Consider the following 57,671-nt stretch of genomic DNA (forward strand, 5'->3'; position numbering starts at 1 on the left):
CGCGGCGAACGGCAGGGCTGCTGCCGGGAGTGCAGCCGATTTTTTACATTATACGCTATTTTTTAGAAAATATAGTTTCCGGTGCGCTTGCCCTGTGAATAAGCGCGGCACGTTGCATAAACGGCGCTTCTTGCGCTATGCTTAGCGAATGACGGAAACAAAATCGCATTCACTCGTACGCTCCGGCATCCGCCTTTCGGTCGTCACGCTTTTATCGCGCATACTCGGTCTCGTGCGCGAAATGACAAAGGCGGCTTTTCTCGGAACCGGAGCGATAGCGGACGCATTCGGTATCGCATTTCAACTGCCGAATCTCTTTCGAAGGCTCTTCGCGGAAAACAGCGTTTCCGTCGCCTTCATTCCGACCTTCCGCACATACGTCGAAGACATTTCGTCGGATGCCGACAAAATAAAGACACAGGATTTCATCTCATCGACGCTTACCCTCGTCACTTTTTTGACGGGAACCGTCACCGCTTTGGGCATCGTCTTTACGCCCGCGATCATTAAAGTATTTTACGGCAGCACGGATGCGGCGACAATGCCGGAAGCGGTGCTTCTCACGCGTATCATGTTTCCCTATCTCGCCGTCGTTTCCGTCGCCGCCCTCTTTCAGGGAATCTTAAACGGCGTCGGCGTTTTCACTCCGTCGGGCTTCGCTCCCGTTTTGTTCAACGCGGTCGTCATCGCGCTCACGTACATACTCGCCCCATATACGGCGAACCCCGCGCGCGCTATGGCGGCAGGCGTCATCGCAGGCGGCTTTTCGCAAATGCTCTTTCAGCTGCCCTTCGTACTGCGCACAAAGTGGCGCGTTTCGTTCGCGTCGCTTAAAAGCGCGTTTACGAATCCCGGCACGAGACGCGTCATGCTCCTCGTACTTCCGACCGTCGTCGGTATGGCCGCATACCAGATAAACGACGTCGTATCGAGTACGCTCGCAAAGCGCGCGGGCATCGGCATATACGCGAGCCTGCAATATTCGCTTCGGCTGCAGGAATTGATTTTAGGCATATTCGCCGTGTCGATCGGTTCGGTTATTTTGCCGGATATGTCGGCGCTTGCGCAAAAAAAACGGTGGGACGATTTTACGGCGCTGCTCATCCGCGCCCTAAAAATCATCACGCTGATAGCGCTTCCGGTTACGTTTTATTCGCTTATCTGCGGAAAGGAAATCATTTCGCTCGTCTATAAAACGAAAAACTTTACCGACGAATCGGTAGCGATGACGCTTTCTGTGTTCCGCTTTCACATGATAGGTCTCGTCTTTATCGCACAAAACCGCGTTTTGTCTCCGTCGTTTTACGCGCAAAAAAATACCGTGCTTCCGACGTTCGCAGGCATTTTCAACTTCGCCGTCAATATCGCACTCGCTTCTCTTTTCGTCGCTCGCATGAAGGGAGCGGGCATCGCACTCGCCCTTTCGATCGCAAGCTTTGCGAACACCGTTTTTTTATGCGCCGCGCTTCCGTACCTGCGCTCCGTCGATACCAAAAAGATTATTAAATCGTCGGTACTGTATGAATTGAAAATAATAATTTTTTCACTCGCCGCCTCTCTTCCCGTCTATATCGTGCGACCGCGCCTCATATCTTTTTTTGCAGGGCACGGCCGCGTCGTTTCGGACGGAAGCGTCGTCGCCGTTTCCGCGCTCCTCTTCGCCGCCGTCGGCATCGCTCTCCTTTTTTTCACGCGGGATGAAATCGCAAAAGCCGCCTGCGGAAAACTGCTCAAGCGACGCGCCGCACGGTAATGTCGCTTTCCGAACCGCAAAAAAATTGCTATATTGTAAGCGAGGATATATATGAAAATGCCGACAGCGGATGAATGTAAAAAAATGTATGCGGAACGCCGTGCACGCGTTGCCCGCTTTATGAAACAAAACGGTATCGGAGCGGCCGTATTTATCGACAGCGAAGAAAAACGAGAAAGCGCCGTGCGCTATCTTTCAGGCCACATAAGCGATGCGGTTTTGATCGTATTCGACGATGCATATTCGGTACTCGTTCCGTGGGACGAAATCATGGCAAAGCGCTATGCGTTTGCGGATAACGTCATACCCTACACAAAATATAAAAACACGGCGATCGATGCGGTAAAAGCGGTGCTCGGCGAAAGCGATCATTTTAAAAACAAAAAAGTCGAACTGCCGCCCGCGACGACGTATCCCGAATTTTTAAAATACGTCGATGCGCTCGAAGGCTGCGACGTCCACTGCCGGGAAAACAGCGTGCATCACTTTGTCACTGAACTTCGCATGATAAAAGACGCGTACGAAATCGCATGTACGAAAGAAGCTGCGCGCATAGGCGATTTGATAATCGATACGGTGGAAGACGGTATCAAATCGAAAAAGCTCGTAACGGAAACGGACGTCGCATTGCTTATCGAAAGGGAATGCCGCGCTCACGGCTGCGAGCGCACGGGGTTCGACACGCTCGCCGCAGGACCGGAACGCAGCTGGGGCATCCACTGTTTTCCGAATTACACTGCGGGAAAATGGGCGGACACGGGACTTTCCATTCTCGATTTCGGCGTCGTCGTAAACGGCTATACGAGCGATACGACGGTCACGGTTGCACGCGGTAAGCTTTCCGCTGCACAGGAAAAACTCGTCGCTCTCGTACAAAAAGCGTACGACGAATGCCTCAAGCTCTATAAGCCCGGCCTTTCAATCCGCGATGCGGCGCTCAAAGCCGACGAAGTGTTTGCAACCGGGAAACGGAAAATGCCGCACGGACTCGGACACGCGATCGGTCTTGAAATACACGAACCCCCGCGCGTCAATATCAAAGCGTCCGAAACGCTCGTTTTTAAGCCGGGCATGATCGTAACGCTCGAACCGGGACTCTATGACGAAGCGCTCGGCGGCTGCCGTCTTGAAAACGACGTGCTCATCACCGAAACGGGAAACGAAGTTATAACGCATTCGAGAATTATTAAATTATAACTGTTTTGCGGATTCGCATCGCACCCGGGCGAACTCAGCGTCCGCGTGCATTTTCGAGAGCTTCCGATGCGGCAGCGTCGAGAGCTGCGGCAAGGGATGCATCGGGTAAGTCGGCAAGTTTTGTGCGCATATCGTGAATGACAAGCGGCACAAGCTGCTCATCGGTGAGCGAAGTGAACGGCGATGTACCGTTTGTTTCAAGAAGACCTAGCGGCAGTTTTATCTTTCTGAGCACTTCGGCTGTCGCAAGCAATCCCGGCCGACCGGAAAGACGCGCGATCACATAGTCGAGCAAAAGCCGCGTTTTGCTTGACATAAATTTTTCCTTTTGCCGTACAGGTAAAAAGCCGCACATCGTACGGAGTTTTTTAAACAATTCGAGTTCGATCGCAAATTGATCAGCGCTTTTTTTATTTTGCAGAGCTGCAGCGATGTCGGGAAGCGCATGCATGGCTTTTTCAAGCACAGCGGTAAGCTCGGCGGACACCTGATCGCTGCGACGAGCGCCGTCGAAAAGTTGCGGAACTCGTTCCTTTCCGAAAGTCTCATTGCGCGGCATCGCTTTTGTTTGCTCGGATGCGTTTTCCTGCGGCGAAACTTTTTTTTGCACTTTACGCTCGATAATCTCGCCGCGTTTCCCGTCCATTTCGGAAAGAGTTTTTTCCGCAGCTTCCCGTATTTTTTTCATCGCATCTTCTGTCGCATCTTTGACATTCGACTCGGCAAGGGCGGCATCCGTACGTATCCGTTCGGCACTTTTTTTTGCCGTATCGATAAGGCGTATCGCGTCCTCGGCAGCATCGCGCGCGGCTCGGCTCGTCCGATGCGCTTCATCGTAGGAACGACGCAATGCGGCAAGTTCGCTCGCTCGTTCGACATTCGAAGTATCAAGGGCTGCCGCAAGTCTGCGTGGAGCTGCGATACCCGCTTCGGCAGCACCCGGTAAAGGTATCGACGCTTTAGGCGGCGATTCCGGCAAAGGACGCCGAGCCGGTACATCTTCGGCTACCGAAATCGGTTCGTCTTCATAATTCACATATTTTGCTTTGCTTCGAGGCAAAACGACAGGCATTTCAAATTCCGCATCGATAGTTTCCGTACCGAATCCGTCGTCGATATTTCCGGGGACGGTTTCATCGAGTCCAGCCGCCGGCCCCGTTCGCCCGTCGAAAACGTCGTCGTTCCCAGCAGTCCGGGAAGACGCGTCTCGATCGATCGGGCGGTCGGGCGAAATAAGCAGATCCAAACCGTCCGCTTCGGAATCCTGCATTTCCTCATCACTTTCCCGATCGGTCATCGTAAACGGATCGATTTCGTCGTCGGCTTTTAAAAGGCTTTCGCCCATCAAATCGAAATCGAAGGGCGTCTCTTGCGTAGGAGCCGGCTCATATACGGCAGCTTCGAGCGCTTTCGTTTCCGGAGAATCCATAACGATTTCCGCACCGCTTTTTTCATCGCTTTCATCGGCAAGATAATCGTTTTTTGCAGCTTCCGCTTCGGCCTGCAATTCAGCGATGCGTGTTACTTCGCTGTTTGCCAAAACATTGCCGTCGTCTACGGCGAGAACGGCGCGGTAAGTATCGAGCGCGGACGAAAGTTTCCCTTCCGCCGTATCGATTTTTGCCGACAATACGAGGGCTTCTTCGTCGTGCGGATATTTTGCAAGATAGCGCGTAATGTAATTCCGCGCCGTATCGAATCGCCCCGTTTGCAAGGAGCGGAACGCCGCCGATTTTTCATACGCAAAGTATTGCGCGTCGATCGAATTTATTTTTTTGTAACAGACGTCCGCTTTTTCGTTCTCGCCTTTGCAGAGGCAATACTGTCCGTAGAGATCGAGGGTTTGTACATCGTTTTGATTTTTCGCGTAGAGCGCTTTGAGCTTTGCAAAGGCAGACGCGTCATCGCCTGCGGAAAGAAGGGTGCGCACGTACTGAAACGCGACCGCTTCATCCAACGGAGATTTTTTTTCCGCCTGACGCATGAGAGCTGCGGCGTTTTCAAGCGCACCGTTTTTTTCATACGCGTCGGCAAGGCACGAGATAAAGCTCGAGTTTTCCGGATCGAAGGCCGAAGCTTTTTTGAACGCCCGAACGGCAGCTTCATAATCGAAGCGCCTTCGTTCTACGCGGCCGAGGAGCGAAAAAAGATGCGCATCCGACGGATGGAGCGCAATCGCTTTTTCGACGACGGATGCGGCGGCAGCCGTTTTATGGAGGCGGAGCAAAAGAGCCGTATATCTTTGCACGGCTTCCGTCCAGCCGGGCTTTGCGCGGAGGGCGGCTTCGTATGCGTTAGCCGCTTCCCCGTACGCGTGCAACGCTTCATAGGTTTCGGCAAGGTTCAGCTGCAGTACCGGATGATTCGGATCGACTTGCAGACCCCGCTTATATGCCGTCGCGGCTTTTTGATATTCCTTTCGGCGCGCATAGATCGCACCCAGATGATTGTACGCAAGCGTATCGGCGGGATCGGAGGCGATAACCGATTCGAAGCACTCGACTGCCCGGTCGTAATCTCCCATCGAACGATACGTAAATCCCAAATTATAATTTACTTCGGCATTGCTGCCGCCGATCGAGAGAGCCGTACGGAGTACATGGAGAGAATCGTCGAAGCGGCCGAGCCTCCGGTAAATGGCGTCGAGTGCATTGAGAGAAGCCGTATCGTTCGGATTATTTTTATTAATTTTTTCGTAATAAGGAAGAGCGCGCGCATCGTCGCCCGATTTGACGTATACGTCACCGAGCGCAAAAAGCACGTCGCGGTTTTCGGGGTCGTCTTTTAACAATCCCTTATATAAGCGCGCGGCGAGTTCAAAATCACGGGAAGCGAGAGCCGCCGACGCACGGCGCAAAACGAGTTTATTTTCCTCTGCCCTTTCACTTGCCATAAGTGCTTTCCGCCTCGGGCCGCGCATAGGTTTCGCGCGAAAGGGAGCCCCTTATCCGATTGTCGAGTTTCGAATACGATGCGACGGCAAAATAATAAATCGTCCCGTTTCGAAGCCCCGTGAGCGTAATCGACTGCACAAAGCCCGCATCGACAGGCGATGAGCCTTCGCGCGCGACGCGTCCGAGGTATTCGCCGGGTCTCGTGCCGTAATAGACGTAATAACCGCCTGCGCTTTCATCGACCGAATGCGACCACGAAAGCGTTACGTTTCCGTCACCGGAAGCCGCTTTTACGGTAAAAGGCGGAAGCGGCAAAGGAGGCACCGTATAATCGATATCGATTTGCGTAATCGACGGCGTATGCGATCCGTTTCCGTCCGGATAAAGATCGGCAGCTATTTGAAAATACAAACCGTTTACGCCTGAAATCGCTTCTCCGTTTCGCACCGGACGCCATGCGGGGTACGAATCCGTCCAGCCGAAAATATTGTCGCCGCTTCGCACATAGAGGCGTACTGCAGTCTCGGCGGGTTCGTTCACCACCGCCGTCACCGAATCGAGGGAAGATGCGACCGACGTCAAAAACGGCTGCGTTTCGATCCGCCCGCCGGACACACGATACTTCGCATATCCGAGAGTCGACGCGTCTTCCGATTTTTGCCGCATCGCATTGTCGTAGGTTCCCTTTTGTATGCGGAAATCGTCGATGCTTCCCGTATACTTTCCGCACAGTTCTATATCCGCAGGTACACCGAAATACGCAGGATACACCGAACCCGACGCACGGCCGGTCGACGTAACGTAGGCGATCGCTTCGAGCATACCGTTTACGCGGTATTCAATGCATCCGCTCTCTTCGTCGAAAGCAATCGAGTGATGCGCCCATGTTCCGGGAATCAGAGTCGTAATGCCCGAAAGCGTCACGTCTCCTTTTTCGTACCCGTCGAAGAGATTCGAAAACGTCCATGAAAGATGATTTTGATAAAAAGAAGCCGTAATCATCTGATATACGACGTTCCGCCCGATGCTGCGCGACGAGCGCCAATTAAAGACGACTTCGCCGTTTTCAGCGACTGCAGGCAAAAGCCAAAACTCGATATAAAACGACGGAGCGTGTCCTTCGCTGCCGAAAAGAGAACCCCGCTTTCCGTGAATCGATATGCCGCCTTTTCCGCGGGAAAGCGCCGCGCCTTTTCCCATAGCCGATTTCCCCGAAAGCAAAAGTTCGTTTTTGACTACCGTATAATTACCCGCCGTATCCGTAAACGGCTTTTTTTCGAAATCGAACAGCGCATCGGTAAAAGCATCGGCGCTCCGCGAATCGGTTGCAAGTTCGATGCACGGATACCCGAAGCGCCCCGTACCTTCGGCGACTCCCCGCTTTACTGAGAGCTTCGACCAGCCCTCCTTTCCGCCGATCGTCATCGAATCGGCAAAAGCGGGACGGATACACAAAGCGGTCGAAAGAACGCACAATAAAGCGTACACACGCAAACGGAGCGCCCGCGAAACGGCAAGTGCGCGCACCGGACGAAGAGCGCATAAAGCGGCAAACGCACCTACTGGACGAAGTGTGGATAAAATCGTTATTTTTTTATTATACGGAATACACATAGGCACTATGGCAAAAGCGGTACGGGAAATATTACACGAAACGGCATTACAAGCCCCCTCTTCAAGCGGCGTCTACCTGTGGCGGAACCGGCAGGGAGATGTCATCTATGTCGGCAAAGCGAAAAACCTGAAAAACCGCCTCACCTCGTATTTTTCCGGCAGCAAAGACATCAAAACGAAACTGCTCGTCGCGCACGCCGATTCGATCGAGTATATCACAACGGCAAACGAATACGAAGCCTTTTTGCTCGAAAACAATCTTATTAAAAAACACAATCCGCGCTACAACATCGATTTGAAAGACGGCAAATCCTATCCCGTTCTGCGGATCACGAACGAAGAATTTCCGCGCGTCATCAAAACGCGGCGCGTCCTCGAAGACGGTTCGACCTATTTCGGACCTTACCCCGACGCGGGCGCACTCGACACCTTTATCGATACGCTCTACCGCATCTATCCCGTGCGGCGGTGCAAAACGCTCAAAAAACGCGATGCCCCCTGCCTCTACTACCACATCGGCAGATGCGACGCCCCCTGCTGCAAAAAAATTTCACACGACGCCTATACCGAATACATCGGCGAAATCGCAAGCCTTCTTGAGGGAAAAGGAGACGACACCGTAAAAAAAATAACGGCCGAAATGCGGCGCGCATCGGAAAATCTCGACTTCGAAAAAGCCGCGCGACTGAGAGACGGACTTTCAGCGCTTTCGATCATGCAAAAACAGAATATCGTCCAAACTTTCGACGGCGACGACCGCGACTATATCGCCTATTGGAGGGAAGGAGAACTCGTAAGCTTTACCGTCTTAAAACTCCGCGGCGGCAAACTCGAAGGACGCGGCAACTACCGTACCGTAAGCTTAAACGAAGATACCGAACTCATCGGAGAGTTTTTCAACGCATACTACACCGACAAAGCCGAAGTACCCCCGCACATTTATATACCGAATTTATTAATTAATGATTTATCCGACATTGAAATTTCTCATACCGATACGGGGAAGAGCCCTCCCCCGCGCTCGCACACGGTTGCTCGCTCCCCCTCCAGCGGGGACACCCCGCAACTCCCCGATCGAAGCGTCGCTTTTCTCTCGCCCGCCGAACTTGCAAGATGGTTTTCCGAAACGCTCGGGGCCGAAACCGAAGTCGTCCCCCTTTCCGACGCAAGCGAAAACGCAAAATACCACACGGCAGCCATCAATATGGCAAAGCAAAATGCGCATGAAGATATCGTGCGGCGCCTGCGTGAACGAGGCGACATACCCGCGCTCGAAGAACTCAAAACGCTCCTTTCCCTCGACACGCTTCCCGTTCGCATCGAAGGATTCGACATCGCGCATATCGGCGGAAAATTCCCCGTCGCAAGTTTAATCAGCTTTTACAACGGCAACCCCGACAAAAAAAACTACCGTTATTTCCGTCTCAAAACGACCGACGGCATCATCGACGACTTCGCATCCATGCGGGAAGCGACGAGCAGACGCTATACGAGACTTTTAAACGAAGGACGGGAGCTGCCCGACCTCCTGCTCATAGACGGCGGCATCGGACAGGTAAACGCAGTGCAGAGCGTACTCACATCGCTCGGCATCGAGATCCCGATCGCGGGACTTGCCGAAAAAAACGAAGAAATCTACCGGCCCGGCAACAGTACGCCCATCGTGCTCCCGCGCAGAAGCGACGCGCTCCGCCTGCTCCAGCGCGTAAGAGATGAAACGCACCGTTTTGCGACAAGCAAAAACCAGCGCCTCCGCACCAAAGAAAATACCGTAAGCATTTTTCTCGAACTTCCGGGCATCGGCGAAAAGCGCGCGCGTACATTGATAAAAAAATTTACGACGCTCGAAAACCTCGCAAGTGCCGATAAAGAGTGCATCGCGGACGCGCTCGGCATGAGTACGGACGAAGCGGAAAACATTGCGCGGGAAGCAAAAAAACTCAACGATGCACGGAAAGAAAAAAAAGCGAAACAAATCGAATCGCTCGAAAGCTCCGGTACGACCGCGCAAAAAGCCGCAGCAGCGCACTACATCGACAGCCTTGCCCGCGCCGCCCTCGACGGAAGCGGCATCGAATAAGGGCAGGCTATTGCCGAAAGTCCGGCCGATTTTTTACAGTACGCATTGTTTTCCGCCAATATAATTTCAGCTGCCCTTGCCCCGTACCGCCCGATTGTAGAAAATGCAATTTCCTCTATAATGTATACGATCGATATATGACCGCATAAAAATTATTAAGGAAATTGCAAATGGAATACATTTTCGATAAAGAGGGAAACCCGCTCGGCGTCGTACAAGGCGCATACATCCACGACATGGAAGGAAATCCCGTCGGACAGCTCAAGGGCGAACACGTCCACAAACTTACCGGAACTTATGTCGGCGAACTTAAAGACGGCATGATTTTGGATATGCACAAAGGTAACTTCGGTAACGCAGGCTACGCCGAAAATCCGGGCAAGTGCATGCACCCCACGGCACATTCTCCGCGCCCTCCGGTGCGCACCGTATTCGAAGACGCGTGGGAAAGATTATTCGACGACGGGCTGTAAAGCGGCATCAAAAAAACGGAACATGTCTATTGCACGGTTGGAAACCGACAATGAATCTATCTTCAATGCGGAGAAATTTATTGATGAGTAAAAATGCCTGTTGTACAAAATCAGTTACAGACTCGTTTCTAGGATTTTTCAGAACTCGCCTATTTTCAAATTACCTTCTTTATCGAAATCAAGATCTTGAAATTCAGAAAGAAAACCCATATCGGTATGTGCTTCAACCTCAGCTTTAAGTGCTTCAGACACCATAATTTTTTCAATATGGGCAGAATTAGCAATACGAACAATTCTGGGAGATTTTTTATCAATTCCTACACAAGTAAAAATAGCGGCCTGAATGGCAGTCTTATCGTTTTTGAGAATGACAGGAACTTTCGCTCCCTTCAAAACTGTACACGTAAGAGCATTGGGATAAGCCGCATCAAAATCCATTTTATCAAACATTCTTTTTGTACTGAAATCTGCCATACCAGCACCAATTGCATTACCATGTGTTTCATCACTCAAATCAAGAACAATGTATCGCTGAACATCCGGTCCGCCATGCGCATAGGGGGTACAATAAGAAGCCGTTATATTCGGGTCCATACCATCCCCGCTAAAATTTTTGCCTATCTGATCAACAATAAGAATATCTATTTTATTAATATATATCTTAGGCATCAATGCCTTAGCTTTTAATAATAATTCCGGTTCTCTTGTAGGAATTTGATTTACCGGGATTGCCTCAATAATTGCAGTATTATCAAAAGAATCTTCTACGAGTGCTAAACCAAATAAAATCGGCGCCCTATCGAGAATAATTTTTCCAAATGTTTTCACATTGTGAGCCATATTTTTGAAGCCTTCCGAATGGCAAAATTCCGCTCCCTTTTGTTTACCAAGCCCGATAGTCATCATTTTATATAAGCCGCTTTCAAATTCCCCTCTAAAAGCAGTATGTGGTTTTATTCGCCCCGCTACAATTATACCATCTGCGTGAGCAGCATTAACATCAATTCGAACTTCTTTACCATCATCAGTTTCTGCAATTTTAACCGTGTCCATAGAGGATATAATAGGCGCCTCTATATATTCCTCTGTAACTCCAAGTCCTTCCAGATACTCTTTTTGTCCCTGTGCTGTAGCACCGCCATGAGAACCCATAGCAGGAATAATAAAAGGCTTACATCCTAATTTCTTGACATTTCTGACAATTTCTCGTGTTATCAGAGGAATATTTGCAATACCCCGGCTCCCTACTGTAATAGCAATAGAATCACCGGGCCTTATTGTTTTTGCAATTTCCGGTCTACAGAATTCCTTTTTGATTGCACCAGGAATATCCGAAATCGAGTTATCTTTAAAATATTGTTTTACAATACCCATTCTAGGAATTGGTACATCCTTCAACATTTCATGAATAACTCCATCTCTATCCCATTGACTGTCCCGTCGTCTATTAGTCATAATATCATCTCCATAAACTACAGGTATAAGTAATTATCCTGCTATTAACCAAAAATTAATTTTGGTAAAAAAAGAACAATACTTGGGAAAAATGTTGCCAATATCAATACAACAAGAAGAGAGCCATAGAGAGGAAAAGATGCTTTAAGCAAATCTTCCATACTAATCTTACCAACATTACAAACACTAAATAAACAAACTCCAAAAGGAGGTGTTACCAATCCAATAGCTAAGTTCAAAACAACAAGAACTCCAAAATGAATTGGATCTATCCCTATCTGTAAAATAACAGGAAAAAGGATAGGAGCTAAAATAATAATAGCCACACCGGCATCTATTAACATTCCAACAAATAGAAGCAAAACATTAATAAGCATAAGAATAATAATGGGTTTTGTTGATATTGAAAGCAAAATTCTTGCTGCAATTTGGGGCAATCCTTCAAATGTAAGAATAAATGTAAAAATCGAAGAAACAGCAATGATAGAAACTACTGAAGCCGTAATTTGAGCTCCATTTATAAAAGAACGGTATAAAACTTTCCAGTTCATTGTTTTATAATAAAAAATAGAAATTATCAAAGTATAGAAAAAAACAATAGCCCCAGATTCTGTCGGAGTAACGATACCGGTCATAATACCCGAAAGAATAATAACCGGTGCTCCTAGTGCCAAAAAGCCCCTTTTAAACGTTTTCCACAAATAAGAAAAAGAAAATTTTTTCACATGTCCAAAAGAATGTCGCCTGGAGATAATATTGTTTTGAACCATCATGCTCACAGTCATAAGAATTCCGGGAACAATACCGCCTACCAGCAACCAAGAAACTGAAAGTTCTGCGACACCTCCTAAAATAATCATTAAAATACTAGGAGGAACAACGACGGAAAGAGTTGAAGAAATAACAGTAATAGCGGCAGAGTATTCTTTACTATATCCGTCTTCCACCATTTCAGGAATCATAATCGAGCCTATAGAAACGGTATCAGCAACTGAAGAGCCGGAAATTCCTCCGAATATAAAACTAGCAAGAATGTTTACTGCTCCTAACCCACCTCGAGCCCAACTGACTTGAGCTTTACAGAAATTTATGAGATGCTTTGCGACGCCACATGTTTCCATCATCACCCCTGCAAGAATAAAAAAAGGGATTGCAACCAGAACATAGGATTCCATACCGGAAAACATCAATTGAGGAATAGATATCAAAGGAACAGGATGATAAAAAAATATTGCCAAGATACTAGAAAGACCAATTGACACAAGAATTGGACAACCAATAATCATTAATAATACTGCCAAAACAAAAACAGTTATGCTCATTATAGGGACCATCAAAATTCCTCCTGTTCTGCATTTTTAGGTAGCCGAGTATATGAGTTTAATCTAATCTATTAATTCAGGATCTTTTCCTGTTAGAATCCCATGAATTTTTTCAATAATTCTATACACAGAAAGAATACTTCCGAAAACACAAGGAGATCTTAAGAACCAATATGGAAGATGGGTTGCAGGAGCAAGCGTTTGACTACGAAAATAACCGATTAGAGCATGAGTTCCTAGATAACCTAAAAAAATCATCATAATCATAAAGAAAAGGTTATTAAAAATTTTTAATATTTTACGTATTTTCACAGGGAAAAGTTTGTACACAACCTCAATCCCCACATGAATATTCTCTTTTATTGCAATACTAATCCCAAACCATACGGAAGCACTGAAAAGGAAAGTAATTAATTCAAGTGTCCATGGAGTCTTTATAAAATGCACGAAGCGATACAACACCTGTATTAAAGCCGTAATAAGCAAAGCAGACATCAAAATAGGTTGTATATGGTAATCAATGTTTCGTAAAAACTTAATTATTTTTTTCTTCATTGTTAATCCTTTTCTAGAATTAACGGATACTGAACATTTTTACTGCCGGTATCCGTTAATTCAAATCAGTCATTAAAAAAATATAGTTATTGTCGTGTTGCTTCAGCTCCGGCTTTCAATTTTTTGAAAGTCTCTTCACCAATAGTTTTAGCAACACTTGCATATACAGGTCCCATCCGGTCAATCCAGGGTTTTTTCATCGCAGTAGTAAAATCCGTAAACTTTATTCCTCTTGCAGCCATTTCTTCACGTGCTTTTAACTCACCTTTGTTTATTAATTCGAGCATTACTTTTGTCGATTCTTTTGCAATATCATCAAGATCAGCCCGAAAGTCTGCAGGAAGGTTGTCATACCATGTTTTATTTACAACAACAAGAACACCATCTGCCATATAATTCCATACATTAAAATATTTGCCTTGCTCAAAAGTTTTTGTAGTAAAAATTGTTTGTAAGGAGTTATCTTCCCCTGCAACAGTCCCAAGTTGCATCGCCGTATAAATTTCGCCTGAAGGCAGCGGAACAGGTTTTGCACCCATAGCCTCAAAAGTTGTGATAAAAAGATCCATACCAGGAACTCTAAATTTCAATCCGGCAATATCTGCAGGAGAAATAATTGGTCTCTTAGAATTTAAAAGTTGACGAGGACCTCTGGGCCAATAAACCAATACTTTCAAATTATTATCTTCCAATTTTGCAAACCATTTCTTAACATATTCCGGTTCCGTTTCCATAAAACGAATCAGGTGATTCATATCATCAAAAAGAAAAGGAGTACTCAGAGCAAATAATTCAGGAACTAAGGTCGCAAGAGTTACCTGAGATTCACAAGTCATCTGTACGACATTACTCTGTGTCTGTTCAAAAATAATTTTCCAATCTCCCTTTGCCAGTTGTCCATTTGGATAAATAGTACACTTTGTGTTGGGATGTTTTTTAAGTATTTGCTCTTTGATATATTCAAAGCCACCTTGCCAAGCATTTGAGATAGGTAGATTGTGTTGAATATTCAATGTAATTCCTTTATCAGCAGAATCTTTTTGCCCTTCGGAACTTGCAGAAAATACTACTAGAAACCCAACCAACAATGCCATAACAAATTTCTTCATTTCAATGCTCCTTATAAAAATAATTATATAGTAGGATACCCTACCTACAATTCTTTAATGATGGACATATCACCTGAAACGGCGGCGCGAAGAACAGGCCCCATATATTCATCCACTAAAGACGCGTTCATGGGTACGGGCATGTTTCGCAGTTTCATGTCCAATTGCGGATCTTTTGCTGCGGATAAAGCTCGTTTGATGTGTTCTTCGGTAAATCCTTCGATTTCTCCGAGCGTTGTCGGAGCGTTGATGCTCTTGCCGTATGCGATCATTGCTTTTGCAACGGATAAGGCTAAATCTCTACCCGACAAATTATCCACATCGTCGTTTGTGTAGCCGAATTTTTTGAATATTTTTCCTACAACTTTTAATTGAGGCTGAATTGCTTTGGAGTATAAAATCGCGTAGTAGGGATTCATTATACCGCACGCGGTTCCGTGTCCGACTATGTCTACAAGCGAAAAACTCGTTAAATGGGCTCCGGATGTTCCTCCGATCATAATAGCATATCCGCCTAAGTCGGTAGCCAAGCCGATTGCTTCACGCGCTTGCATGTCCGAAGGATTCGCTATTAATTTGTGGGCATATTCGGCACACAAGCTTATTGCACATTCGGCCAATTCTTTGGTTTTATCATATGAAGCTTCTTTTGCGCCGCAAAATACTTCAAAAGTGTGGGCAATAGCATCCAATGCGCCGTCTATAGTGACCTTTAAAGGCATTGATTTCGTTACCGAATAGTCGAAAACCGATACATCAGGTACGATGGATTCGTCTACTATCAATTTTTTTTGGCCGATTACCGGATCCGTAATATTGGCGTATTTTGTAAGGTGTGCTCCGGAAGATGCTGATGTTTCAATTGCGATTAAAGGAAGCATCTTAGAGTGGGTTGCCTGCAATTCTTTTGTTACGACTCCTGTGCCGAAATAATGGTCTATTTCGGGTGTCACTTTTCCACCGAGAGTTGCAAGCGCACATGCCGCTTTACAAGCGTCAATCGTCGAGCCGCCGCCCAAGGCTATAATACAATCGGGTTTTGTATGTAAAATATACGATTCGATTCTGTAAACATCTTCGCGCGGTGCATTCGGTTTTGCGTCGGGACATATACAGCCGCCGGCTAATTCCACACCGCTTTCGTTCAGATACTTTACAACCGTATCGGCAAAGGGCTTCATATATGTCGTGTTACTTACCAAAAGAGCTTTTTTACCGAAACGTAAAGTTATTTTTCCGATTTGGTCTATAACGGACAATCCGAAAATATAGGAATCGCCCTTCCATTCTTTTAAAAGCCGATAAGCTTCTTTTAATTGATCCATAGCGCATTCTCCTAAAAATTAATGGTTTTTACAGAGCTTTTTAACTCTTTTTACAACATTGCCTGCGCTTAGTCCGTAGGCTGCAAGCAATTTAAAATAGTCTCCCGTTTCGGTAAAGGTATCTTCAATACCGATAGCGTCAAACTCACATGTAATTTTCTTTTTCATCAGCTCTTCACAAACCGCGCCGGTAAAGCCGCCCTTTAATACGTGTTCTTCAATACACAAAAGCTTGCCGGTTTTCTTTATACTTGCGGCAATGGGCTTGATGTCAAGGGGTTTTACAAAGGGAACCGAAAAAACTTCCGCATGTATACCCTGTTTTTTAAGGGTTTCAAAAGCTTCCATAGCAAATGAGGCCGTAATACCGTTCGCCGCAATAGTAATATCCGTTCCGGTTGTACATTTTATTACTTTTTTTTCGGTAAAATCTTTTTTGCCGGGTAATTCGGGCAGTGCGTTTCTGTTTATCCGTATAAAAACAGGACCTTTTTGCTGTAATGCATATTCCAAAGCGAGTTCGGCTTGATTTGAATCGGCGGGAACGATAACCTGCATATTGGGCAAGGCTCGCATAATAGCAATATCCGTAATGGATTGATGGCTTGCACCGTCATAGGAGTCCGAAAGACCGCCGTAACTTCCCGCAATGATTACAGGAAGATTGTTGTAGCAAATGTCGTTTCGAATTTGGTCGGTTGCCTTTAAAGAAAGGAAAATGGAAAAAGCATTGATAACCGGACGTAATCCACAAGTTGCCAGTCCGGCTGCAACACCGGCCATATTCGCTTCTGCTACACCGCAGTTAAAAAATCGATCGGGGTATTTTTCCGCAAATATATTACTTTTTGTTGAAGAAGATACGTCTGCATCCAAAACTACAAGTTCCGGATAGACGGCACCCAATTCCGCAAGTTTTTTTCCAAAAGCGTCTCTCATCGCAAGACTCATAGTAAAGCCTCCTTTTTCGCCAAGTCTTTTTCCAACTCAACGATGCCTTTTTCATATGCATCGTCGGTAATGACGGCTCCGTGCCAGGTATTTTTTCCTTCTGTAAAAGAAACTCCCTTTCCTTTGACGGTATCGTATATAACGGCTTTCGGCCACACATTGTCGGAATCAAGCCATTTAAAGGAATCAAGAACATCCTGTACTTTGTTCCCGTTATAAGCGTTTGAATTAACATGCCACCCAAAAGAAGTGAGCTTATTTTTAAGAGGACACAAGGGCATAATTTCCTGTTCCGTACCGTCAAGCTGAACTTTATTATAATCTACCAATAATACCAAACGTTCAACCTTATATTTTGCAGCCATCATCAAAGCTTCCCATGACTGGCCTTCATTAAGACAGCCTTCGCCAGTAAGAACATATGTCCAGAATTTTTTACCTTGTAATTTTGAAGCAAGTGCCATGCCGAGTCCTACGGAAATACCATGTCCGAGAGCTCCGGTTGACATATCTATACCCTTGAGTTTTGTCATTGAGGGATGCCCTTGAAGAGGAGAACCCAAGATTCTGAACGACATTAAATCGGCTACGGGGAAAAAACCTCTATGAGCTAAAATCGTATAAATGTTTACCGATGCATGTCCCTTGCTTAAGACAAATCTGTCCCGGTCTTTCCAATCCGGTTTTTCGGGGTTGATATGTAAGCGATTAAAATAAAGGGCAGTAACTATTTCCGCTGCAGATGCGGCTCCTCCCCAATGTCCCGTTCCCCGACTGTGCAATATTTCAAACATGTATTTTCGGAAATATGCCGCAAGAGCGGATAATTCCGTTTCCGAAAATTTCCGATTAGGATTTGAAAGCAGATCTTTTATTTTCGTTGCCATACTTTATATACATCCTTAAGATCCTGTTTAAAAAAAAATTCCATACCGTATATTACTTGAATTAACCAAAACTGTTAAACAATTAATTTTGTATTAATATTTTAAGCCCTTCTTTATTTTCAAATTTTTTAAAGGCTTCTTCCCATTTTTCCAATGGAAAAATATCGGAAACGAGGTCTTTTAATTTGACTTGTTTATTTTCCACCATACGAATGGCATAATCCCAAGAACTCCAAATAGATCCCAAAGAACCCGTAACTTTTATTTCTTTATAACAAATACGGGCAAAATCAAATTCAAAGGGAGCGCCGGCAAGGCCTACTTGAACAAATTGTCCGTACTTTTTTACCGCTTCAATACCCGTTCGAGTTGCTGCAGGAGCACCGGAACATTCGAACACAATATCGACCCCTTTTTCTCCAGTTATCTTTTGTATTTCTTCAAGTAAATTGTTTTGTTGAACGTTTATAATAAAATCCGCTCCGTATTCTTCGGCCTTTTTAAAACGCGCAACATCAGCATTGGTACCGGAAACAATAACTTTTGCACCGAGTGCTTTTACTACTTGCAGAGTCATAAGTCCTATCGGACCGGGACCCGTTACGAGAACGACGTCCGTAGGCTTTATTCGCACAAGATCTATTGCAGCATGACATACACAGGCAAGAGGTTCCAGCAAGGCGGCTTCTTCGAATGAAATGGAATCCGCAAGCAAATGAATTCTGTCCTGCGGCACAAGGGTATATTTTGTAAAAGCTCCGTTATACCAATATCCGAGTGTTTTTCGATGATTACATAAATTATATCTGCCGTTTTTACAATTTTCGCACCGATTGCAATATTCATAGGCGGTTTCCGATGTTACCCTGTCGCCAACCTTACAAGAGCTTACACCTTCTCCCGTTTCGACGACAATTCCACTGAATTCATGACCTGTAATAACCGGCGGGCGTACCGGAATTGCTATATCGCTATGCAATATGTGTATGTCGGAACCGCAGATGCCCGTTGCTTTAATTTCAATTTTAACATAGCCGGGCTTTACCTTCGGTTCTTCAACATCCCGAATCTCCATATTCCCTGGCTCCGCGGCAAATTTTACAAGAGCTTTCATACTATTTCTCACCCCCCTTTACTATGCGGTACTCTCCCGAACGAGTACTTATCCATTTTTTTATATAAACATAACTAGTATAAATGAGGTTTTATCTTTTTTATATAGTACAAAAACCAATAATTATAATATTTTTATATCTCGTAGAACAAATAACTGTACTATATCGATTTTAGGGTATATAATATATCAGCAATTTTCAATATCGCGATAAAAGTGAATAGCGTTGTAAAAAAGCGAAGAAAACCTGATAGAACGCGGATCATAACCGGTTTTTTGTTTTAATTTATTTAATTGGTATTGAAGGGTATTTTTATGCATAAAAAGCCGTACAGCCGTTTTGGCTATAGAACCTTCTTCTTGGTATAGGGTATCCAACAAATTAATCCAATACCGGATGTCTGCTTCACTGCAGGATTTAAAAATACGGATAATGTATTCCCGTTTTACGGGATCCGGTATTTCACCGGAAAAGATTTCCATATTTATTGTATCATACAAGCGTGGTTCTTTTGAAGGGGAACGCAAGCATGTTTTTAAAGCTTTTTCCGCTTTTAATCGTGCACTGTTTATTAAACGGTAATCATCGGTTTTACTGTCCAAGCCTGCCGCCAATATTACCGGATATTTCGATTGTATGAAATCGCACACGGTACACACAAAATCAAGCAGCTGTTTGTCGCTGCGGCTGCTTAGCGCACAAATAAACACGGTACCCGAAACAAGCATAACCGCATTTTTTTCATGACTGATTATTGTTCCCAGCGTTTTCCACGTGTTGTCTATATGGTACTGTATTTCCGACGGTTTAAGCACATCATCTACTTTCAGAAAAAGCGGCGTTTTCTTCTCCGATACCGTTGCTTCGGGAATTTGTACAACCGGTTCAAAAACAACAACACGACGCGGAATAGTGATATCAATATCCAAAGACTTTCCCCGATTTTCCAAGCGGCGGTCTATTGTTTCCGGAGAACCGTACAGCCATTCATTTAAAAACCGATTTTTTATGCGCTTGTCCATATCGCTTTGCTGTTTATAATATTCGTCCCGCATAAGAATCTCAGTCATTTTTTTGAGTATTTGGCCGTACTTTCCCACTTCTTGATAATGTCCGGTAACGCCGATTACTGCAACCGGCATCCCATTGAATCGTACGGCGATATTCGTTCCGGGTAAAGCACCCGCATACTCGGTATCGCTGTATACGGTTATTCCGCTTAAATCTTCATCGATAATTTTTTTCGCTGCAGCATGAAAGGTTCCGACCCGTGCGTCATCGGTACTTGCAATAATAATTCCTTCGGCATTCATCATATTTATCTGTCGGCCGATGATTCCGCTTATTTCTTCAACGATAATTTTTGCGGTTTTTGTCGATAAAGTCACGTGCATATTATATATGCATAATCGCTTTTATAAAAGACCTCGCATTGCATCACATAAAATCTAAATGTATGTACCATGTAATGACTTAATTTTAAACGTCGTATAGAAGGTTTTGAAAGCAGTAATATAATAGAACAATGGGTACGTAAAAGCGATCAGCTATGGGCGGTTTTTGCTGCAGCAGAGTTTGCAAAGTCTTTTAAATTCATATCTCTTGTGGTATACTGAAACATCAGTGAGACAGACATGGCAAACTCAAAAGATACGATAAAATTCATTTTGAATGATCTTACAAGCGTCCGTGAAAATCTTCTCGCGCTGTCGGAAGATATTTGGAACAGCATAGACCATAACGACAATCAAAAACTCGAAGAAGGCTGTTTGTTTAAAAAACACTTCAACGCGCTTCTCGACATTTTTGAACACAATGCCGAGGAAATAAGCGCACTCATTTCTCAGTTTACAGGAATAAGAGAAGAATTGCCGTCCGGTATTAAAGCCCCCTCTGAAAACAAACGGATCATTGCCGAACTCGACAAGTCCGAGCCGCATTCGCTCAACGAAAATTTTACTTACAAACGGCCGTATGCATTTGTGTTGGAAGAACATGCATATACGGAGCTTATGACATGGAAGGATTTATATATACAAGCATGCCGACATCTTATTGCAAAAGATAAAAACAGATTCGACAGTCTTGCAGATAATGCTGATTTTATCAGCACGCAAAACAGAAAGTATTATTCCGCAGATAAATCCGCTTGCCGTACACCCTACAAGATTACGGACAAAACATTTATCGAAGTAAATTTATCCGCCAATCATTTTGTGAAATTGATAAAAGAATTATTCGAATATTTTAAAATCGACGCCGAGTCTATGAAACTATATTTGCGGCAAGACCGAAATGCCTAAGGGAAATTATGCAAAGTACACTGATTGACAATTCCGAACGCTTGAAACTGGCGGATACGTTGAAAGAACTCATCAATCTCCCCGATATTGTATATATCGACATTGCAACCGGTTATTGGGATATTCCGGGCACACAGCTTATAGCACAAGAACTTCGGGTATTTTTGGAACGATCGGCGGATACCCATATACGCATTCTTATCGGGAAGGATCCTTATCTTTTTGCACAGTATAACGCCAATCCAAAGTATAAAGGTACCAAGTATCCTCAAGATTTTATCAGAACCGATCTTGCTGATTTAAAAGTAAAACCAGAATATATTCCGGCTGTACAATTACTCTTGGACTTTTGCAAAGAACAGCATGAAGGACAACATGATCCAAAAATAGGAATACGTATTCTCCGCGACGCAAGCGAGGATGACGATCGGCAATTTTTTCATTCAAAATGTTATATTTTATATGGAACCGGTGTCGCGTATGGGATTATCGGCAGCAGCAATTTTACGGGAAAAGGATTGCAAGGAAATTCCGAGCTGAATTATTTGGAAACCGTGCCTCAGATTATTACTGCAAAGCCGGATAGCATAAATCGTTCGAAAGGGCATATCTCATGGTTCAATGAAAAATGGGAGCTCGCTTCCGATTGGACGCAAGAGTTCTTGGAAGAAGTTTTAAAATCCTCTGCAATAGGGAAACAAGCGATTGCACAAGCAAAACCAAAAAGTGAAAACTTTATTATTCTCTCTCCATATGAAATATATATAAAATTCATTATTGATCAATTCTCCGAGGTTATTGATTTTGACGGAAAAATTACACCTGACGACTATATACCGCGTGACCCTGATTTTAAAAAATTGATTTACCAGCAAGAAGCTGTCAATCAAGGTTTTGCAATTATGAAGCGGCACCGCGGCTTTATCCTTGCCGATGTGGTCGGACTAGGAAAAACTTTCACCGCACTGATGATTGTAAAACGACATCTATTGGAAACAGGATTTAAACGGCCTGTTTTGATTATCTGTCCGCCGGCGATTAAACAAAGTTGGCTTGATTCAATTGAATACTTTGATAAAAACGAGGCCTCCGATAAAAAAATAAAACCACTTATCGTTCTTACGACAATCGGCTGTCTTGAAGATGTGAACGAAAATAATGACTACGTTGCAGAAGACGATTTTAATGAAACCTTTAAAAAGGCCGATTACAGTATGATAGTTGTAGATGAAAGTCATCGATTCAGAAATAACAAAACAATTATGTATCAAAAACTCGATGATTTAATCGGTTCCATAACTCCCCAGCCTTATGTAATGCTTCTCTCCGCAACTCCGCAAAACAATAAACCTTATGATTTAAGAAATCAGATTTATTTATTTCAAAGAGAACATAATAACTCAACATTACAAAACCTTGGGAAACATGAAAACAAACTTGAAAATTACTTTGCCGAAAAACAAAGAAGTTATGAAGCGTACATAAAAAAAGATAAGCAGATAAACGGTAAAAAAATCTCGAAAACAAAAGAAGAACTGGAAAAAGACAAAGAAAACCTTATTGCGGATAATGAAGATATACGAAAGCGCGTTGTCGAGCCATTAATAATAAGGCGGACGAGGACAGATATTGAAAAATATTATAAAGACGATATGGAAGCACAGGCTTTGAGTTTCCCTAAAATAAAACAACCGGTTGCAATCCCTTACGAAATGAAAGGTGATCTTGCGGAACTTTTTAACAGCACGATAAATATTGTTGCGCCGCAAGTGAGCAAAATAGAATTTGACGAAGAAGGAAATCCTATTTTAAATTTCGGTACCCTTGAAGGCGAAGACGGGCTCGGCTATTACCGATATAGAGCTATCGAATTCCTTACAAGTGAAGAAAATCGGAAACAGCATGAAGTAAACAACTTAACCGTAGAAGATACTTCTCAACGTCTTGCACAATTAATGGAAATTCACCTTGTTAAGCGGCTCGAAAGCAGTCAAGCTGCTTTTAAAGAATCACTGCATAATCTGCGCCGTTATACCGAAAACATGATTAACATGTGGCGAGAAAATCGTATTTTTATCTGCCCCGATTTGGATGTTAATAAAGAGTTGAATGATTTATCCATTGAAAAAAATAAAAGTTTTGCCGCTTGCCTTGAAATAATCGCAAACAAGGCAAAAAAAGCAAACAAAAAAAGATTTGATTCCGAAAATATGGGTCCTAATCGAGAATATCAAATAACGGATTTTGATAAAGCCTATATTAACCTACTGCAGAACGATTTACGCTTAATCAATAATTTATGTGATCAATGGGATAAGCAAACGGATGATCCTAAGATTGAAACATTTATACGAAAATTTGATAGTTTATTTTTTGATAAAGAAAAAAATCCTTTTCAAAAGCTTATTGTTTTTACGGAATGTATTGCCACACAAAAGATACTTGTTCAAAAACTAAAAAACTGCGCGAGCGAATTCAATATTCTTTCAATTACTGCGGAAAATAGAGATGATATGAAAGATACTATCGCTGCAAACTTTGATGCAAATTACAAAGGCGAAAGACGTGATGACTATCAAATCCTTATTACAACCGATGTTCTTTCCGAAGGCGTAAACCTACACCGTTCAAATTCTATTTTAAATTACGACTCTCCGTGGAATGCAACGCGCCTCATGCAGAGATTGGGACGTATAAATCGTATCGGTACGCAAGCCAAAGAAATATGGAACTATAATTTTTATCCTTCAACTTTAGGCGATAATCAAATCAATCTTAAAAATAGAACATATGTAAAACTTCAAGCTTTTCATGAATTATTCGGAGAAGACTCTCAAATTTATTCAACTGAAGAAGAGGTTAAACACTTTGATAAAGTGGAACGGGAAGAAGCGGATACAGCCGAAACACCGATTATGCCGTTTATTGCAGAGCTTCGTGAATTTAGAAATCAAAATAAAAAGGAATATGACCGTCTTACAAGCATCACACAAAAAGTTGTCTCTGCGGTCAATAACGGCACAAAACAGTTTTTTGCAAGTTTGCACGAACTGAACAAAAAAGATGAACGGCTTAATTCTTTTTTATTTATTGCAAACAATGATGGGGCGGTAATAAAAGTAGGTCAGTTAGAATTTTTTGAAAAATTAAAACCGCTCATACGGCTTGATGCAACACAGATTGCAATAAATATTGATACAATAATGGCATGGCAAAAATCAATTATGGAATGCTATGAAAAAAGCAAACAAAATACAGCCATTACTGTTCGGCAAAAAAACAATAAAGCGATAACTCAAGCACGGACTAGAATACAAGAATTATACTCTGTCTCCTATTTCGAAGAATTGAGAGGTATGCTCGACGTAATTTCAGATGCGCTTATACATCATAATTTAACAGTGGCGAAAAAAGTATTAAAAATAAATTTCGACGATGATGAGTTATTCGACAATAAGACAGCTGCTATTAAAGAACTCTATCAATTAGCACGACAAAATAAAACTTATACGAATGCAGTATTATCAATTGAACTGATTACGAAATAAAGAAAAAAGGAACACACTATGACAGACTTTCGTACTTTTTTTGAACAAGCTTATCCCGGCAAAGACAAAATCTACGAAGATATAATTCTTCCTATTTTCAAAAACGCAACGGATTTACGAAAAACAACGCTGATTGCATTGGCAGAATCCGATAAAAAGAATGTTTTACAGGCTTCAATCATAGCACAAGTTGCAGGGACATTTCCCGTAACATTTGCCGATGTAGAAGTACAGTCGTCAGTACACCTCAAACGCAACCGTGTTAGTATTCAGAATTGTATCCGCAAAATTATGGAAGATAATACCTCAGCACTTATCTTTTTCCATTTTGCTGATAACCAAAATGAATGGCGGGTAAGTTTTGCACACCGAGCAGAGACACTGCAAACCAGCACAAGTGCAAAACGGTATACCTATCTGTGCGGGATAGAACATCCCTGCCGGACTATTGCAGAGCGCTTTCATCATTTATCTAAAAAAGCCGATTCTGCTGCTATAACCCTTGACGATATGTTGAACGCATTTAGTGTAGAGGCATTGAGTAAGGAGTTTTTTGCCGAATATAAGGTTTTCTACGAAGATTTTGTGCAATACATTACCGGTAAACGCTATATCAAAGCAAAAGGAAAATCAGGCTATGAGAACAGAGCTGTAGCCGGAGCAAAAGTGCATACAAAAATCTTTGCGCACTTTCAACGAATCAGTAATGGGGATGAACAAAAGGCAGAAAAGAATGTCCGTGATTATATTAAAAAGATGATGGGACGGCTCGTATTTATTCAGTTCTTACAGAAAAAGGGATGGCTCGGTTGCACGGACGATAACTGGAATGACGGCGACAGGGATTATTTACAACATCTTTTTGAGCACTCAAGTACGAAACAACAAAATGATTTTCTTTCTACCGTACTTGATCCGCTTTTTTTCGGCATGCTGAATACCAATCCCGAAGAGCGAGCTCATCATTTTAAGCAGAAAAACTGGGATATAACACTGCTTGATCGTTTTGGAAAAGTGCCGTATCTGAATGGCGGACTTTTTGAAGAGGATGAAGAAGACTATGTTTCGGTTGTTTTTCCGGCGGTCTTATTTAGCAATCCTGCACAAAAAGAGGCCGAACGGATTTTCCGCAGCAGTCAAAATAACGGCTATCCGTATGATGCAAGCTGCGGTCTCTTGGATTTTTTTGCCCGTTATAATTTCACTATTGACGAAACCGATCCTGAAGATCGGGAAGTCGGCGTAGATCCTGAAATGCTTGGGAAGATTTTTGAAAATCTTCTGGAAGATAACAAAGATAAAGGTGCATTTTATACTCCAAAAGAAATTGTACAATATATGTGCCGCGAAAGCCTTATAGCATACCTTGCCGAAGAAACACAGGATGAACCGGCAATGCGTAATTTTGTCTTAAAGCACGAGATACACACGATAAAAGACAAAAAGAAAGTTTTATCCGCATTAAAAAATATCAAAATCTGCGACCCTGCAGTCGGTTCGGGGGCTTTCCCGATGGGAATGCTGAATGAACTTTTTGCGTGCAGAATTTTGCTGGAAGGAGACAGTTCAGATGAAGAAAATCGCTCACGCATTAAAAAAGACATTGTGCGGGAGAATATCTACGGAGTCGATATTGAAAAAGGCGCCGTTGACATCGCCCGTCTGCGCTTTTGGCTTGCTATCATCGTCGATGAAAAAACACCGCTCCCTCTTCCCAACCTTGACTATAAAATAATGCAAGGAAACAGCTTATTGGAAAGTTATGAGGGGGTTTCCTTAGAAAATTTACTGCACCAGAATAAAAATGATCTCTTTTGCACTACGGAAGACAACATAAAAATCCTACAAACCGCTATCAGCGATTATTATCAGCCTAAAACACATAAGTCAAAACAGGCTATGAAACAGCATATTTCTCAACTCATTTATGCATTACTCAGTGAACAAGGATGGAGCAAAGAACACGATAAGCTGGCAGATCTAAAAAATATACCGATTGATGCAAACAATCAATTCTTTTTATGGCATACGTGGTTTAGTGAGGTGTTTAACCGTCCGTCAAAACAAGGCTTTGATATTGTGATTGGAAACCCACCGTATATGGAAGCAAGAAGCAAGGTTTTCCCGGAAGATTTGAAGAATGAATTACAAAATTATATAAAGTGTACCTATGATGAAGTATATCAGAAATCATTTTCTCGAGGTGCTGATATTCTTGTTTTCTTTTATGAATTATCATTTCGTTTACTCACAAAAAAAGGCATTAATATATTTATTACTGAAAATTCATGGATGGCAACTGATTATGGTAAGGCGTTTCAAAACTATTTAAGATATAAGATTTCTATAAAAGGAATTATTGATTCTGATTATAAATATTTTGAAGGAGCGGAGATAAATACAGTCATTACATTTTTTCAACATAAGGATATTAAAGATGATTTTATTAGCTTTTATCACTGCCATGGAAGTTTAACAGAACATCATTGTAACCTAAATAACACAAACGACACCTCCATTACCGTCAAACAATTTATGTCAAATGATGTACTAGTTTCTTCTTATAAATGGAGTTTCTTAATTAACCTTAATAATGAACTTTTATCATTATTAACACTTATGGAAGAAAAAAACAATCGTGACACGGCAAAGAAATTCACTATAGGACAAGGGCTTAATATAACAAAGAATAATATTCTGAAAAAACCTTCAATTAAAACTGTCCCATATTATATTTCATCTGATGGAGCAAAATATACATGGCAGTGCTCTAATTCTTTTGTAAATATATCCGTAGTGAATAAAAATAGAAAAGTCCCATTATTAATATTACCGAGAGGTATTGGGACTCATTTCTGTTGTTTCAATACAATAAAAGGATTCTCTTCGAGCTATGTTGAATTTTATTCAGATTCATGTACTGAAGATGAATTGTTATGTTTGTGGTTATTTTGTAATTCTTCACTTCTATGGCTATTAAGAGAATGCTCAGGTAGAACAAATCTTGGCGGAGGAATGTTAAAAGCCGAGGCAACAGATTTAAATAATCTTCCTCTTTATTTTAATTTTCCTAACATACAGATAATAAAAGAGATTTTCAAAAATGCAACAAATAAAACCATACCAACAAATATTAATGAGGCAATAAATAGCCAATTACATAAAGTAATAGATGAGATTGTTTTTTCTTATTTTAATCTTCCGAAACAAAATAATTTTGTAATTGATTTGTTATTAGAAAAAATCAAAAGAAGAACCATAAAAATTAAATCTAATAAGTGAATTTATATAGATAAGTTACTTTCTACTATAACTATCTCTTTTGGAGTCAGTCCGTATAATTTATATATAACCTCGTCTATCTTTTGTTCATAAATTGTTATGTCAGAATTTATGCATTCTTTTTTTGTTGCAATAATTTTAGTAACAATATCTGACACCTTATCCTGGATATTATTATCGGGACAATATAATGGCATCAGCGTAAATTGAGCCTTGTCTAATTGTAATAAATCACCATTTTTCTTAAGTTTATTGTGCATATAAAAAGTCAGTATTTTACTATTTAATAAAGCAGTTAGATACTTCAAGTTAATCCGTTCTGATTTTAGAATAAAACAATTTCTTGAAGCATAAAACTTATCTTCCGTATATGTAAAATTCCTTCCGCGTGTTCTACTTGCAAAAACTATTTTCTTTCCATCTTTAAAAAAACTTTCATCTCTTTCCCACCAAAGAGAAAACCATGATTTTTTACCTGCAACAACCTCTCGTCTGCCTTCCAATTCTGCAGAATACTTTAATAATTTTTTATATATATTGGGGTATTTCTCTGATGAAAAATCTTCAATATTTTTATCAGAGATATATAAAATACTATCCTTTGCTATCGGTGTATAATAACTAACTGTCGTTGTATAAAATGGTTGTATAAAAGCCTGTTCTGCTTTTGAGAACAGTGAGATATTTTTATTCTTCACTTTGAAAGCTTTATCTGGCCCACCTATAATTCCTTGTATAATTTCTTTTTTATCATCAATTTTGAAATTTCCGATTTTTTCTATTTTATCAAGTATATTCTTATATGACATATTAATCACGAACGAAAACATTTTATTTCTATATTCAATCCTATTAAAATCCAAGTGAAAAAAACGTTCTGCTAAGAATATATTTAACATATGGTTATTTTTAATAGTTTGATTATTTACTTTAAATAAAAAATCATAATTATTATCAATAGAATCTTTACTTATTATTAGAATCATAGCTTGTGTACTGGTTTCAAAAACCATATAAGCCCCAAAATCAATTAATTGAATAATTTTCGCTTCATTACAAATCTTATTCCTTAAGATCTTAGCCGAAGCACTTGTTCTCCATTGAGAAGAAGCAATGAAACAAAGTTTTCCTTTGTTTCTAAGTAAATCTAAACCAATACATGCGAAACCATACCATAAATCCATCTTCCCCATATAATAAGGGCTTATCTTCTTAAAATCGGTAAAAACAGCATTGTTTTCATATTCTTTAATATACGGTGGGTTTCCAATCACAATATCAAAGCCTTGTTTTGACGGACAGCAAAATCAGTCAGTAATAAATATGGTAGTTTAGCCACAATGAGCTTTTACAATTTTTAGGTTCAAATAAACCTGTATAAACCATATATCTATATAAGGTTTGTTTTGATATTTCTAAATCTTTTGCAATCTTTGTTTTCTTAATCCCCAATGATATTTGTTCTATAATCCAATCATGGTGAGCTGCGCATTTTTGATTTAATCGACACCGCTCTCCTTTTATTCGTCCAATCTGCCGTCCCTCTGACTTAACTCGTGCAAGTGCTTCCTTCGTCCTCTGGCTGATTAAATTTCGCTCAATCTCCGCACTTAAGCCGAAAGCAAAGGCCAGCACCTTACTCTGTATGTCGTCACCGAGTCGATAGTTGTCTTTAATCGTCCATACCCTACACTCCTTTTTCATACAAATATTTAATATTTCCATAATCATAAACAAATTGCGCCCAAGACGCGACAGCTCCGCGCAAATAATCAAATCCTCTTTTTTGATTATCTTTAAAAGCCATCCTAGTTTACGCTTATCGTAATTTCTGGTCCCGCTGATAGTTTCTTCAATCCATCCGTCAACTTGGAGCTTTTCCCGTTGGCAAAAATTGGTAATTTCAAATTTCTGGTTTTCAACCGTCTGCTTATCCGTACTTACTCTGATATAACCGTATGTCATTTTTCCTCCGCGAACTGCATATATAATCTTTTCGGCATCAATCGGTATAATAATCTTTCCGAAAAATATATTTTTATTTTTATTGAAAGTCTTAAAAAATCTCAGTTTTCGGAGTCTTTTCTTGATTTTACCGAATACGTATTTACGTTTGTTCGGTATAGCTTACATTCTCTAGAAATCAGGAAAGCATATTGAAATTCAGTGTACAAACTTATTAAATATAAGATAGTAATCGAGTGAATCGGATTTTATTAACATGTATACCCGCTCGCATATACATACGGTTTTGAATCTGAATCGTATAGCTATGAAAACGGTAGCCGCGCGCGCATGCGTTCCGGCAGCTTTCAAAATTATTATTTTATTCTGCTGCCGTGCATATATTTTTTTATTATTAATTTACGAAATCCGCCGGCAAGAGATTACTCCGGCGGAGATTGTAAGGTTAACACTGATTAATACGCATTCGAATTAATCAGTGTTTTTTTATATCACTTTGCCGCGTTCTTACCCGCGATGCGGCCGAACACGATGATGTCGGCGATCGCGTCGCTGCCCAAGCGGTTTTTGCCGTGGACGCCGCCGGTCACTTCTCCTGCGGCATACAAACCGGGGATCACGCTTCCGTCGGTCTTTATAACTTGCGCTTGGCTGTTGATTTTGACGCCGCCCATCGTGTGGTGTACGGCGGGTACGGCTTTCAAAATATAAAACGGCGCTTTTTCGATCGGGAAGGTCAAGCTGCGTTTATTGAATTCGGGATCTTTACCCTGCGCGACGTAGCTGTTGTAGCGGTCGACGGTCGCGATCATCTCTTTTGCATCGATGCCGAAAAATTCCGCCGCTTTTTCAAGCGTATCGGCTTTTACCAACAATTTGTTTTTGTACAAATAAGCGATTTCGGCTGCGTGATTTTTTTCCAAATCGCTTTCGTCGTAGCCTCTCTGATCGATGATTTCATAGCAGCAGTGTCCCGTCTGGGCTTTGATCGCCATGGACATAACGTCGCGCCGTCCGAGTTCTTCGACAAAGCGCTTGCCTTCTTTGTTTACGATAACGCTGTGTCCGTAGAGGCGCGCGTCGTCGAAATACAAAAGCGTGCCCGTAAGCGGATCGCATATCGGGTAGGTTTGAATATACTGCATATCGACGAGAGCCGCTCCGATTTTTTCGGACATGACGATGCCGTCGCCCGTGCTGCCGACCGTATTCGTCGAAAGGATGTTTTCATCGACGGCGGGATTGTATTTTTTGCGCATGTCGAGGTTCGAACCGAAGCCGCCGGTTGCGAGCACAACGCCTTTTTTCGCATAAAACGTGTATTTCATCGTCTTGCTTTCGGCCGAAACTCCGGTAACACGTCCCTTCGCATCCTGCACGAATGCGACTGCAGGCGTATTGTACACGATGGGGATGCCGAGCTTTTCCGCTTTGGCGAGCATCTTGGTGATGAGTTCTTTGCCGCTCGCGCCTGACGGAATCAAACTGCGCTTTACCGAATGTCCGCCGAAAAACATCAGCGAATTTTCCCATACGACGCCGCATTTGTCCTTGAGCCATTCCGCGCCGGCAAGCGCGTTGGATGCAACCACGTGTACGAGTTCGGGGTTATTGATATTGTCGCCGCCTTTCATCATATCCTGTTCGAAGCGAGAGACGCTGTCTTCGATGCCGTCTCTTTTTTGAAGCCAGTTGCCCGGAGCCGCCATTTCAGCTCCCGAGATAAGCGTATTGCCTCCGGCCATCGGCATCTTTTCCAAAACGATAACGTCCGCGCCCGCTTCTTTCGCTTCGATTGCAGCCGCAAGCCCCGCACCGCCCGCACCTATGACGACGACGTCGTGCGTTTCCGTTTTTTTCTGTTTTGCCTTTGACTGAGGAGCTGCGGCAGTTTTTTTATTCGCTTTCAGTTCTCCGCCCGCCTGTGCGACCGCCGCATTCACCGCAGCGAGAAAGCCTTTCGAAGTGAGCGTGCAGCCCGAAACCGTATCGACCGCCGTACTGTTCGATTTTATTACCGCCGCTTTTAGCGTATCCATCGCTTTATCGAAGCCCGGCGTTTCTTTATGCGAAAGCACTTTGATGTCGGCGATCGCGTTCTTTTTAACGGTTACCTGTACCGTTATCTTTCCGCCTTTGCCGTCTCCCGTTCCGGTGTAGGTTCCGTTTTTCATCGAAGCGCTTTGCGCCGCGGCCGTAAACAAAACCGTCGAAGCGAAAACCGCCGCGAACAGTCCCTTTAAAATCTTCTTCATAATTCCTCCATCATCTACATCGACATCTACATCCAGAAACCGGACGTATCTTATAAAGCATATACGTATACTAATATTCCGCCGTTTTATTGTCAAACGGACGGATATACAACCGGCATTTTTTTATTAATTAATAATATTCATTCCTCGATATACCGGATACTCCGCACCTTACAGGAGCGATCTCGCTTTCGAGACGATGTTGTCGGCGGTGATGCCGTATTCGGCAAGGAGTTCGGCCGTTTGCCCCGACTGTCCGAATCGGTCGTCGACCGCAACGTGCGCCATCTTTACGCCGCCCTTACCGAGGAGCGCATAAGCTGCCGCTTCGCCGATGCCCCCGAAACGGTTCGCTTCTTCGCAGACGAGGATCCGTCCGCCGCAGCCGAGCGTTTCACTTACAATCGCATCGGTGTCGAGCGGTTTAATCGTGTGGATGTTCAGCACGGAAGCTTCGATACCGTCGGACGCGAGCTGCTCGGCCGCTTCGAGGGCGAGCGGCGTCATAATACCGGTTGCGACGATGCAGAGATCCTTGCCGGAACGCAGGCTCTGCGCTTTTCCGATTTCGAACGGCGTGTCGCAAGAAGTGACGATCGGCATGGGTTCGCGCGACGTGCGGATATACACGGGGCCTTTAAAATGATAGGCCGCTTCGACGATCCGCTTTGCCTGATTGTAATCGCAGGGGCTCAGCACCGTCATATTCGGAACTGCGCGAAGCGCGGCGATGTCCTCTATGCACTGGTGCGTGCCTCCGTCGCCCGCAGGCGTGATGCCCGAATGACTTCCGGCAATTTTTACGTTCGCTTTGCTGTATGCCGCCGCATTTCGGATAATTTCAAACGCTCTTCCGGCAGTAAACATTGCAAACGAAGATGCGAAGGGCACGTAGCCGACTTTCGACAAGCCGACGGCCATACCGATCAAATTCTGTTCGGCGATACCGGTTTCGATGTAGCGGTCGGGAAACTCTTTTTGAAAAGCCAAAGAACCGGTCGCATGTCCCAAATCCGCGTCGAGGACAATCACATCGGAATATTTTTTGCCGAGCTCGACGAGGCCGTCGCCGTAGCCCTGCCGTGTTGCTTTTTTTTCGCTCATATCAGTTGTCCTCCAATTCTTTAAGCGCCTTTTCAAGCTCGTCGCCCGAAGGAGCTTTTCCGTGCCAGCCGAGTCCGTTTTCCATAAACGAAACGCCCTTGCCTTTGATCGTATCGCAGATAACGGCGAGCGGCTTTCCGTCTTCACGGTGATCAAGCGCGGAAAGCAGTGCCTCATAATCGTGTCCGTTCGCCTCGCACACGGCAAAACCGAATGCGCGGAATTTTGCCGCAAGATCGCCGAGCGACATAACCGTATCGACCGGGCCGTCAAGCTGCAGGTGATTGTTGTCTACGAGCACGGTGAGATTGTCGAGGTGATAATGAGAAGCGGCCATAAACGCTTCCCACGCAAGACCTTCCTGCAATTCTCCGTCACCGGTGAGCACGTATACGCGGTTCGGCTTTTTTGCCAAACGGAAACCGAGCGCCATACCCGCTGCAACCGATATGCCTTGTCCGAGGGAACCGGTACTGCAGTCTACGCCGGGACATTTATTGCAATCCGGATGTCCCTGCAGCATACTGTGCAGTCGGCGGATGTTTTTGAGTTCCGCTTTCGGAAAATAACCCTTATCCGCAAGTATCGCATAGTACGGCGGATTCGCGTGCCCCTTGCTCAGCACAAAACGGTCGCGCGCTTCATCGTTCGGATCGCCCGTCAGTTTCATCTTAGAATAATAAAGGGCAACCATGATATCCGTCGCCGAAAGGGAACCGCCGGGATGACCGGAACCCGCTTCTCCTATCATCCAAACAGTATCGCGTCGGATCTGCTTGGCTTTCTTTTTCAACTCTTCTATCGTCATACTAACCTCTCGATCGTATTCCATTATAGCATATCGATTTACGCTTTTCCGATACTTCCGAACAGCGTCATCTTTTCAATACATACGCGTTTGGTCGCTTCAAGACCGGGCGCAAGTAAGGCTCGCGGCGTAAAGCCTTTGCTCTCTTCGTCTTTGCCTTCTGCAAAATACTTTTTCGTCGCTTCGGTAAATGCGATCTGACATTCGGTATTGACGTTGACTTTCGATACGCCGAGCGTGATCGCTTTTTTTACCATGTCGGCGGGAATGCCCGATCCTCCGTGCAGCACGAGCGGCAGATCGCCCGTCTTCGCCTGAATGGCTGCAAGTACGTCGAAATCCAAGCCTTTCCATCCGGCCGGATATTTTCCGTGAATGTTGCCGATACCCGCAGCGAGAAAATCGACACCCAACGATGCGATACGAGCGCATTCGGCAGGGTCGGCGCATTCGCCGGAATTGATAACGCCGTCTTCTTCGCCGCCGATCGCGCCGACTTCGGCTTCGACGGAAATGCCTTTCGCGTGCGCCTTTTCGACGATGTCGTGCGTTTTTGCGATGTTTTCATCGATCGGATATTTCGAACCGTCGAACATGACGGACGAAAAACCGTTGTCTATCGCATCGAGCGCTTCTTCATAGGTTCCGTGATCGACGTGCAGCGCTACGGGAACGGAGATTTTCAAAAAATTAATAAAACCGCTCACCATGTCGGCGATCGTCCGATAGCCGCCCATGTATTTCGCCGTTCCGCCGGAAACGCCGAGTATGATCGGAGACTTACCTTCCTCCGCCGCGAGCAAAAAAGCGCGGACGCTTTCCATGTTGTTAAGATTGAAGTGCCCGACCGCATAGCGGCCTTTTTTCGCATCGACGAGCATTTCTTTTGCAGATACCAAAACCATACCAACTCCTATAAATAATTTTAATAATTTTTTGATTCGACTATATCGAAATATCTCCGTCTTTCGAAACTTTCGTAAACAGCAAAAGTGAAATAACCGTAAAGACCATCAAAATGGTCGATACGGCACAGGCTTTGCCGTCCGTTCCCCGCGAGACCATCACGTACACTCCGAGGTTCAACGTTATCGTCTTCGACGAATATAAAATGATCGAAGACGAAAGCTCGGTAATAAGCGTAACCCAACTCATAATTGCACCGGAAACGATACCGCTGAACATCATCGGAACGGTAATACGCACGAGCGTTTTCGTTTTGCCGGCTCCGAGACTGATCGCCGCTTCTTCGACGGAAATCGGAATCTGTCCGAGAACGGCGACGGAGCTTCGAATCGTATACGGAATACGGCGGATACACATTGCGATCACCATGATCATCGCGGTCCCCGTAAGTACCAGCGGCCCTTTGTTGAACGCCATAACCATCGCAATGCCGACGACCGAACCGGGTATGATATACGGCACCATCGACAGCGTATCGATAATATTGTTGATAATATTATAGCGCCGCACGACGAGGTATGAAATCAAAATCGCGAGCACGACGACGATGACAAGCGCGCCGCCGCATATCTTTACGGTATTCCATATCGCGCCTCCCATCGTACCGAACACTTGGCGATAGCTCATGAGCGAATAGCCTGAGCGGAACATATTGCCTGTCTTCGTCGTATTTCTAAACGACAGGAAGACGAGATAGACCTGCGGTAAAAGCGAAACGATGACGAGTCCGTAGGCATAGATATGGATCGCGATACTCGCTAAAAGGCGCGGCTTTTTGCGTTCGATGCGGTGCATCGCGTTCATCGAAAAGCTCGTGCGGTTCGACAGATATTTTTGAAATAAAAATACGATGAGCGTAATTACAATGGCGATGACGCTTATGGCGGCGGCAAAGCTGTGATTGATGCTCGTTTCGCCGACGTATTGGTTGTATATTTCAACCGGAAAGGTGCGGTAGCCTTCTCCGATCAAAAGCGGGGTACCGAAATCGGCAAGCGAGCGCATGAACACCATGAGGGCGGCGGCGAGTATGGACGGCATACACAGCGGCAATACGATCGTCAAAAATCTCCGCCAGCCGGTGCGTCCCATATTTGCGGACGCTTCGAGCAGCGAATTGTCGACGTTTTTCAGCGCGCCTGAAACATAGAGGAACACGAGGGAAAAGAGCTTGGTCGACAATACGAGCAGGATCCCCTTAAATCCGTAGATATTCGGCATCGCAATATTAAAAGTTGACTTCAAAAATTTCGTGATAAGCCCCGAACGGCCGAGCAGCAAAATCCACGAATACGCGCCGATAAAAGGTGCGGACATGGAAGTGAGCACGATCAAAATCTGCAGCAGCTGCCGGCCTTTGATTTCGTAGATATTGTACAAGTATGCAAGCGGCACGCCGATGACGAGACAAATGACCGTAACGCATATCGAAATTTTAAAACTGTTGAACAGCGTAATAAAATAATACGGATCGCTGAAAAACTGTTTAAAATATCCGAGCGTGAACGAGCCGGTCGCATTGTCGCGTACGGACTGCGTTATGACTTTTAAAATCGGATAGAGCATAAACAGCACGTACAGCGCGAGGATACCCAAACTGACGAGTATCCAAAGATCCGTTTTCTTTGTCTTCAGCATATCGATCTCCGCTAACGTACGACGGAACGCATACCGTCATCGCATTTTTTCAGCGCGTGTGGAATTTTAATTCCGCCATTCATACGAAGTTCTCCACAGCTGCGCGGAGCCGTATGTCGAAACTCGGCCCCGCAGCAAATCTTAATAAAGTTTATCAATCAGTGCTTGATCCGCAAGGCGTTCCAGCGCGCAAAAATCGCGCTTTGATTTTCCGCCAAAGCGTTCGTATCGGCTTCGCGATAATTGATCGATGCGAGATCGACGATATATTTATTCGTCGCCGAAAGTTTGGAAGCCGTCGAGGGGCGTGCACCGCTTTCAAGATAGATCGCCTGACATTCATCGCTTTCCAGGAAATCCATAAAGAGCTTTGCGTTGTCGAGATTCGCGCAGCCTTTGATGATCGCCGAACCGAACGCGATCGACGTAACGCCTTCGGCAGGATATACGATGTGAACGCCTTCCGCCCCTTCCGAGAGCATCTGTACGCACGCCGGTTCATAAGTGAGACCGACGGCATATTCGCCGTTGTAAACGCCGCGGTATACAGCGGACGATCCGCTCGTGATGACGACATTGTTCATCAGCTTATCGATATAATCCCATGCCGCATCGTTGTCCCATCCGCCGAAATCGGTGAGTATGCACTGCAGCGAATTCCATGCGCTGGAACTTCCCGTAGGATCTGCGGAAACGACGATTCCCTTCAAACGAGGATCGAGGAGATCGGCAAAGCCTTTAATCGAAACGCCTTTTTCTTTTTCAAGCGCATCGTTTACCCAAAGGCACGGTATCTGGGCGTCGTGATACGTCAAAACGCCTGTCGTATTTTTAAATTCGGGCGGCATAAGCTTGTCGTTTGCGCACACGTAATTTTCAAAATACTGACCGTACGTCAGCGTATCGGCATAGACAAGTCCGCCGAACATAACGTCCGCCTGCGGATTGCCGGCCTCCGCTTGAATACGGGTTTTGCACTCGCCCGCACCGGCCTGCGTGTAGTTGATTTTGATATCGGGGTACTTTGCCTGAAACGCGTCCATGATCGCGTTGTACTGCAGATCGCTCACCGTCGTGTATACGTTCAATACGCCGGAAGCTTTACCGCCCTTTGCAGCACCATCCTGTTTTTTACAGGAACCGAACGACAGCGCCAAAGCTGCAGCTGTCAGCATCACCATAACCTTTTTCATCATTTCCTCCTATAAAATGACATAAGCGATATATGATCGCTGCGATTCCGCAGAAATCAACAGTATTCAAAGCACTTGTATTTTATTAATTGTCCGGCTGTTCATAAACGAGAGCGTATCTTCATACGACGGGATCCCGTCTCTGCCGCCGATTTTCGTACACTTGAGCGCCGAAACCGCGCTTGCAAATTTGATATTCGCTTCCAAATCCATGCCTTTAAAATAGCCTGCGAGAAAAGCGCCGTGAAACACGTCACCCGCTCCCGTCGTATCGACTGCCGCAACCGTGTATGCGGGAAATCGGAACACGGCACCGTCGATGACCGCCATACAGCCGGATGCCCCTTGCGTACCGATGACGATCTTCGGCCCCCAGTGCGACATTTCAAGGAGCGCACGGGCATAATCTCCCATACCCGACACAATGAGGGGGTACCGCGCGTTCATGATGAGGATGTCGGCGAGGGATGCGAGCGCTTTATTTTTTTCATTGTCGCGCTGCATCGAACAACCGTCAAGGGACACCGTAACCCCCGCCTCTTTTGCGATTCGGACAGCGGAAAGCGCGTTGTCGTATTTCGTTCCGTCGATGTGGAGCGCATCCGCTCGGCCGACGAGCTTTGCGAGGCGCTCATCCCAGTCGATGGGCGCGAGTTCATCGGGATACGGAAACTTCGTGCGGGAGGCATTGGCAGGGTTGACCATGAGATACGATACGGAACTGCGGCCGCCGGGCACGATATCGATATATGAAGTATCGACGTTGTCTTTTTGCAAGAGAGCAAGTATTTTCTTGCCTGTGTCATCGTCTCCGAGCCTTCCGATAAAAACCGAACGGCAGCCGAGCCGGGAAGCCGCAACGACGGCTGTAGCTGCAGCTCCTCCGCCCTGCTCTGCGATCGAAGTGATATGCGTGGAGCCGTCTTCGGGAGGATAGGCTTCGACGGTACACAGATAATCGAGGCAATTATGACCGACGCCGACGATTTGCGGAAAATCACTCATCTGCCGAATGCTCCTTTTGCGTACCTTTGCGTATCGCTACCCCCGCATACAGCGCGTGGATGACGGCGATTCCCGCCATCCGTTCATATATCGAATCGCCGGAAAACATACGGGCGCGGCTCGTTGCAACGAGGCGGCAATCGGCAAGCTTCGACAGCGAAGATTCTCCGATATCGCTTATAGCGATGACGACGGCACCCTTTTGTTTGGCGATTTTAACGGATTCTACGACATCCCGTGTTTCACCGGAACGAGAGATGGCTATGACCGCATCTCCCGCATCGAAATGCGCCGGCTGCATATATTCAAAGTTAAAAGAAGCCGTGTAATTGACGCGGATGCCGATTTTGCGAAAATTGTGCAGGGCGCTCCGCGCAGCCGCAGCAGCTCCTCCGATACCGAAAATTTCTATGTATGACGCACGCGCGAGCACGTCGACTGCTTTTTCAAACTCGGCGTCATCGAGCAGATCGAGCGTATCGCCGAGTGCTTCCATGCAGCCGGAAAAAACTTTGCACTTAATATCGTGCATCGTATCGCTCGGACGCAGTGCAAAATCGTCCGGAATTCGTCCCCTATCCAAAACCCTTTCTTCGGAAATCGCGATTTTGAAATCTTTTAAGCCCGCATAGCCGATATGATGAAGGAAACGGACGACCGTCGCTTCGCTGACGCCGTTATTCTGCGCAAGCTCGCGGACGCTGCCGCTTAAAACGGATTCGGGAGCATTTAAAACATAATCCGCTATACGGTTTTCCGACGCGCTGAGTTTATTCAAAGATCTGCGGACTTGTACTTCCCAAAGCGGAATCGCTGCGATATTGACCTTTTCCACGTGTTGCGGCATCGGCATAAATCGTAACACGACTTTCAAAAGCTGTCAACAAAAATGTAACAAAAATATCATTTTACTATCGGTATGACCCGCACGAGCGTCAATTCGGGATTATTGAAGATCCGAACGACTTTCGGCTGTTGATACGAAAGCCCGCGGCTCACGACCATTACCGTGCCGTTTTTCAAAGTGTACTTGCCGCCCGCATATTTCGGAAACATACCCTGCCCCGGCGCATAAAGACCGTTTATAAAGGGAGGAAAACGCCACTGCCCGCCGTGCGCGTGTCCCGCCAAAATCACATCGAAGTCATACTGCACGTAATCTTTTACGTATTCGGGGCGGTGAGCGAGGAGCAGCGTAAACAAAACCGTCCGCTCGCCCGAAACGGAACGGACGAGCTCATCCGTTTTTTGTGCGACTGCGGCAAGGCGCCTACGGTAAGAAGCCCTGTCGTCTCCGACTCTGAGCGCCGCCCGATCTCCCAAACCGAAATACGGATCTTCGACACCTGCGATAACGACGGTACCCTGCGGAAAATCGAGGGAAACCGCTTCATCGTGCAGCACTTTAAAACCGTACAGCTCGACCATAGCGTATTTTTTTTCGATATGCAGATCGGAAAAATCGTGATTTCCCGTCACGAAAAATCCGGGACAAAGATCGCGAATGCCTGAAAGGAGCGCTTCGACGTTTTTGAACGGCTTATCGCCTTTCATTTTTTCGTCGAAAAGATCTCCCGTGATCGCGATGATGTCGGGACGCGCTTTTTTTATCTTTTCGATGATTTTATTTTCGTCTTTGCCGAAATCGTTCGAATGAAAATCGGAAATCTGCACAATCCTGATTTCGTTCGAAACGCGCGCCTCTTCGATGTCGTAAGCGGCCGTTCGAATCGTGCGGCACGAAACGAAGACGAGAATCGAAAACAAAATAAATAATTTATTAATTTTCCGTTTCATACCTGATTGCTCCGACATATCACATACAATCTATATTTTTATCAATTCGTAATCGCGCATTCCCATGCCGACTTTTTCCGCGTGTTCGAGCTGCACTTTCCAATTCGTCGCCGGATGCACGTCGCAAAACCAATCGTTATGAGTGTGCTTCCGTTCGTCCATAATGGTGCCGTGCAGATAGGGCTGGCGGTTCGTCATATCGGCGCACGCGGCGTCGAGAGCAACGGCATCGAACGATGCGAACATTCCGACATCGGGGATGATCGGCGCATCGTTTTCGGCATGGCAGTCACAGAAAGGGGAGACGTCGACGATGAGCGATATGTGAAACTGAGGCCGCCCTTTGACGACGGCGGCGGCGTATTCGGCCATCTTTTTACACAGCACTTCATTCGTATTTTTTCCGACAGGATGCGTCGCATCTTTCGGACAGGCACCGATGCACCTCCCGCAGCCGACGCAGATTTCTTCATCGATGAGCGCTTTCCGTTTGCCGTCTTCGGTTTTAATAAATTCGATCGCGTCCTGTCCGCATTCACGCGCGCACGCGCCGCAGCCTATGCACAGATCTTCGTCAACTTCGGGTTTTCCGTCGTTGTGCTGTTCCATCTTCCCCGCCCTGCTCGCGCACCCCATACCGATATTTTTGATCGCTCCTCCGAAGCCCGTGCTTTCGTGCAGTTTAAAATGCGTCAGGGAAATGAACACGTCGGCGTCCATCACCGCATGCCCGATTTTTGCCTGCGTTATGTACTCGCCTTCGGGAAAATCGACATAGGTTTCGTCCGTCCCTTTTAATCCGTCGCCGATGATCACGTGACAGCCGCACGCAAGCGGATCGAAGCCGTCCATAAACGCCGCATCGAGGTGGTCGAGCGCGTTTTTACGCAAGCCGGGATAGAGCGTATTGCAGTCGGTCAAAAAAGGTCTGCCGCCGATACTTTTAATAAATTCCGAAAGCGCTCTTGCATAATTCGGCCGCAAATACGCAAGATTCCCCGGTTCTCCGAAGTGCAGTTTTATCGCCGTAAATTTACCGTCGAAGTCGATCGTTTCGATTCCCGCTTTTTTAACGAGTCGGACGAGCTTTTGCATAAGGCTTTCGGTTTTTGTCGTTCGAAAATCCGCCCAATACACGTTCGCTTTTTCCATAACCGCTCCTTTCGAAGTATCTATATTACAGATCAGTCCCTGACAAGCATCAAAGAATGCGATTGATATTCTGGCATAAATCGCTTTTTCGCGCCGCTTTCGAACTGCACTGCGATAACGAATTCTCCGTCGTCGCTTGTATCCGACGAAACGATTTGCCCGTATCCCCAGTCGTCGTGATAAACTCGGCTGCCTCGCTTCCATTTTTCCGAAAGCCCGCTTGCAGCTTCAGAGCGACCGCTTTGCAGAGCGGATTTTTGCGGTCTTTCTCCGAGCACGCAAAAGGCGCTTTCAGCCTCTTCGATAAAAATGCTCGGCTCCATATACTCCGTTCGCCCGTACAGGCGGCGGCGAGCGCAGGATGTGACATAGAGTTCGTTTTGCGCCCGCGTTATGCCGACATAAAAAAGGCGGCGCTCTTCTTCGAGTTCGCTTCCCGTTTTGTCGCCCCGCGGAAAGATGCCGTTTTCCAATCCCGTGATGACTACTCGCGGAAACTCGAGCCCCTTCGTGTTGTGCAGCGTAATGAGCGTTACCGCATCCCCTTCTCCATCATCGCCCGTTTCGAGCGAACGGTCAAGGGTGATCGAATCGAGAAACTGCAAGAGTCCGTCTTTCGTACACGCGTACAGCGACGCGCTGTTCATAAGTTCCTGCATATTCGCCGCGCGCTGCGTACCCGATATTTCGTCCTGCGTGCGGTGGTATTCGAGCAGGCCCGACGCGTCGAGTATTTTTCCGACAAAGTGCGAAAGCCGCTCGTCTTCCGAAAACGATTTAATAATGCCGTCGTACGCACCGCAAAATTCGCGGATGCCCTCTTTCGCTTTTTTCCCCGCATTGTCGGCGCAGGCTTTTGCCGCTTCTACAAAACCGATCGATTTTTCGCGGGCGTATGAAACGATCGCCTCCTGCGTTTTTTCTCCGATGCCGCGTGAAGGTTTATTGACGATTCTGCGAAATGCGATTTCGTCGCGCTCGTTTGCGGCAAGCGATAAAAATGCAAGCGCGTCTTTAATCTCTTCCCGTTCGTAGAATTTCAAAGAGCCGACGACGGCGTAGGGTATCCGCCGGTGCAAAAATTCGTTTTCAAACCCGAGCGACTGCGCATTCGTGCGGTACAAAATCGCCCAATCGCCGTAAGGAGTCTCTTTTTCCGCATGCGCTTTTTCGATGAGCTCTGCGCAAAATCTCGCTTCCGCATCCTGATCGGGCAAATACACGAGCACGGGCGCCTTTCCCGCCCCTCGCTCGGCTTTAAGCGTTTTTCCGATGCGGTCTTCGTTGTTTTTTACGACGGCGTCCGCGGCGGCAAGAATTTTTCCCGTCGAGCGGTAATTGCGCACGAGTTTAATAATTTTCGTGCCGGGGAATTTTTTGCGGAACGTCAATATGTTTTGTACTTCGGCGCCGCGGAATCGGTAAATCGACTGGTCGTCGTCTCCTACGACGCACACGTACGTACCGCTTCCTTCTGCCGTACCCGAAAGCGTCTGCAAAAGTTTAAACTGCGCGACGTTCGAATCCTGATATTCGTCGACCATGATGACGCGGAAACGGAAACGCATCCGCTCGCGCACGGCGAGGTTTTCTTCCATCACTTGCACCGGCTTCATTATTAAATCGCCGAAATCGGCGTTTCCCGTTTCGGAAAGCCTTTGTTCATACGCGCGGTAGATAGCCAACAAATCTCCTGTCGAATCGACGGCAGACAGATCGTCGTCCGGCGTAAGACAGTAATCCTTTGCAAGCGAAATTTTATGCGCGGCGAGTTCTGCCTGCTGGCGCCTGAGCGACGGAACGGCTTTCATCACGAGAGTGGCCGCATCATCGTCGTCGTACACGGTAAACGACGGGACAAGATTCGCTTCGGCGGCATAGCGGCGCAAAAACCACGCGCCGAACGAGTGAAACGTGCGTATTTCCGCAAAGCACGCTCTATCGTCGAGGGCGATCGCGCGCGAGCGCATTTCGTTCGCGGCTTTTTTCGTAAAGGTTACCGCGAGTATGGATTCGGGCGGGATTTTTTTTTCGGCGATGAGATAGGCGATCTTTGTCGTGATGACGCGAGTCTTTCCGCTTCCGGCTCCTGCAAGAATCAAAAGCGGACCGGCCGAATGTTCGACCGCATCTCTCTGTTCGGGGTTGAGCGTTTCCATATACGGGAGATTTGTTCGCGCATCGGTCATCGAGCATCTCCCGCATCGTAAAAATCGCTCGCATATAAAAGCGGCGGAGAGACTGCCGTTCCGCCTGATGCGCGAGACCGCTTTTTGTTGATTAGTAAATTCGAGGCGAGATGAGAATCGATATCGACGCCGCTCACGCTGTCGGCAAAAACGCGCACGACGTTTCCGCATTGCACGGCGCTCCGTTCGGCCTCATCGTCCCTGTCGTAGCGGACGACGAACGAACCGTCGACGTCGGGCGCCTGAAACCACGCGCGCCCTATCGCAAGACCTTCTTCGCCTGCAACGACTTCTTCTATGAGCACGTCGTATTCTTTTCCGCACCGCAATTTCAGGCGGCTTTCGGTGATTTCGCTTTGGAGCGCTTCAAGCGCCCGCTTTCGCTCGAGCGCCGTCTTTTGAGGCACCCTGCCCTTCATCCCGTAGGAGGCCGTATCTTCTTCGCGGCTGTACGTAAAGCAGCCCGACCAATCGCTTTGTATATCGGAAAGAAAACGCTGCGTGGAGCGAAAAGCTTCCTCCGTCTCTCCCGGAAAGCCCGTCAAAAAAGTCGTTCTGATCGCCGCCTCGGGAAACGAAGATCGAATATCGCGCACGAGGCGCACGTATTCTTTTGCCGTACACTTCCGATTCATCGCTTTAATAATTTCGTCGTCGCCGGATTGAAACGGGATATCGAAATACGGAACGATGCGCGGATCTTTTTGCATGACGGGAAAGATATCGCGGTTGAAGTGATCGGGATGAATGTAGAGAAGGCGCACGATAAAGCGGCCTTTAAGGGCGGAGATTTTTTTCAACAAACGGGCGAGCGCCGAAAGTTTTTCAGAGCCTTCATTGACGCCGTCCTCTCCTATGCGCGGGATCGGAAAGCGCCCCGTACCGAAAACATCGTCGCTTTCTCCCGTACCGTAGGCCGCCAAATCCTGTCCGATAAGATTGATTTCATATACGCCGAGCAAGAGCAGCGTTTTAATTTCATCGACGATATCGTCTGCGCTTCGGCTCCGCACCGAGCCGCGGATAATCGGAATCGCGCAAAAAGTACAGCGGTTGCTGCAGCCTTCCGTAATCTTTACGTAGACGGAATTGCGATATGAAAGCAGCATCGTCCGTTTTCCGCACGATATGCCGCGCTGCTCCGCCGTGACGACGGGACGCTTTCCCGCAAGAAGAGGACGCACGACGGAATCGATTTTCGAAAGATCGCCGTTTCCGAAAATGCCGTCCGCTTCGGGAAGAGAATCTTTCAGCACATCCGCATAACGTTCGGCAAGGCATCCTGCAAGCAGCACTTTTGCATCGGGATAATTTTTTTTCGCGCGGAGAAGCGCATCGATCGATTCTTTTTTTGCAGAATTGATAAAACCGCATGAATTGACGATGATGATGTTCGCTTTCGAAGCGTCGAACGTTTGGCGAAGACCGAAAGAGGTTAAACGCGAAATGATGATTTCGCCGTCGACTTGGTTTTTCGCGCAGCCGTACTCGTCGATAAAAAATTCAGTCAAGCTCAACGACCACCAATCTGTATTTGCCTTCGGAATCTCGCACCCACTTGATGTCTTCGACGAGCACTTGTCCCGCTTTGCCGATTTCAAGATCGTAGTTTTTCGTATCGGCAACGACGGTAAATTTTACGGTGTTTCCGTTCGACATCCACACGCGCACGCCGTTGTTTGCCGTCACCATGACGACTTCTCCGTTCGTAAAATAATTTTCGCTCGAACGCTTTCGGTCGACCCTATAGCGGAATTCGCAAGGCCCGCGAAAACTCGCGTTGACCGTAAAGGGATAAGCGCGGTTGTCTTCGAGAATGACGGTCTGCGGATGCCTTTGCGGATCGAGCGGATTTTGCGAAGCGTCTTCTATCGCGATTTCGTCGATCGGCAGCATATCGCTGTCTTGACGGCGCACGAGCATGCGCACTTCCGCACCCCGGCTCGCTTCGGTAGAAGATATGTCTGAAACGTAGACGATGATATCGCTCTTTGCGTCTCCGTCGACGTCAAGCTCCGCTTCTTCCGCCAAATCCGTACGGAGCGTACCGACCGGCGTATCCAAACCGAACGATGTGAGCGTATCGCTTACGGTGAGAATGATCTTGCCTTTTTCCGACGGATAGACGATTTTATCGCCGCGGAACAGCCGCTTTTCAAGCGGTTTATCGGTGAGCTCGTAGGTTTTCGCCCCCATATCCTGGGCGACGACGACGCTGCCGTTTTTATTCGAGCGAGAAAATTTAGAAATTATTAAAATTGCGGCGGCTCCCGCGACGACGAAGATGCCGGCACCGACGATGATCGGTATAAAAAAAGACGATTTGTGTTTGACGAACAATCCGTCGGGAACGGGAGACTCTTGAATCGCTTTGCTGCGGTACAACGACATAACCGTATCGGGATTGACGCCGAGGTATTCCGCATAATTGCGCAAAAAACCCACCATATAGGGTTCGCCGGGGAATGCCGACGTATCTTCTTCTTCCAAACCTCTGATGCACTCGACCGTTATCGACGTTTCGCGGGCAGCCGTATCCCTGTCGATATTTTTTTCTTCGCGCGAACGTTTTAGAATCGTGCCGTAACTTTCCATACCGGGCCCGCCTTATTCGGAAAGAAGAAAATTATTATACACATTTGCCGATGAAGGCGGATCGTAGATAAAACGCTGGTCGGGAATATCCTGATTCAATTTGTAATCGGAAAACGTAAACACGTATTCCGTACCCTGCGGAGTCGTCGCGGAAATCCGTCTGATAAGTTTCGTCTCCGCGTTGACCGCGATCCTGATCGAACGGAACGCTTCGGACGTATTGCGTCGGTCGAGCACGAGCTTTATAACTTTTTCGTCAGACGCATCGTCGAGCGCAACCGGTTCCTGCCCGATTTCGTATTTGATCGTGTAGTAGCGGCTCATAAGCGAAAGCCCCTGCGAAGTCGCAAGCGATGCGCCTCCCGCACTTGAAGACTGCACCGACTGCTGGAGTACGGCGGAAGAGCCGGGAAGGTAGATCGTGAGCAGATCTCCGTTAAACAATACGACCTGTTCGGCAGGCTTTGAAAAATCGATGCGGAGTAAGTCGGGGCGTTTAAACGACACGTGCGCTTTCATCTGTCGGTTCCCCATCGACACATCCATATCCGCTTCATAGTCGCGGATCAACGCGTAAAAATCGGAAACGGTTTTAAAATAATCGCCGGCCGTCGTAATCGTCTGTGCAAAAACCGGTACATAAAGGCATATCGAAAAAAACGCTGCCGAACAAAGAGAAGCGTATTTCTTACTTAACATAGATGTATTTTAATCGAGAAAAACCATAAGGTCAAGGCGCGCTTGACAAAAAAAGCGCTTCGATACATAATAACAACTGTTATCGGAGCATGTCGTCAAAAAACGCGGCTACTTTTTTGTGCGGCATCTCCTTGCGTTTTATGCAAATTCATTTCCTTTAATTGCATAAAAACAATAGGACACCTCTAAAAATTCGATTAGATTTTTAAAGTGTCCTGCCGGAATTCGGTACAACTCAACATCGGTAAAAAGAGGTTTAAAGTATGGCGGTAAAACAGCCTAAGGGTAAAATAGTCAGAAGGCTCGGCACCAATATTTTCGGCAATCCGAAATACAGCAAACTGCTGACAAAACGGCCGAACGCGCCGGGAAAAGAGCGCGGCGCAAAGCAGCGCGGCAAAACGTCCGTGTACGGGGAACAGCTAAAAGAAAAACAAAAATTCCGCCTCGCATACGGTATGTCCGAAAAGCAGTTTAGAAATCTGTTCGCACGCGCACAGCGGATGGAAGGCATTACGAGTGACAATATGCTTTCGCTGATGGAACAGCGCTTCGACAACACCGTTTTCAGAATGGGTTTTGCGGTAAGCAGGGCGCAGGCGCGTCAAATGGTTTCGCATTGCTATTTTTACGTCAACGGGAAACCGGCGAACATCCCCTCCATGCGGATCAAAGCAAAAGACGTCATCACATCAAAAGAAAAGAAGGGAATCCAAAACCTGATCCGTCACAACTTGGTCAGCGTTCAGGGAAATCGCGGAAGCTGGCTTACGGTCGATGAAGAAAAACTTTCGGCAACCGTCACTTCCCTTCCGTCGGCGAACGATATTCAGCCGGTCGGCAATATTCAGTACGTTATAGAATTCTACTCGCGCTGATAATTTTTCGTTTGCTGTACGCCCGCCGGATAAAGAGGCGGATTTCATATTCCCGAACATATTCCGTACTTTTTTATTAAAAGAGTACGGAATATTTTTTTATGCCATCGGCGTTTTTAACATGCACGCGGCAAAAAACATGTGCACGGCACAAATAAAAAAACCGCTCCCACGAAGAGGAGCGGTCATAGTTTGTTTTTACACGCACCGGAGAGAAGCGAGCGAAACGACCGAATCGGTGCGCGCACTTCGCAAGTGCGATCGCATCGGCGACGAAGATGAACGCACGCCGATACGTATATGTGCGTCTTCGGTCAATTTTCCGCAGGCGTTTCGGCGGGAGCTTCGTTCGCTTCCGCTGCAGGAGCGGCTGCAACCGGCTCTTTTGCCGGAGCTTCTTTTCGCGCTTTGTTTTTCATCGCCGCATTGCAGAATTTACACACTTTCACTTTTTGTCCGTCGATTTCAACTTCGTACAGGACTTTGATATTCGTTTTATGACAGACGGGGCACTCGTCTCTTCCGCGCGACGGCAAAGAGCGTAAACCCGTTCCTCGATGATTTTTAGACATACTTACTCCCATAACGTTTACGCAAAACGTCGGTTTTCATAAACGCTTTAAGGCACTGTCCGAAAAGTAAACGGCTTTTAAGACAGTCCCCGTTTTTATCGATATTATTTTTTCGAATCGGCTTTATCGGCTTTTACCGATTTTTTGTCGTCGTCCGATTTCTTTTCCGCCTTCTTTTTTTCGCCCGCGTTCTTTTTTCCCGCCGCCTTCGCCGCTTTTTTTTCAGCCTTTTCTTCGTCGCTCGACGTATCGAGTTTATAGTCGACGAGTTCAAGGATGACGACATCGGCGGCATCGCCGCAGCGGAAACCGAGTTTCAAAATACGCGTATAGCCGCCCGCTCTCTCTTTCATACGCGGCCCGATTTCCGTAAAAAGCTTATTTAAGATTTTTTCATCGGAAATAAACTTTGCCGCTTCTCTGCGGTTGTGTACGGAATCCTCTTTTGCGCGCGTAATCAATTTTTCGGCGGACTTGCGCACTTCTTTCGCTTTCGACTGCGTCGTCGTAATGCGTTCGAATCGAAAAAGAGACGTTACCATATTCCGCGACATAGCTCTGCGATGTGCCGGTGTGCGTGAAAGCGGATTAAATCCCATCTTATGATTCATCTGTTTCTTCCTTCTTTGTGATATTCAAATTCTTCAGATGACTGTAATCGGTCATGCCGAGCGTCAAGCCCCATTCTTGAAGTTTTTCTTTAATTTCCGTAAGGCTCTTTTTGCCGAAGTTGCGCGTCTTCGTGATATCGTCTTCCGTCTTTTTCGTCAACTCGCCGATCGTGCGGATATTCGCATTTTTCAAGCAGTTCGACGAACGCACGGAAAGTTCAAGCTCGTCGACGGGGGTATTGAGGATTTCACGAATCCGCTTGTCGCCTTCATCGCCGTCGTCCCCTCCGGAAATCGCATTATCGTCGAAGTTGATGAAAATTCTAAAATGCTCTTCGGCGATTTTAGCCGCTTCGGCAAGCGCGTCTTCGGGAGAAATCGTCCCATCCGTCCAGATTTCGAGCACGAGCTTGTCGTAATCGTTTCGCTGTCCGACGCGGCACGGTTCGATCGCATACTTTACTTTGACGATCGGCGTAAAGATCGCATCCATCGGAATCGTACCGACGATTTCGATATAGTGCTCGTTGACTTCGGCGGGAACGTAGCCCCTGCCCAAGTCGACTTGAATTTCGATATCGACTCTCGCGCCGTCCGTCATCGTAAAGATGAGCGCATCCTTCGTCATGATTTCAAGTTCGCCCTCTTTGGTAAAGTCGTCGCTTTTGACCGTGCCGGGCCCCTTGAACTCGTACAAAATCGTGTCTTGCTCCGTATCGCCGGGCAATCGCAAACGCATCTGTTTTAAACTATTGATAACTTCCAGCGTGTCTTCCGCAATATTCGGAATCGCTTCGAATTCGCTTGAAATAACATGCGGAACACCCTCGGCATCGTACGACGTAATCCTGACGGAAGTGACCGCATAGCCCTGAATCGAAGAGAGCAGGACACGGCGAAGCGTATTGCCGATCGTCGTCCCGAATCCCGTTTCAAAGGGATACGCCGTAAACTTTCCGTAATTCGGATTCGTTTCGAGCGGAGTGTAAGTAATGCCTTTCGGTTTTTTAAAACCTTTGAGCAGATTTTTGCGAGCCATCTGAACTCCTTACATACTGCGTGTTTTGCGCGGGCGGCATCCGTTATGGGGAATCGGTGTAACGTCGGAAATCGATTTTACTTTGAGTCCCATGTTGCCGATTGAGCGGATCGCGTTTTCGCGTCCCATTCCCGGTCCCTTGACGTACACGTGGACTTCTCGCAAACCGTAGCTCGCCGCTTTTTGGACGGCGGATTCCGCAACCGACTGAGCGGCAAACGGAGTCGATTTTTTCGCACCGCGGAAGCCGAGCCCGCCGGAAGACGCCCATGCAATCGTATTGCCCTGCAAGTCGGTAATCGTAACGATCGTATTATTGAATGTAGCTTGAATGTATACGTTGCCTTCGTATACGCTCTTTTTTTCTTTTCGCTTTTTAACCGTAGCCATTGTATCTCCCATAAAAAAACGGATGCGCCGTTTCGGCACCGCTTTTTACCGTTCTCTTAAAAACGCCGCATCGCGCCGCCCTTGCCGCAAGCAAACAGCGCGCCGGTTTATACCGCAACGCGACTTCGAAGCCGCGCGTTTCGCTTACGCCTTCTTTTTGTTGGCGACCGTCTTCTTTTTACCTTTGCGCGTGCGTGCGTTCGTACGCGTTCGCTGTCCGCGTACCGGAAGCCCGCGCCTGTGGCGCAGCCCGCGGTAGCAGCCGATATCCATAAGACGCTTTAAGTTCAGACCGATTTCCGTGCGAAGCCGACCTTCGACTTTGTAATTTTTGTCGATCGCGTCGCGAACACGGGCAAGCTCTTCTTCCGTAAGATCGTTTGCCAATTTTTGCGGATCGACTTTAGCTTTTTCGCAGATATCGCGCGCCGCAGGGCGGCCGATACCGTAGATATACGTCAATGCAATGCTTATGTGCTTATTCGGGATATCCACACCCTCAATTCGAGCCATACAGTTTCTCCTTAGCCCTGTCTCTGCTTATGCTTCGGGTTCGTGCAAATGATGCGGATAATACCGCCCCGTTTGATAACCTTGCAATTTGCACAGATCGGTTTTACGCTGGTTCGTACTTTCATACTGTTCTCCCATGCAATGTTTCCGCTATCCGCAAAGCCTAGAGGCTTCGCGACCTGATTCTGCCCTTCGTCGTCAATCCGTCATGATGGTGCATTTTGAGCAGGGCTTCAACCTGACTCATCGTATCCAAATCGACACCGACCATAATGATCAACGACGTTCCGCCCATCAACATTGCGATGGATTGCGGAAACCTGAAAATCGTTTGAATAAAGGTCGGCAATATCGCGATAACGCACAAAAAGATTGCGCCGGGCAATATGAGCCGATTCAATATCCGCTGCAGGTATTCTTCCGTTTTATCCGTACGCACGCCGGGAATGGAGCCTCCGTTTTCCCTGATGTTTTTTGCAATTTCCGTGGGGTTCAGCGTTACCTGAGTGTAGAAGTATGCAAAAAAGACGATGAGGATGACGAGCAGAATATTATACCATACTCCGTTCGGCGTGAGGAACGACGCGAGGCGCGCCACCCACCGTGCGGAATTCCGATTGCTTCCGAACATTTGAATAAGCTGGATCGGGAACGTCAAAAGCGAAGATGCGAAGATGAGCGGGATGACGTTCGACGGATTGATCTTAAACGGGATATACGTGTTTTGTCCGCCGTACATTTTCCGTCCGACGACGCGCTTGGCGTAGTGGACGGGTATCTTCCGTTCGCCCGATTCTTCGTATACGACGAGCGCGATGATGCCGACAAACATGATGAGCACGATAATTGCAAACACAAACTGTACGTCGCCTGCAACGATTTTCCGTCCAAGTTCCACGACCGCACTCGGAAGACGCGCGACGATACCGGCAAAGATCATCATCGAAATGCCGTTGCCGATGCCGCGAGCCGTAATCTGGTCTCCGAGCCAAATCGTCACCATAGAGCCTGTCGTAACGGTTACCATGGCGAGCATGCGGAACGCGATTTTATTTTCGATGACGATCGAATTCGGAATGCTCGACGCGTAAACCGTCACCGCATAGGACTGGAGCAGACACACGAAAATCGTACCGACCCGCGTCCACATTGCGATTTTGCGCTGACCGCCGTCTTCTTCGGCAACGCGCTTTAAGGACGGAAAGATAATCACCGCAAGCTGCATGATAATCTGCGTCGAAATGTACGGCATAACGCCGAGCATGAAAATGGAAAAGTTCGAAAAAGCACCGCCGACGAAAAAGTCCATATAGCTCGCAAACGCATTTTTGTTTTGACGCGCGAGCTCGTCGAAGTAAGACAAAAGCACGTTTGCGTCGATGCCCGGTATAGTCAAGACGCTTCCCATGCGGAAAACGGCCAAAATCAACAGGGTAAAGAGCAAACGGCTGCGGAGCTCTTTGATTTTAAACATATTCACGATAGAATTGCCTGCCATGATTCAACTCCGCGTTATTTTTTCTTATCGCCGGCCGGTTTTGGCGCCGCTTCTTTTTTCGCGTCTCGCGCTTTCGCGTACGCCGCATTCCGCGCTTTTCTGTTTTGTCCGACGGCAGCTTGGACGGTTCCCCCCGCCTTTTCGATTTTTTCTTTTGCAGAGGCGGAAATTTTATCGACCGTTACCGAAAATTTTTTCGTCACCTCTCCGTCGCCGAGAATTTTGATCTTCGCATTGCGCTTCGACGGAACGAGTCCCTTTGCAACGAGGGAAGCGCGATCGACGGATTCTCCGTCCGCGAATTTCGCTTCGAGATCGGAAACGTTAAAATAGAGCACGTCTTCTTTAAAACGCGCGTTCGAAAAACCACGCTGCGCGACACGGCGGTACAGCGGCATTTGACCGCCTTCAAATCCGACATAGGGATTGCCGCCGCCCGAGCGCGACTGCTGACCTTTATTGCCTTTTCCCGCCGTCGTTCCGAGCCCCGATGAGGAACCGCGTCCGACGCGCTTGGGTTTTTTATTCGCGCCTTCGGGCGCGTGAAGTACGGGATTGTAATCCGACATTATTTCACCTCCTCGACTGTAAGAAGGTGAGAACACCTTGCAATCATTCCGCGTATCGAAGAATTATCATCGTGCACGACCGACGAATTGAGTTTCCCCAAACCGAGCGAGCGCACGGTCGCTTTTACATCCGCCTTTTGCCTGATCGTGCTTTTTTTAAGCGTAATCTTGAATTTACCTGCCATAGATTAACCCCACAACTCGTCGAGCGTTTTGCCTCTGCCGGCAGCAATGGCTTTTGCATTGAATAAGCGTTCGATCGCATTGAACGTCGCGCGCACGACATTGACGGACGCGCTCGCGCCGAGCGATTTTGAAATGATATCAGTCGCTCCCGCCGCGTCCATAATCGCACGGACGGCACATCCGGCAATGATACCGGTACCCGGACACGCCGGTTTGATAAGCACTTCGGAGCTCTTGTATTTGCCGATCATCTCGTGCGGAATCGTTCCGTTTTTTACCGGCACGACGATGAGATTTCTCTTCGCGCGGTCGATGCTCTTTTTGATGGCTTCGGTTACGTCGTTCGCCTTTCCGAACCCGTAGCCGACGCGTCCCTTTTTATCGCCGACAACCGTGAGCGCCGCAAACGAAAAGCGGCGGCCGCCCTTTACGACTTTTGCCGTACGGTTGAGCATGACGAGCTTTTCGACGAATTCTTTGTCTTCTTCGCTTCTGCGCTCGCCGCGGTCTCTGCCCCTGCCCCGCTTCTCGCGTCCGCCTTCACGGGCGTTTTCTCTGGAAGCTTCCGCGCGGGGCGTGTCCTTCGGATCGGCTGCAGCTTTGACTTCTTTTACTTCTTTGTTTTCCTGCTCTGCCATACGTGCTCCTTAGAATACGATTCCCGCTTTGCGGGCTCCGTCGGCAAGTGCTTTGACGACGCCGTGATAGAGATAACCGTTGCGGTCAAACACGACAGTCGTAATCTGTTTATCTTTCAAACGCGCGCCGAGCGCTTCGCCGAGCTTTGCGGCATCGGCAACGGTCGGCTTCAAATTCGCAAATTCCTTTTCGAGCGTCGAAATGCAGGCGAGCGTTTTACCTTCATCGTCGTCGACGATCTGCACCGACAAATTTTTATTGCTCCGCGTCACCGTCATGCGGGGACGGGAAGCCGTGCCCGACACCGTTTTGCGGATGTGGAATTTTCTGTGCAGACGGCGTCTGTTTTTATCGTCCATCTTTTTAATCATAACACTTCACCTTATTTTACGCCGGTTTTACCGACTTTGCGTCTGATGACTTCGGTTTCATAGCGGATGCCTTTGCCCTTATAGGGTTCGGGCTTGCGCAAACTGCGGATCTCCGCGCAAAACTGACCGACTTGCTGCTTGCTGATACCCGACACCGTAACTTTGCCGTTCGCATCGGCTGCAACCGTAAGTCCGTCGGGGATCAGCGCGATAAAATCGTTCGAAAAACCGAGGTTCATCACCAGCTCTTTGCCTTTGACTTCGGCACGGAAACCGACGCCCGTGATGATAAGCGATTTCGAAAAACCGGCCGTTACGCCGATCACCATATCTTTGATAAGGCTGCGGTACAAACCGTGATCCGCATTCGCCTGCTTTGAAGCGTTATTCGGAGTAACGTGAATGTTTCCGTCTTCAAACGAAACTTTGACGTTTTTTCCGTAGTGCTGATGCAGTTCGCCTTTCGGCCCCTTTACGGAAATCGAATCGGGGTTTACCGTTACCGTGACGCCCGCCGGAACAGCGACGGGAAGTTTACCGAGTTTTGACATAGCTTTCTCCCCTTACCATACCGTACAGATCAATTCGCCGCCGACCATCTTTTCGGTCGCCTTTTTTCCGGTCGTCACGCCCGCCGACGTCGAAACGATGAGCGTTCCGTAGCCGTTGTACACGCGCGGCAAATCTTTAAAACCCGAATATACGCGGCGTCCGGGCGTCGAAATCTTTTTCATCCCGTGAATGACCGAATTGTTTTGACCGTCGTATTTCAAAAAGATGCGGATGATGTTTTTTCCGTCTTCCTGAACCTTTTTAAAGTTTTTGATATACCCTTCGGTTTTCAAAATCTTAACAATTTCCAGCTTCAGCTTCGAAGTCGGAACGTCGACTTTTTCGTGGCGGACAGCAACCGCATTCCGAACCTTGGTGAGCATATCTGCAACCGGATCTGATGCACTCATTTTACACTCCTGCCGCTACCAACTCGATTTCGTGACGCCCGGAAGCAGGCCTTCACTTGCCAATTTACGGAAGCACAAACGGCACATTTTAAATTTCCGTAAATATCCACGCGGACGCCCGCAGATTTGACAGCGGTTGTATTCCCGTGTCGGATATTTTTGCTTGCGGGCAGCTTTAATAACCATCGATTTTTTAGCCATAGGTCCTCACTTATTTCCGGAACGGCATATTGAACTTGGCAAGCAAAGCGCGGGCTTCGTTGTCCGTCTTTGCGCTCGTTACGATCGCGATATTCATGCCGGATATCCGCGCGATTTTATCGAAGTCGATTTCCGGGAAAATAATCTGTTCCGTAACGCCGAGAGAAAAATTTCCGTGTCCGTCAAATCCCGTCGATTTGATGCCGCGGAAATCCTTAACGCGCGGAAGGGCGACATTGACGAGGCGGTCCAAAAATTCATACATCATTGTTCCGCGCAGCGTTACCCGTGCGCCCACTTCATTACCCTCACGAAGTTTGAAATTGGCTATGCTTTTGCGAGCCTTTGTCTTGACTGCGTGCTGTCCCGTAATCTGAGCCAGATCTTCGACAGCGGCATCAAGGAGTTTCTTATTGGTGAGAGCTTCGCCCACGCCCATGCTCACGACAATCTTTTTGATTGCGGGAACCTGCATCGGCGTCGTATAGCCGAACTCTTTTATGAGAGCGGGAGCGATAGTTTCCTTGTAGACTTTCTTAAGCCGAGGTACGTAATTGTCCATTACAGTGTTTCTCCACATTTACGGCAGACACGAACTTTTTTATCGCCGTCAATTTTATAACCGATCTTTACCGGGCGTCCGCATTTTTTGCACACGACGCCGACGTTCGAAATATGCAGCGGCGCTTCGATTTCGACGATGCCGCCCTGATCCTGCTGGCTCCTGCGCTTCATCGCCTTTTTGACGATATTGACTCCGGAAACGATCACTTTGTCTTTTTTCGGAATGATGCGCACGACCGAGCCGCGTTTTCCCTTATCTTTGCCGGCAAGCACTTCTACGTTGTCGTTCTTTTTAATTTTGAATTTCTTCTGCATACGAAATGCTCCTTACAATACTTCCGGCGCAAGCGAAACGATTTTCATAAAATCCATATCGCGCAGTTCGCGGGCGACCGGTCCGAACACGCGTTTGCCTTTCGGATTTTTATTGTCGTCGACGATGACGCACGCGTTGTCGTCAAAGCGGATATAGGTTCCGTCCGGACGGCGGTATTCTTTGGACTGGCGCACGATAACGGCTTTTTCGACCGCACCCTTTTTGATCGTCGACGTCGGGATCGCGTCTTTGACGGCTACGACGATGATGTCGCCGATGCCGGCATAGCGACGATGCGTGCCGCCGAGCACTTTAATACACTGAACCGTTTTTGCGCCGGAGTTATCCGCAACGGTAAGCATGGACTGCATTTGAATCATACTGTTGCTCCTGCGTTATTTTGCACGTTCGATAATTTCGACAAGCCGCCAGCGCTTATGCCGGCTGAGCGGTCTGCACTCCACGATGCGCACGGTGTCTCCGATATGAGCGTCGTTTTTTTCATCGTGAGCCATATACTTCTTTGTCCGTTTGACGTATTTTTTATAAAGCCTGTCCATCTTCCTTGTCGTAACGGAAACGACGATCGATTTTTCCATTTTATCGCTCGTCACGAGACCGACAAACGAATGGTGATTCGGCTTTTTTACCTGAACAGTCTGCTCTTCCACGGTTCAGCTCCTATTTATTTGCTTCGGCAGTTTTTTGCGCCGCAGGGCACTTTTGCCGAATGAACGTATTTAAGCGGGCGATTTCGCGGCGCATCGTACGTTTTTGCAACGGATTATCTACATGGGAGATTACCATCTTAAAACGTAAATCCATGTATTCTTTTTTCATCTTGTCGCGCTTTGCAACGAGCTCTTCATAAGACAGGTCTTTATCTTTGATATTTTTATCGGCCATCTTATCCTCCCGTTACGCCGTAACCGGCTTGTACGCAATCTTCGTCAAAATAGGCAGTTTGCTCTGCGCAAGTTCAAGCGCGCGGTGCGCCTGTTTTACGTCGACGCCGCCGATTTCAAATAAAATCATACCCGGCTTGATAACGGCCGCCCAAAATTCGGGCGCGCCTTTTCCCTTACCCATGCGGACTTCAGCCGGCTTTTTTGAAACGGGCTTGTCGGGGAATA

General features: G+C 46.5%; 55 protein-coding genes and 1 pseudogene (1 of these 56 running past the window's edge). 8 read left to right on the plus strand and 48 right to left on the minus strand.

Going from position 1 to position 57,671, the window contains the following annotated elements; all coding sequences use genetic code 11:
* Window positions 1-148 precede the first annotated feature (148 nt).
* Together murJ and HMPREF0860_RS03590 are read left to right on the plus strand one after the other, a co-directional pair.
* Window positions 149-1,753 (plus strand): murein biosynthesis integral membrane protein MurJ, encoded by a 1,605-nt coding sequence (murJ, locus tag HMPREF0860_RS03585; RefSeq protein WP_021331064.1) that lies wholly within the window; start codon window positions 149-151, stop codon window positions 1,751-1,753.
* 51 nt (window positions 1,754-1,804) lie between these two features.
* Window positions 1,805-2,950 carry a M24 family metallopeptidase gene (locus HMPREF0860_RS03590; RefSeq protein ID WP_021331075.1) on the plus strand — a complete coding sequence of 382 codons (1,146 nt, stop codon included), beginning with the start codon at window positions 1,805-1,807 and terminating at the stop codon, window positions 2,948-2,950.
* A 34-nt stretch (window positions 2,951-2,984) separates the two neighbouring features.
* Here HMPREF0860_RS03590 and HMPREF0860_RS03595 read toward each other — a convergent pair whose 3' ends face one another.
* Window positions 2,985-5,843, minus strand: coding sequence for a tetratricopeptide repeat protein (locus HMPREF0860_RS03595; RefSeq protein WP_021331084.1), 2,859 nt, complete (start codon window positions 5,841-5,843; stop codon window positions 2,985-2,987).
* Window positions 5,833-7,332 (minus strand): hypothetical protein, encoded by a 1,500-nt coding sequence (locus tag HMPREF0860_RS03600; RefSeq protein WP_244870188.1) that lies wholly within the window; start codon window positions 7,330-7,332, stop codon window positions 5,833-5,835. The genes HMPREF0860_RS03595 and HMPREF0860_RS03600 overlap by 11 nt, the downstream gene beginning before the upstream one ends.
* Before the next feature lie 133 nt (window positions 7,333-7,465).
* Between HMPREF0860_RS03600 and uvrC the strand changes: the two genes are divergently transcribed.
* Both uvrC and HMPREF0860_RS03610 read left to right on the plus strand, forming a co-directional pair.
* Entirely contained in the window at window positions 7,466-9,538 is a 2,073-nt protein-coding gene (gene uvrC, locus HMPREF0860_RS03605) for an excinuclease ABC subunit UvrC (RefSeq protein WP_021331076.1), read from the plus strand.
* 170 nt (window positions 9,539-9,708) lie between these two features.
* Window positions 9,709-10,011: a 4-fold beta flower protein gene (locus tag HMPREF0860_RS03610; protein ID WP_021331070.1), complete on the plus strand. Its 303-nt coding sequence runs from the start codon at window positions 9,709-9,711 to the stop codon at window positions 10,009-10,011.
* 138 nt (window positions 10,012-10,149) lie between these two features.
* Here HMPREF0860_RS03610 and HMPREF0860_RS03615 read toward each other — a convergent pair whose 3' ends face one another.
* The 9 genes from HMPREF0860_RS03615 to HMPREF0860_RS03655 all read right to left on the minus strand — a co-directional run bounded on the left by HMPREF0860_RS03615 (window position 10,150) and on the right by HMPREF0860_RS03655 (window position 20,124).
* On the minus strand, window positions 10,150-11,466 hold the full coding sequence (locus HMPREF0860_RS03615) for a nickel pincer cofactor-dependent isomerase, group 22 (protein ID WP_021331058.1): 1,317 nt from the start codon (window positions 11,464-11,466) through the stop codon (window positions 10,150-10,152).
* A gap of 44 nt (window positions 11,467-11,510) precedes the next feature.
* Window positions 11,511-12,800, minus strand: a complete 1,290-nt coding sequence (locus HMPREF0860_RS03620; RefSeq protein WP_021495505.1) for a TRAP transporter large permease — start codon at window positions 12,798-12,800, stop codon at window positions 11,511-11,513.
* A gap of 51 nt (window positions 12,801-12,851) precedes the next feature.
* On the minus strand, window positions 12,852-13,343 hold the full coding sequence (locus tag HMPREF0860_RS13190) for a TRAP transporter small permease (protein WP_052037678.1): 492 nt from the start codon (window positions 13,341-13,343) through the stop codon (window positions 12,852-12,854).
* Window positions 13,344-13,429: 86 nt separating this feature from the next.
* Window positions 13,430-14,452: a TRAP transporter substrate-binding protein gene (locus HMPREF0860_RS03630; RefSeq protein WP_021330421.1), complete on the minus strand. Its 1,023-nt coding sequence runs from the start codon at window positions 14,450-14,452 to the stop codon at window positions 13,430-13,432.
* 44 nt (window positions 14,453-14,496) lie between these two features.
* On the minus strand, window positions 14,497-15,777 hold the full coding sequence (locus HMPREF0860_RS03635; protein ID WP_021495510.1) for an iron-containing alcohol dehydrogenase: 1,281 nt from the start codon (window positions 15,775-15,777) through the stop codon (window positions 14,497-14,499).
* Between the two features lie 18 nt (window positions 15,778-15,795).
* On the minus strand, window positions 15,796-16,728 hold the full coding sequence (locus tag HMPREF0860_RS03640; RefSeq protein WP_021495497.1) for a transketolase family protein: 933 nt from the start codon (window positions 16,726-16,728) through the stop codon (window positions 15,796-15,798).
* Window positions 16,725-17,615, minus strand: a complete 891-nt coding sequence (locus tag HMPREF0860_RS03645) for a transketolase (protein WP_021495496.1) — start codon at window positions 17,613-17,615, stop codon at window positions 16,725-16,727. Before HMPREF0860_RS03645 ends, HMPREF0860_RS03640 begins: the two co-directional genes overlap by 4 nt.
* Window positions 17,616-17,697: 82 nt before the next feature.
* Window positions 17,698-18,729 carry a zinc-dependent alcohol dehydrogenase gene (locus HMPREF0860_RS03650; RefSeq protein ID WP_038082169.1) on the minus strand — a complete coding sequence of 344 codons (1,032 nt, stop codon included), beginning with the start codon at window positions 18,727-18,729 and terminating at the stop codon, window positions 17,698-17,700.
* 189 nt (window positions 18,730-18,918) lie between these two features.
* On the minus strand, window positions 18,919-20,124 hold the full coding sequence (locus HMPREF0860_RS03655; RefSeq protein ID WP_021495507.1) for a CdaR family transcriptional regulator: 1,206 nt from the start codon (window positions 20,122-20,124) through the stop codon (window positions 18,919-18,921).
* 240 nt (window positions 20,125-20,364) lie between these two features.
* On the opposite strand from HMPREF0860_RS03655, the gene HMPREF0860_RS03660 reads away from it, so the two are divergent.
* The 3 genes from HMPREF0860_RS03660 to HMPREF0860_RS03670 are packed head-to-tail and all read left to right on the plus strand — an operon-like array spanning window position 20,365 to window position 27,863.
* Window positions 20,365-21,033 (plus strand): hypothetical protein, encoded by a 669-nt coding sequence (locus tag HMPREF0860_RS03660; protein ID WP_021495508.1) that lies wholly within the window; start codon window positions 20,365-20,367, stop codon window positions 21,031-21,033.
* A gap of 8 nt (window positions 21,034-21,041) precedes the next feature.
* A complete protein-coding gene (locus tag HMPREF0860_RS03665; RefSeq protein WP_021495501.1) occupies window positions 21,042-24,581 on the plus strand; it encodes a helicase-related protein in 3,540 nt (1,179 codons plus the stop codon).
* 18 nt (window positions 24,582-24,599) lie between these two features.
* Entirely contained in the window at window positions 24,600-27,863 is a 3,264-nt protein-coding gene (locus tag HMPREF0860_RS03670; protein WP_021495502.1) for an Eco57I restriction-modification methylase domain-containing protein, read from the plus strand.
* A gap of 2 nt (window positions 27,864-27,865) precedes the next feature.
* Here the strand turns inward: HMPREF0860_RS03670 and HMPREF0860_RS14215 are convergent, their stop codons facing one another.
* The 17 genes and pseudogenes from HMPREF0860_RS14215 to HMPREF0860_RS03750 all read right to left on the minus strand — a co-directional run bounded on the left by HMPREF0860_RS14215 (window position 27,866) and on the right by HMPREF0860_RS03750 (window position 47,229).
* Complete coding sequence (locus HMPREF0860_RS14215) at window positions 27,866-28,762, minus strand: TaqI-like C-terminal specificity domain-containing protein (protein WP_342341898.1); 897 nt, start codon at window positions 28,760-28,762, stop codon at window positions 27,866-27,868.
* Window positions 28,757-29,143: pseudogene (locus HMPREF0860_RS14220) on the minus strand (Eco57I restriction-modification methylase domain-containing protein); the annotation flags it as partial. The pseudogene HMPREF0860_RS14220 and the gene HMPREF0860_RS14215, both read right to left, overlap by 6 nt.
* A 31-nt stretch (window positions 29,144-29,174) precedes the next feature.
* Window positions 29,175-29,828, minus strand: a complete 654-nt coding sequence (locus HMPREF0860_RS03680) for a master DNA invertase Mpi family serine-type recombinase (RefSeq protein WP_021495503.1) — start codon at window positions 29,826-29,828, stop codon at window positions 29,175-29,177.
* 491 nt (window positions 29,829-30,319) lie between these two features.
* Window positions 30,320-32,083: a flavocytochrome c gene (locus tag HMPREF0860_RS03685; RefSeq protein WP_021331266.1), complete on the minus strand. Its 1,764-nt coding sequence runs from the start codon at window positions 32,081-32,083 to the stop codon at window positions 30,320-30,322.
* 171 nt (window positions 32,084-32,254) lie between these two features.
* A complete protein-coding gene (locus tag HMPREF0860_RS03690) occupies window positions 32,255-33,187 on the minus strand; it encodes a transketolase family protein (protein WP_021331231.1) in 933 nt (310 codons plus the stop codon).
* Between the two features lies 1 nt (window position 33,188).
* Entirely contained in the window at window positions 33,189-33,995 is an 807-nt protein-coding gene (locus HMPREF0860_RS03695; protein ID WP_021331281.1) for a transketolase, read from the minus strand.
* A 38-nt stretch (window positions 33,996-34,033) separates the two neighbouring features.
* Window positions 34,034-34,900 (minus strand): class II fructose-1,6-bisphosphate aldolase, encoded by an 867-nt coding sequence (fba, locus tag HMPREF0860_RS03700; RefSeq protein WP_021331251.1) that lies wholly within the window; start codon window positions 34,898-34,900, stop codon window positions 34,034-34,036.
* 40 nt (window positions 34,901-34,940) lie between these two features.
* Complete coding sequence (locus HMPREF0860_RS03705; RefSeq protein ID WP_021331233.1) at window positions 34,941-36,599, minus strand: ABC transporter permease; 1,659 nt, start codon at window positions 36,597-36,599, stop codon at window positions 34,941-34,943.
* A gap of 158 nt (window positions 36,600-36,757) precedes the next feature.
* Entirely contained in the window at window positions 36,758-37,792 is a 1,035-nt protein-coding gene (locus HMPREF0860_RS03710) for an extracellular solute-binding protein (RefSeq protein ID WP_021331242.1), read from the minus strand.
* A 66-nt stretch (window positions 37,793-37,858) separates the two neighbouring features.
* Entirely contained in the window at window positions 37,859-38,797 is a 939-nt protein-coding gene (locus HMPREF0860_RS03715; RefSeq protein WP_021331269.1) for a carbohydrate kinase family protein, read from the minus strand.
* A complete protein-coding gene (locus HMPREF0860_RS03720) occupies window positions 38,790-39,644 on the minus strand; it encodes a MurR/RpiR family transcriptional regulator (protein ID WP_162146992.1) in 855 nt (284 codons plus the stop codon). The genes HMPREF0860_RS03715 and HMPREF0860_RS03720 overlap by 8 nt, the downstream gene beginning before the upstream one ends.
* Before the next feature lie 56 nt (window positions 39,645-39,700).
* Window positions 39,701-40,594, minus strand: coding sequence for a metallophosphoesterase (locus HMPREF0860_RS13195; RefSeq protein WP_021331259.1), 894 nt, complete (start codon window positions 40,592-40,594; stop codon window positions 39,701-39,703).
* Window positions 40,595-40,624: 30 nt separating this feature from the next.
* Window positions 40,625-41,746, minus strand: coding sequence for a DUF362 domain-containing protein (locus HMPREF0860_RS03730; protein WP_021495504.1), 1,122 nt, complete (start codon window positions 41,744-41,746; stop codon window positions 40,625-40,627).
* 32 nt (window positions 41,747-41,778) lie between these two features.
* Window positions 41,779-43,935: an ATP-dependent helicase gene (locus HMPREF0860_RS03735; RefSeq protein WP_021331249.1), complete on the minus strand. Its 2,157-nt coding sequence runs from the start codon at window positions 43,933-43,935 to the stop codon at window positions 41,779-41,781.
* On the minus strand, window positions 43,932-45,452 hold the full coding sequence (gene rimO, locus HMPREF0860_RS03740) for a 30S ribosomal protein S12 methylthiotransferase RimO (RefSeq protein ID WP_231364431.1): 1,521 nt from the start codon (window positions 45,450-45,452) through the stop codon (window positions 43,932-43,934). The genes HMPREF0860_RS03735 and rimO overlap by 4 nt, the downstream gene beginning before the upstream one ends.
* Window positions 45,439-46,530, minus strand: a complete 1,092-nt coding sequence (locus HMPREF0860_RS03745) for a helix-turn-helix domain-containing protein (RefSeq protein WP_021495498.1) — start codon at window positions 46,528-46,530, stop codon at window positions 45,439-45,441. The genes rimO and HMPREF0860_RS03745 overlap by 14 nt, the downstream gene beginning before the upstream one ends.
* A 12-nt stretch (window positions 46,531-46,542) precedes the next feature.
* The gene (locus HMPREF0860_RS03750; protein ID WP_021331275.1) at window positions 46,543-47,229 is read right to left on the minus strand and encodes a LolA family protein; all 687 of its coding nucleotides are present in this window, start codon (window positions 47,227-47,229) and stop codon (window positions 46,543-46,545) included.
* 263 nt (window positions 47,230-47,492) lie between these two features.
* On the opposite strand from HMPREF0860_RS03750, the gene rpsD reads away from it, so the two are divergent.
* The gene (gene rpsD, locus HMPREF0860_RS03755; protein WP_021331282.1) at window positions 47,493-48,107 is read left to right on the plus strand and encodes a 30S ribosomal protein S4; all 615 of its coding nucleotides are present in this window, start codon (window positions 47,493-47,495) and stop codon (window positions 48,105-48,107) included.
* A 314-nt stretch (window positions 48,108-48,421) separates the two neighbouring features.
* Here the strand turns inward: rpsD and HMPREF0860_RS03760 are convergent, their stop codons facing one another.
* The 20 genes from HMPREF0860_RS03760 to rplP all read right to left on the minus strand — a co-directional run.
* Window positions 48,422-48,679 (minus strand): hypothetical protein, encoded by a 258-nt coding sequence (locus HMPREF0860_RS03760; protein ID WP_021331256.1) that lies wholly within the window; start codon window positions 48,677-48,679, stop codon window positions 48,422-48,424.
* Between the two features lie 104 nt (window positions 48,680-48,783).
* On the minus strand, window positions 48,784-49,290 hold the full coding sequence (gene rplQ, locus HMPREF0860_RS03765) for a 50S ribosomal protein L17 (protein ID WP_021331271.1): 507 nt from the start codon (window positions 49,288-49,290) through the stop codon (window positions 48,784-48,786).
* Window positions 49,280-50,329: a DNA-directed RNA polymerase subunit alpha gene (locus HMPREF0860_RS03770; RefSeq protein WP_021331273.1), complete on the minus strand. Its 1,050-nt coding sequence runs from the start codon at window positions 50,327-50,329 to the stop codon at window positions 49,280-49,282. Before HMPREF0860_RS03770 ends, rplQ begins: the two co-directional genes overlap by 11 nt.
* Window positions 50,330-50,338: 9 nt before the next feature.
* Window positions 50,339-50,719 carry a 30S ribosomal protein S11 gene (rpsK, locus tag HMPREF0860_RS03775; RefSeq protein WP_021331284.1) on the minus strand — a complete coding sequence of 127 codons (381 nt, stop codon included), beginning with the start codon at window positions 50,717-50,719 and terminating at the stop codon, window positions 50,339-50,341.
* Window positions 50,720-50,863: 144 nt separating this feature from the next.
* Window positions 50,864-51,232: a 30S ribosomal protein S13 gene (gene rpsM, locus HMPREF0860_RS03780; protein ID WP_021331261.1), complete on the minus strand. Its 369-nt coding sequence runs from the start codon at window positions 51,230-51,232 to the stop codon at window positions 50,864-50,866.
* Between the two features lie 11 nt (window positions 51,233-51,243).
* Window positions 51,244-51,357 carry a 50S ribosomal protein L36 gene (gene rpmJ / locus HMPREF0860_RS13530; protein ID WP_021331253.1) on the minus strand — a complete coding sequence of 38 codons (114 nt, stop codon included), beginning with the start codon at window positions 51,355-51,357 and terminating at the stop codon, window positions 51,244-51,246.
* A 38-nt stretch (window positions 51,358-51,395) separates the two neighbouring features.
* Complete coding sequence (gene secY, locus HMPREF0860_RS03785) at window positions 51,396-52,730, minus strand: preprotein translocase subunit SecY (protein WP_021331278.1); 1,335 nt, start codon at window positions 52,728-52,730, stop codon at window positions 51,396-51,398.
* Window positions 52,731-52,744: 14 nt separating this feature from the next.
* Window positions 52,745-53,299 carry a 50S ribosomal protein L15 gene (gene rplO, locus HMPREF0860_RS03790; RefSeq protein WP_021331283.1) on the minus strand — a complete coding sequence of 185 codons (555 nt, stop codon included), beginning with the start codon at window positions 53,297-53,299 and terminating at the stop codon, window positions 52,745-52,747.
* Entirely contained in the window at window positions 53,299-53,484 is a 186-nt protein-coding gene (gene rpmD / locus HMPREF0860_RS03795) for a 50S ribosomal protein L30 (RefSeq protein ID WP_021331248.1), read from the minus strand. The genes rplO and rpmD overlap by 1 nt, the downstream gene beginning before the upstream one ends.
* A 3-nt stretch (window positions 53,485-53,487) precedes the next feature.
* Window positions 53,488-54,123: a 30S ribosomal protein S5 gene (rpsE, locus tag HMPREF0860_RS03800; RefSeq protein ID WP_021331247.1), complete on the minus strand. Its 636-nt coding sequence runs from the start codon at window positions 54,121-54,123 to the stop codon at window positions 53,488-53,490.
* A 9-nt stretch (window positions 54,124-54,132) separates the two neighbouring features.
* Entirely contained in the window at window positions 54,133-54,495 is a 363-nt protein-coding gene (gene rplR, locus HMPREF0860_RS03805) for a 50S ribosomal protein L18 (protein WP_021331230.1), read from the minus strand.
* An 11-nt stretch (window positions 54,496-54,506) separates the two neighbouring features.
* Entirely contained in the window at window positions 54,507-55,046 is a 540-nt protein-coding gene (gene rplF / locus HMPREF0860_RS03810) for a 50S ribosomal protein L6 (RefSeq protein ID WP_021331227.1), read from the minus strand.
* Between the two features lie 12 nt (window positions 55,047-55,058).
* Window positions 55,059-55,457, minus strand: a complete 399-nt coding sequence (rpsH, locus tag HMPREF0860_RS03815; RefSeq protein WP_021331241.1) for a 30S ribosomal protein S8 — start codon at window positions 55,455-55,457, stop codon at window positions 55,059-55,061.
* Window positions 55,458-55,472: 15 nt separating this feature from the next.
* The gene (locus HMPREF0860_RS13535) at window positions 55,473-55,658 is read right to left on the minus strand and encodes a type Z 30S ribosomal protein S14 (RefSeq protein WP_021331277.1); all 186 of its coding nucleotides are present in this window, start codon (window positions 55,656-55,658) and stop codon (window positions 55,473-55,475) included.
* A gap of 10 nt (window positions 55,659-55,668) precedes the next feature.
* Window positions 55,669-56,220 (minus strand): 50S ribosomal protein L5, encoded by a 552-nt coding sequence (gene rplE / locus HMPREF0860_RS03820; RefSeq protein WP_021331270.1) that lies wholly within the window; start codon window positions 56,218-56,220, stop codon window positions 55,669-55,671.
* On the minus strand, window positions 56,220-56,537 hold the full coding sequence (gene rplX, locus HMPREF0860_RS03825; RefSeq protein ID WP_021331265.1) for a 50S ribosomal protein L24: 318 nt from the start codon (window positions 56,535-56,537) through the stop codon (window positions 56,220-56,222). The genes rplE and rplX overlap by 1 nt, the downstream gene beginning before the upstream one ends.
* Before the next feature lie 12 nt (window positions 56,538-56,549).
* Window positions 56,550-56,918 (minus strand): 50S ribosomal protein L14, encoded by a 369-nt coding sequence (rplN, locus tag HMPREF0860_RS03830; RefSeq protein WP_021331274.1) that lies wholly within the window; start codon window positions 56,916-56,918, stop codon window positions 56,550-56,552.
* A 15-nt stretch (window positions 56,919-56,933) separates the two neighbouring features.
* Window positions 56,934-57,209, minus strand: a complete 276-nt coding sequence (gene rpsQ / locus HMPREF0860_RS03835) for a 30S ribosomal protein S17 (RefSeq protein ID WP_021331239.1) — start codon at window positions 57,207-57,209, stop codon at window positions 56,934-56,936.
* A gap of 10 nt (window positions 57,210-57,219) precedes the next feature.
* The gene (gene rpmC / locus HMPREF0860_RS03840; protein WP_016520680.1) at window positions 57,220-57,444 is read right to left on the minus strand and encodes a 50S ribosomal protein L29; all 225 of its coding nucleotides are present in this window, start codon (window positions 57,442-57,444) and stop codon (window positions 57,220-57,222) included.
* A gap of 12 nt (window positions 57,445-57,456) precedes the next feature.
* Window positions 57,457-57,671 carry the 3' portion of a 50S ribosomal protein L16 gene (rplP, locus tag HMPREF0860_RS03845; RefSeq protein ID WP_021331286.1) on the minus strand. The gene runs 205 nt beyond the window's last position, so only the last 215 of its 420 coding nucleotides appear in the window; its start codon lies off the right edge, out of view — the gene reads right to left on this strand; it ends in the stop codon at window positions 57,457-57,459.

This window comes from Treponema socranskii subsp. socranskii VPI DR56BR1116 = ATCC 35536 (genome assembly GCF_000468115.1).
Taxonomy (GTDB): domain Bacteria; phylum Spirochaetota; class Spirochaetia; order Treponematales; family Treponemataceae; genus Treponema_D; species Treponema_D socranskii.

What these genes read in the sequence shown, in the direction of transcription:
- murJ (WP_021331064.1), top strand. Translation starts at nt 149, where the DNA reads ATGACGGAAACAAAATCGCATTCACTCGTACGCTCCGGCATCCGCCTT.
- HMPREF0860_RS03590 (WP_021331075.1), top strand. Translation starts at nt 1,805, where the DNA reads ATGAAAATGCCGACAGCGGATGAATGTAAAAAAATGTATGCGGAACGC.
- HMPREF0860_RS03595 (WP_021331084.1), bottom strand. Translation starts at nt 5,843, where the DNA reads ATGGCAAGTGAAAGGGCAGAGGAAAATAAACTCGTTTTGCGCCGTGCG.
- uvrC (WP_021331076.1), top strand. Translation starts at nt 7,466, where the DNA reads ATGGCAAAAGCGGTACGGGAAATATTACACGAAACGGCATTACAAGCC.
- HMPREF0860_RS03610 (WP_021331070.1), top strand. Translation starts at nt 9,709, where the DNA reads ATGGAATACATTTTCGATAAAGAGGGAAACCCGCTCGGCGTCGTACAA.
- HMPREF0860_RS03615 (WP_021331058.1), bottom strand. Translation starts at nt 11,466, where the DNA reads ATGACTAATAGACGACGGGACAGTCAATGGGATAGAGATGGAGTTATT.
- HMPREF0860_RS03620 (WP_021495505.1), bottom strand. Translation starts at nt 12,800, where the DNA reads ATGGTCCCTATAATGAGCATAACTGTTTTTGTTTTGGCAGTATTATTA.
- HMPREF0860_RS13190 (WP_052037678.1), bottom strand. Translation starts at nt 13,343, where the DNA reads ATGAAGAAAAAAATAATTAAGTTTTTACGAAACATTGATTACCATATA.
- HMPREF0860_RS03630 (WP_021330421.1), bottom strand. Translation starts at nt 14,452, where the DNA reads ATGAAGAAATTTGTTATGGCATTGTTGGTTGGGTTTCTAGTAGTATTT.
- HMPREF0860_RS03635 (WP_021495510.1), bottom strand. Translation starts at nt 15,777, where the DNA reads ATGGATCAATTAAAAGAAGCTTATCGGCTTTTAAAAGAATGGAAGGGC.
- HMPREF0860_RS03640 (WP_021495497.1), bottom strand. Translation starts at nt 16,728, where the DNA reads ATGAGTCTTGCGATGAGAGACGCTTTTGGAAAAAAACTTGCGGAATTG.
- HMPREF0860_RS03645 (WP_021495496.1), bottom strand. Translation starts at nt 17,615, where the DNA reads ATGGCAACGAAAATAAAAGATCTGCTTTCAAATCCTAATCGGAAATTT.
- HMPREF0860_RS03650 (WP_038082169.1), bottom strand. Translation starts at nt 18,729, where the DNA reads ATGAAAGCTCTTGTAAAATTTGCCGCGGAGCCAGGGAATATGGAGATT.
- HMPREF0860_RS03655 (WP_021495507.1), bottom strand. Translation starts at nt 20,124, where the DNA reads ATGCACGTGACTTTATCGACAAAAACCGCAAAAATTATCGTTGAAGAA.
- HMPREF0860_RS03660 (WP_021495508.1), top strand. Translation starts at nt 20,365, where the DNA reads ATGGCAAACTCAAAAGATACGATAAAATTCATTTTGAATGATCTTACA.
- HMPREF0860_RS03665 (WP_021495501.1), top strand. Translation starts at nt 21,042, where the DNA reads ATGCAAAGTACACTGATTGACAATTCCGAACGCTTGAAACTGGCGGAT.
- HMPREF0860_RS03670 (WP_021495502.1), top strand. Translation starts at nt 24,600, where the DNA reads ATGACAGACTTTCGTACTTTTTTTGAACAAGCTTATCCCGGCAAAGAC.
- HMPREF0860_RS14215 (WP_342341898.1), bottom strand. Translation starts at nt 28,762, where the DNA reads ATGTTAAATATATTCTTAGCAGAACGTTTTTTTCACTTGGATTTTAAT.
- HMPREF0860_RS03680 (WP_021495503.1), bottom strand. Translation starts at nt 29,828, where the DNA reads ATGACATACGGTTATATCAGAGTAAGTACGGATAAGCAGACGGTTGAA.
- HMPREF0860_RS03685 (WP_021331266.1), bottom strand. Translation starts at nt 32,083, where the DNA reads ATGAAGAAGATTTTAAAGGGACTGTTCGCGGCGGTTTTCGCTTCGACG.
- HMPREF0860_RS03690 (WP_021331231.1), bottom strand. Translation starts at nt 33,187, where the DNA reads ATGAGCGAAAAAAAAGCAACACGGCAGGGCTACGGCGACGGCCTCGTC.
- HMPREF0860_RS03695 (WP_021331281.1), bottom strand. Translation starts at nt 33,995, where the DNA reads ATGACGATAGAAGAGTTGAAAAAGAAAGCCAAGCAGATCCGACGCGAT.
- fba (WP_021331251.1), bottom strand. Translation starts at nt 34,900, where the DNA reads ATGGTTTTGGTATCTGCAAAAGAAATGCTCGTCGATGCGAAAAAAGGC.
- HMPREF0860_RS03705 (WP_021331233.1), bottom strand. Translation starts at nt 36,599, where the DNA reads ATGCTGAAGACAAAGAAAACGGATCTTTGGATACTCGTCAGTTTGGGT.
- HMPREF0860_RS03710 (WP_021331242.1), bottom strand. Translation starts at nt 37,792, where the DNA reads ATGAAAAAGGTTATGGTGATGCTGACAGCTGCAGCTTTGGCGCTGTCG.
- HMPREF0860_RS03715 (WP_021331269.1), bottom strand. Translation starts at nt 38,797, where the DNA reads ATGAGTGATTTTCCGCAAATCGTCGGCGTCGGTCATAATTGCCTCGAT.
- HMPREF0860_RS03720 (WP_162146992.1), bottom strand. Translation starts at nt 39,644, where the DNA reads ATGCCGCAACACGTGGAAAAGGTCAATATCGCAGCGATTCCGCTTTGG.
- HMPREF0860_RS13195 (WP_021331259.1), bottom strand. Translation starts at nt 40,594, where the DNA reads ATGAAACGGAAAATTAATAAATTATTTATTTTGTTTTCGATTCTCGTC.
- HMPREF0860_RS03730 (WP_021495504.1), bottom strand. Translation starts at nt 41,746, where the DNA reads ATGGAAAAAGCGAACGTGTATTGGGCGGATTTTCGAACGACAAAAACC.
- HMPREF0860_RS03735 (WP_021331249.1), bottom strand. Translation starts at nt 43,935, where the DNA reads ATGACCGATGCGCGAACAAATCTCCCGTATATGGAAACGCTCAACCCC.
- HMPREF0860_RS03745 (WP_021495498.1), bottom strand. Translation starts at nt 46,530, where the DNA reads ATGGAAAGTTACGGCACGATTCTAAAACGTTCGCGCGAAGAAAAAAAT.
- HMPREF0860_RS03750 (WP_021331275.1), bottom strand. Translation starts at nt 47,229, where the DNA reads ATGTTAAGTAAGAAATACGCTTCTCTTTGTTCGGCAGCGTTTTTTTCG.
- rpsD (WP_021331282.1), top strand. Translation starts at nt 47,493, where the DNA reads ATGGCGGTAAAACAGCCTAAGGGTAAAATAGTCAGAAGGCTCGGCACC.
- HMPREF0860_RS03760 (WP_021331256.1), bottom strand. Translation starts at nt 48,679, where the DNA reads ATGTCTAAAAATCATCGAGGAACGGGTTTACGCTCTTTGCCGTCGCGC.
- rplQ (WP_021331271.1), bottom strand. Translation starts at nt 49,290, where the DNA reads ATGAATCATAAGATGGGATTTAATCCGCTTTCACGCACACCGGCACAT.
- HMPREF0860_RS03770 (WP_021331273.1), bottom strand. Translation starts at nt 50,329, where the DNA reads ATGGCTCGCAAAAATCTGCTCAAAGGTTTTAAAAAACCGAAAGGCATT.
- rpsK (WP_021331284.1), bottom strand. Translation starts at nt 50,719, where the DNA reads ATGGCTACGGTTAAAAAGCGAAAAGAAAAAAAGAGCGTATACGAAGGC.
- rpsM (WP_021331261.1), bottom strand. Translation starts at nt 51,232, where the DNA reads ATGGCTCGAATTGAGGGTGTGGATATCCCGAATAAGCACATAAGCATT.
- rpmJ (WP_021331253.1), bottom strand. Translation starts at nt 51,357, where the DNA reads ATGAAAGTACGAACCAGCGTAAAACCGATCTGTGCAAATTGCAAGGTT.
- secY (WP_021331278.1), bottom strand. Translation starts at nt 52,730, where the DNA reads ATGGCAGGCAATTCTATCGTGAATATGTTTAAAATCAAAGAGCTCCGC.
- rplO (WP_021331283.1), bottom strand. Translation starts at nt 53,299, where the DNA reads ATGTCGGATTACAATCCCGTACTTCACGCGCCCGAAGGCGCGAATAAA.
- rpmD (WP_021331248.1), bottom strand. Translation starts at nt 53,484, where the DNA reads ATGGCAGGTAAATTCAAGATTACGCTTAAAAAAAGCACGATCAGGCAA.
- rpsE (WP_021331247.1), bottom strand. Translation starts at nt 54,123, where the DNA reads ATGGCAGAGCAGGAAAACAAAGAAGTAAAAGAAGTCAAAGCTGCAGCC.
- rplR (WP_021331230.1), bottom strand. Translation starts at nt 54,495, where the DNA reads ATGATTAAAAAGATGGACGATAAAAACAGACGCCGTCTGCACAGAAAA.
- rplF (WP_021331227.1), bottom strand. Translation starts at nt 55,046, where the DNA reads ATGTCAAAACTCGGTAAACTTCCCGTCGCTGTTCCGGCGGGCGTCACG.
- rpsH (WP_021331241.1), bottom strand. Translation starts at nt 55,457, where the DNA reads ATGAGTGCATCAGATCCGGTTGCAGATATGCTCACCAAGGTTCGGAAT.
- HMPREF0860_RS13535 (WP_021331277.1), bottom strand. Translation starts at nt 55,658, where the DNA reads ATGGCTAAAAAATCGATGGTTATTAAAGCTGCCCGCAAGCAAAAATAT.
- rplE (WP_021331270.1), bottom strand. Translation starts at nt 56,220, where the DNA reads ATGGACAATTACGTACCTCGGCTTAAGAAAGTCTACAAGGAAACTATC.
- rplX (WP_021331265.1), bottom strand. Translation starts at nt 56,537, where the DNA reads ATGCAGAAGAAATTCAAAATTAAAAAGAACGACAACGTAGAAGTGCTT.
- rplN (WP_021331274.1), bottom strand. Translation starts at nt 56,918, where the DNA reads ATGATTCAAATGCAGTCCATGCTTACCGTTGCGGATAACTCCGGCGCA.
- rpmC (WP_016520680.1), bottom strand. Translation starts at nt 57,444, where the DNA reads ATGGCCGATAAAAATATCAAAGATAAAGACCTGTCTTATGAAGAGCTC.